Here is a 55,196-nt window from a genome sequence, read left to right as displayed (position 1 = left end):
GCGCTGCGTCTTCACGCCCGACAGCTTCGCCGCCAGTTCGTTGCCGCCGATGGCATAGACGTGGCGGCCAAAGGCCGTGCGCTGCAGCAGGACCCAGGCCAGCGCATAGACGATGACCATGGCGATCACCGGCACCGGTACGATCCCGATCCGCCCCACCCCGAACCACGAGATCCAGGACGGGATGCCCGAGATCGGGTAGCCCCCGGAATAGATGAGGCCGAGGCCCCGGGCGATGCCCATGGTGGCCAGCGTCACGATGATCGCGGGCATCCGGCCCCACGCCACCAGGAAGCCGTTGAAGACCCCCAGCACGACGCCGACGCCCAGGCCCGCCAGCAGCCCGACCCAGCCCGGCATGCCGAAGTTGACCATCAGGCCCGCGGCGATCGTTCCCGCCAGCGCCATGACCGCGCCCACCGACAGGTCGATCCCGCCCGTCAGGATGACGAAGGTCATCCCCACCGCGAGGATCGCCACGATCGACACCTGCCGCAGCACGTTGAAGATGTTGGAGACGGAGAAGAAGTTGTCGCTGGCAAAGCCCATCAGGACCGACACCACGATCAGTCCGATCAGCGGCAGGGCCAGGGGCGAATGCAGCAGGCGGCGGGCGTCGAACCGCCGTTCCACGGTGGCGTCATGCGACATTCTGGGTCCTCCCCGTGGTGGCGTGTGTCATGATGTCCTCTGAATTGATGTGCCCGCCCTCGACCGTGGCGACGATTCCGCCGCCCTTGAACACGCAGACGCGGTCGGACATGCCGATCACCTCCGGCAGCTCGGACGAGATCATGATGATCGAATGGCCCTGAGCCGTGTACTGGCGCATCAGGGCATAGATTTCGGCCTTGGCGCCCACGTCGATGCCGCGCGTCGGTTCGTCGAAGATCAGCACCTTGGTCTGATGGTTCAGCCAGCGCGCGATCACGACCTTCTGCTGGTTGCCGCCCGACAGGGTGTCGATCCGCGCGTCGGGCCCCTGTGCCTTCACACGCACGTTCCGCATGGCGTCCGCGGTCGCGGCGCGTTCGGCTTTCAGGTCGATGAACCAGTGGTTCCTGCGATACTTGCCATAGTTGTTCAACGAGATGTTCTGCAGGATCGAGAAGCTGGTGATCAGCCCCTGTTCCTTGCGGCTTTCGGGCAGAAGGCCGATGCCATGCGCCAGCCCGTCGGCCGGTTCGCGGAACCGCATCTCCTGCCCGTCGACGCGGACCCGGCAGCGGGCCGCGGGAAACGCCCCCAGCATGGCCAGCGCGGTTTCCGTCCGGCCCGAACCGACAAGGCCCGCGAAGCCCAGAATCTCCCCCTTGCGCAGCTGGAACGAGGATACGGGGCCGTTCTTGCGCAGCTGCACCTCCTCGCAGTCCAGCACGATCTCGGCCGGGATGTGGGCGGGCTTCGGCGGAAAGCTGTTCTCGATCCGGCGGCCGACCATCATCTCCACCAGCCGGTCGGTGTCGGTGTCGGCCACGGCGCAGGTGGCGACGAACGAGCCGTCGCGCAGGACGGTGATGCGGTCGCAGATCTCGAAGATCTCTTCCAGATGGTGCGAGATGAAGACGATGGCCACGCCCTGACGGCGCAGTTCGCGCATGACGGTGAACAGATGCTCCACCTCGTCGGGCGTCAGCGTCGCCGTGGGTTCGTCCAGCACGAGGATGCGGGCTTCAAGCGACAGGGCCTTCGCGATCTCCACGAACTGCTGTTCGGCCACCGACAGGCGGGCCACCGGCACGTCCAGCGGAATGGTCACCCCCAGTCGGCCAAGGATCATGCGGGCCCGCTCGCGCATCGCGCGGCGGTTCAGAAGGCCCAGGCGGGTGCGCTTCTCACGCGCCAGGAACATGTTGTCGACGGCGTTCAGATAGGGGATCAGGCTGAATTCCTGAAACACGATGCCGATGCCTGCCTCGATGGCGGCATCGTAATCGGCAAAGGTGCGCTCCTGCCCGTCCACGCGGATGGTGCCCTCGCTCGGTTGCAGGATGCCGCTGACGATCTTCATCAGCGTGGACTTGCCCGCCCCGTTCTCGCCCAGAAGGGCGTGGACCTCTCCACCGCGCACGGTCAGGTCGACGCCATGCAGCACCTGAACCGGGCCGAAGCTTTTCTTGATGCCGTTCAGTTCCAGCATGACTGCCTCCGGTTGGGGTGGCGCCGCCCGGCAGGGGGCGGCGCCGATGGGCTTACCAGGCGAAGTCGGCGGCGTTTTCCGCATCGACCACGCGCACGTCGATCGGCACGGCCTTCGGCACGACACGCGCGCCCCAGGTCTGTGCCAGCGCCATGGCCAGACCCACGCGGACCTGATCGCGCGGGAACTGCGCCGTCGTCTCGATGAACGGCCCGCCGTCCGCGATGGCCTTCACGGCTTCCGGCGCCCCGTCGACCGAGGTCAGCTTGATGTCGCGGCCCGATCCCTGGATCGCGGCCAGCGCACCCATCGCGCCACCATCGTTGACCGAGAAGATGCCGGCCAGATCCGCGTGCGACTGGATCATGTTCTCCACCACGCCAAGCGCGACCGAACGGTCCTGACGGCCGTTCTGGGTGTCGACCAGCGTGATGCCCTCATATTCGGCGAAGGCGGCCTTGCAGCCTTCCACGCGCTCCAGGATCGGAACGACGGGGATGCCGTCCAGGATCGCGACCTCGCCCTTGCCGTCCAGTTCGTCCGCGAGGTACTTGCAGGACATGTAGCCGGCGTCGCGGTTCTTCGAACCGACGAAGGTGTCGACCGGGCCGTTGGCCTGCGCGTCCACGGCGACGACGACCACGTCCTGCGCCTTGGCCATCGTCACGGCCGATTCCACGCCGGCGCTGTCGGTCGGGTTGATCAGCAGGATGTCGATGCCCTGCTGCAGCATGTCCTCGATGTCCGAGATCTGCTTGGCCACGTCATGGGCCGCGTCTGTGACCACCACCTCGGCACCGATGCTTTCGGCCGCTTCGTTCAGCGCCTCCTGCATGGACACGAAGTAGGGGTTGTTCATTTCCTGGAACGACATGCCGATCTTCAGGCCGTCCTGGGCCATCGCCGGGGCGGCGGCCAGCGCCAGCACCATGGCCGACGCGGTGCAAAGTGTCTTCTTCATCCGAAAGCTCCTCCCTCTTGGACCGTGACGGGCACGCGCCCGCCGTTGGACGACATCGTCCGAACCTGTGAACCCTGATCGCCCACCGGATCGCCGTTGGCGGCGAAGGTGGAACGGAACTGCGAAGGGGACATGCCCTTCAGCTTCAGGAAATGGCGATTGAAATTGGACAGGTTGCCGAACCCCACCTCGAAGCAGATCTCCGAAACCTTCACGTTGGGGCGGGTCAGCAGCATCTGGCAGGCAAGGTCCACCCGCAACTGGTTCTTGTAGCGGACAAGGGTCGATCCCGTGTGCCGCTTGAAGGCACGGGAAAACGCGCTCGGGCTGTGGCCGACCAGATCGGCCAGCTCCTTTTCGTCGATGCTCTCGGTCAGGTTCTCGCGCAGGTGGGCGATGGCGCGGTTGACGCCGCCCTGCGTCAGCTTGCCAAGGTCCAGCTCGTAGCTGAGGCTGGCCAGAACCTCCGGATGCGGCGCGTTCGACAGGTGATCAAGGATCTCCCAGAACAGCGCCATGCGCTTCAGGCCCCGCGCTTCGACCAGCCGCACCATCAGGGGGCGGACCGCGTCGCTGGTGGCCATGTCGAACAGCAACCCGCGATGGCTGCGGTCCAGAAGCGGGCGGATCGCCTCCGCCTCGGGCACGGTGGCGCAGGCGGTGTCGATGAAGCTTTCGGGGAACTGGATGACAAAGGAACGGGCGGTCACGACCTCGCCGGGCGCAATGTCGGAAATCCAGTTCTGCGGCAGGTTGGGGCCGGTCATGATCAGCTGGCCGGGGCCGAATCTTCCCGCGAAATCACCCACGTAGAACTTGCCCGACGTGGCGACGACCAGATGGATTTCGTATTCGGGATGATAATGCCACCGCACCGTCCGGAACGGATAGCCGTGCATCCACGCGGCAAAGCTTTCGCCTTTGCGAATATGGACCAGTTCCAGGTCGGGCTGCATCGTGTCTCCTCCACTCCCGCCCGCGCCATCCCCTCCGATGTCGTGGGCAGTGAGGGAGAACCTAACGGTTTTGCGACACGCGCTCTACGTCATCGCAAAGACATCGATGATACTTTTTTGCATAAAAAGTGTTGGTAGAGGATCGGTTGCGGGCGGCGCCATTCATGCCGCCCGCCACGGGTCACTGCGGCAGGACGATCTGCAGCTTCACGTCGGTCTCGCGCGCCTCGACCGCGCGGTCGAAGCCGGCCACGCTCTCGGCGAACGGGATGGAGGCGGAGATCAACGGCTTCAGATCCACTTTCCCCGACGCCATGAGCGAGATGGCGCGGTCGTAGACGTTGGCATAGCGGAACACCGTTTCCAGCCGCAGCTCCTTGGCCTGAAGGCCCACGATGTCCACGGGCACGGGATCGACCGGCATGCCCACCAGAACGATGGCCCCGCCCGGACGGGCCAGCTTTGCCATGCCTAGGATGGCCGGCGCCGCGCCCGAACATTCGAAGACGATGTCCGCGCCCCAGCCGTCGGTCGCCGCTGCCACCGCGTCGGGCAGCGAGGTGTTGCGGATGTTCACCGCCTCGATCCCGTCATAGGCGCCGATGATGTCCAGCTTGGGCTGGGCCAGATCCGCCACGATCACCCGGGCGCAACCGCCCGCCAGCGCCGCCAGCGCCACCATCATGCCGATGGGGCCTGCGCCCGTGACCACCGCCGTGTCGCCGGGCTGGATGCGCGCGCGCAGGGCCGCCTGCATGCCGATGGCGAAGGGTTCGACCATTGCGCCTTCGGCAAAGCTGACGGCGTCCGGCAACTTGTAGGTGAAGGCGGCGGGGTGGATCACCTCGGGCATCAGGCAACCGTGGATCGGCGGCGTCGCCCAGAAGCGGACGGACGGATCGACGTTGTACAACCCCAGCTTCGACGCGCGCGAGGTGGGATCGGGGATCCCCGGCTCCATGCACACGCGATCGCCGGGCTTCAGGTGGGACACGTCTGCGCCGCACTCGATCACAGTGCCCGACGCCTCGTGCCCCAGCACCATGGGCTCGTTCACCACGAAGTGGCCGATCTTGCCGTGGGTGTAGTAATGAACGTCGGACCCGCAGATCCCGACAGTGTGGACCTTGATGCGGACATCCTTCGGGCCAAGAGCCTCCGGGCTTTCGAAATCCCGCAGGGCAAGTTTGCCCTTCTCCTCCAGAACCAGCGCTTTCATCTGACTCTCCTTTCGTGCTGCCAATTGTGCTGGCGCGGGAACGAAGGGAAGTAAACGTCTTTCGTGACGGGCTGATGCAAAATCGGACGGGGCGGGAAAAAAGTATCGGCCGGGCCCCGCTTCCTGCACAGGGCCCGGTGTCTTAGGGGTGTCCGAACAGCTGCGGCCCCAGCGAGCCGACCCGGTCTTCGGCGATCAGCGCGGCCAGCAGGATCCGCGCCTGCCCCGGCCGCAGCCGTGCGGCGTGCAGCGCGCCGGCCTGCACCAGATCGTGCCCGCCACCGCCGCCGCCATATCCTGCCGCCAGCCGCCCCTGCGGCACGCGGCTGGAGGTGACGACCGGCACCCCGACTTCCACGCACCTCCGCACCGCCGCGACCACCGCCGGCGTGGCATTGCCGGAACCGAGCGCCACGAGGACGATGCCATGTGCCCCGGCGGCCAGACTCGCCTCGATGTGCAGCGCATCCCCACCCGGGGCGACCGCCACGAGGGCGACCCGCAGGCCCGCCACCGAGGCCGGCAGATGCACATCCCAAGGCCCTTCGGCGTTGGCACCGCAGGGGCGGAAGGCGTCGGGATCGTCCGCACTGTGCTTGTGGATCCCCCAGACCGGCATGTCGCGCCCGCCGAAGACTAGATGCACGCCTGCCTCCGGCGACAGCGCCTTGCGGATGGCCGCCGCCATGTTGGCCGGGCCGTCCGCCTGCGGATGATCGTCGGTGAACTGCGCCCCCGTGAACACCACGGGGCACCGCGCCCGATGCTGGAGGGAGACGAGAAGCGACGTCTCCTCCATCGAATCCGTGCCGTGCAGGATCACGACGCCCGCCACCTCGGGATCGGCCAGCTGCGCGCCCACGGCGTCGCTGATGGCCTGCATCTCTGCCAGTCCAAGTGTGGATGAATCCCGCGCGAACAGGTCCACCGGCCGCAGGCGCACCGGCGGCAGATCCCGCAGCCGCGCCAGAAGCGCCCCGCCGTCCAGATCCGGCGTGCTGGATCCGTCGACATCGCGGCGGCTGGCGATGGTGCCCCCGGTGGCGATCACCGCGACCAGGGGCGGAAGGCCCGCGCCCGCCATCAGCTCAGATCCAGATGGTCGCGGTCACGGCCCTGTTCGGCCGCGATGCGCCAGATGCGGTCCCGCATCAGGAACCAGCCCAACACCAGAACCGGAACGATCACCACCAGCGAGGCGACAGTCCAGGTGCCGATGGGATAGTCGAAGGCCATCAGCACGACCACGGCGGCCAGGAAGCCCAGCGTCAGCACGCCGGTCACGGGGGCGCCGAACATCCGGAACTCCGGCCGTGCGATCACGCCCTTGCGCGACAGGTGCCACAGCTTCAGCTGGCACAGCACGATGGTGCCCCAGGCCGTGATGATCCCAAGGGCCGCGACGTTCAGCGCGATCTCGAACGCGGCGGCGGGCACGACGGCGTTCAGCGCAACGCCCAGCACCGTCACGGCGGCGGTGACCGCGATCCCGCCATAAGGCACGCCCGCCCGGTTCATCCGCGCCAACGCCGCCGGGGCCGATCCCGACATGGCCATGGAATGCAGGATGCGCCCCGTCGAATACAACCCCGCGTTCAGAGAGGAGATGACCGCCGTCAGCACCACGAGGTTCATGATCACGTCCGCGCCCTGCACGCCGATCCGCCCGAAGAAGGTCACGAACGGGCTTTGCCCGGACACATAGGCTGTGTGCGGCAGCAGCAGCGACAGCAGGAAGACCGACCCCACGTAGAACACGATCAGCCGCAGGACCACGGTGCGGATGGCGCGCGGCATGACCTTGCGCGGATCCTCCGTCTCGCCCGCCGTGGTGCCGATCAGCTCGATCGAGGCATAGGCGAACACGACCCCCTGGATCACGATCAGCGCGGGCAGTACCCCATTGGGGAAGAAGCCCCCGAATTCGGTGATGGTGGCGAAACCGGGCACGTGGCCGTCGATGGGTGTGCCTGTCACGACGAACCAGATGCCCACGGCCAGGAAGGTGACCAGCGCCAGCACCTTGATGACGCTGAACCAGAACTCCATCTCTCCGAACACCTTCACGGACAGCATGTTCATCGCCAGCACAAGGATCAGCGCAGCCAGCGCGAACATCCACTGGTCGATCCCGGCCAGCCACGGCACATAGGCCTTGAAGAAGTTCATGTAGAGGGCGACGGCCGTCACATCCGCGACGGAGGTCATGGCCCAGTTCAGCCAGTACATCCAGCCCGCCACGAAGGCGAGCTTCTCTCCATAGAACTCCCGCGCATAGGACACGAACGAACCGGAGGTGGGCCGGTGCATGATCAACTCGCCCAGTGCACGCAGCACGAGGAAGGCGAAGAATCCGCACAGCGCGTACACCAGCACCAGCGACGGCCCGGCCGCGTTCAGCCGCCCGCCGGCGCCCAGGAACAGCCCCGTCCCGATGGCACCGCCAATGGCGATCATCTGGATCTGCCGGGGTTTCAGCCCCTTGTGATAACCCGCGTCCTCGTTGGCAAGCACGGTGCCCGCCCCGCTGTCCTGTTTCCGCATCCTGTCCCCTCGGTTCGTCCGGCGTAGGTGTTCCTGCAAAGCTGCATGACAGGTTTCCTGTAGAAAGGGGGACGTTTGGCGTCAAGGAAAATGGAGGTCAGCCCTCGCGCAGCGCGCCGGTCCCAAGGCGCGCCACCACCTGCCCCACCTTGTCCAGATGATCGCGCATTGCCGTTTCGGCCGCCTCCCGCCGCTCGTCGCGGATCGCCTCGGCGATGACGCGGTGCTCGATGTTGGAGGCGTCGCGCCGCGCCTCCATCACGTTCAGAAGGCTGGATTGCCGCATCAAGGATTCCCGCGCATCCGCCACCACCCCGGCGAAGACGGCGTTCTGCGAGCTTTCCGCGATCAGCGCATGAAAATCGGAATCCAGCCGCACCCAGAGGTCGTGATCCTCCTCACGCTCCATCCGCTCGCACAGCGCCAGAAGGCCGGCCAGCTGATCACCGGTGCGGCGCAGCGCGGCAAGGCCCGCCGCCGGAACCTCCACGCAGGGGCGGGCTTCGGCCAGATCGCGCGCGGAATAGCGGCCATAGCTGCGGTCCGGCGGCGCCAGCACATAGGTGCCGCTGCCGGTCCGGGTCTGCGTCAGGCCCAGCGTCTGCAAGGACCGCAACGCCTCACGCACGATGGGGCGGCTGACGCGGTATTTCAGCGCCAGACGCGTTTCGGACGGAAGGCGGCTGCCCACAGGGAACCGCCCGGCCAGAATGGCGTCGCGCAGCTCCTCGAACACAAGCTCGGCGGCGTTCTTGCGGTGGAACGGGGCGGGTGCGGTCAGCCAGTCGTCGATGTCGGTCATCCGCGCAGGATCGTTCCGCACCCCGCCCAAGTCAATCCACGTCCCCGGTCAGACGATGCGCGCAAGGGGCGCGTCGAAGGCCAGAAGGTCGCCCTGCGCGGCCAGACGCTCCACCCGACCCGCCTTCGGCGCCTCGATCCGGGTCTCCATCTTCATCGCCTCCATCACGGCGATGACGTCGCCTTCCGCCACCTCGGCACCATCCTCCACCTGCCAAAGGCTCAGCGTGCCGGACACGGGCGCCGTGACCGTGCCTTCGGCCGGCATGGGGGCGGCGTCCAAAGCCGCGGGCCCGCTGGGCAGGGCGGACAGAAGCCCCTGCGGCAGCCCCAGTTCATGCCGCCGCCCGTCGATCTCGATCGCGACGCGCAGCAGGGGGGTGCCCTGCGCCGGGGTGACACGGGGATGCGCCGCCAGTTCGGCGGCCAGCGTTTCGGCGAAATCCGTCTCGATCCAGCGGGTGTGGACGCGGAAGTCGCCGTTCTCGGCCCGGAAGTCGGGCTGGCGCAGCACTGCGCGGTGGAAGGGGATGACCGTGGCCACGCCCTCCACCCGAAATTCGGCCAAAGCGCGTGCGGCGCGGGCCAGCGCCTCGTCGCGCGTGGCGCCGGTCACGATCAGCTTGGCCATCATGGAATCGAAACTGGCCGCCACCTGACCGCCCGTGCTCACGCCGCTGTCCATCCGCACGCCGGGGCCGGAAGGCGCATCCCACAGCGTGACCGGACCGGGCGTGGGCAGGAAGCCGCGCGCCGGATCCTCAGCGTTGATGCGGAATTCGATGGAATGGCCGCGCGGGGCCGGCGTCGTGTCATCCACCAGCCGCGCGCCCGCCGCCACGCGGATCATCGCGCGGACAAGGTCGATGCCCGTCGTCTCCTCCGTCACGGGGTGCTCGACCTGAAGGCGGGTGTTGACCTCCAGGAAGGACAGGGTGCCGTTTTCGGACAGCAGGAACTCCACCGTGCCGGCACCGCTGTAGCCCGCCTTGGCGCAGACGTCGCGGGCGGCATCCAGGATGCGCTGCGTCATCTCGGGGGCAAGGAAGGGCGCCGGCGCTTCCTCCACCAGCTTCTGGTTGCGCCGCTGAAGCGAGCAGTCGCGCGTGCCCAGCACCTTCACCGTGCCGTGGCAGTCCGCCAGAACCTGCGCCTCGATGTGGCGGGGCCGGTTCAGGAACTGTTCGACAAAGCATTCGCCCCGACCAAAGGCCGTGACCGCCTCGCGCGTGGCGCTGCCGAACAGCTCCTCCACCTCCTCCAGCCGCCAAGCGACCTTCATGCCGCGCCCGCCGCCGCCATGGGCCGCCTTGATCGCCAGGGGCAGGCCGTGATCGCGCGCAAAGGCTAGCGCTTCTGCTGCTGTCACCGGACCGGGCGATCCGGCCACAAGGGGGGCGCCCACGGCTTCGGCGATCCGACGCGCCTCGATCTTGTCGCCCAGGGCGTCGATCACCTGCGGGTCGGGGCCGATCCAGACCAGCCCCGCGTCCAGCACCGCCTGCGCGAAATCCGCGCGTTCGGAGAGGAAGCCATAGCCCGGATGCACCGCGTCCGCGCCCGCCGTGGCGGCCACCGCGAGGATCTTCGCCGCGTTCAGATAGGTGTCGGCGGGCGTGTCGCCGTTCAGGGCATAAGCCTCATCCGCGGCGCGCACGAACAGCGCGTCCCGGTCGGCATCGGCATAGATCGCGACCGAGGCGATCCCTTCGTCCCGGCAGGCGCGGATGATCCGAAGCGCGATTTCCCCGCGATTGGCGATCAGAATGCGGCGGATCGGGCGCGGGTCGGGGGTGTCGATGAAAAGGGTCATGGTGCGGCCTTGGGCGTGATAGGGGCGAAGGGGTCCTGCGCGACAAAGCGGATGCGCGCGCCCGGCGGGATTTGAGCGGCCAGATCCAGCGCGTCCGGATGCACCGTCGCGATGACCGGATAGCCGCCGGTCAGGGGGTGGTCGGCCAGAAAGAACACGGGCTGGCCGGAATGGGGGATCTGGATCGCGCCTGTTTCCGTCCCCTCGGACGGCAGTTCGCGGGGGCCGCGGGTCAGGGGCTCCGCCCCCTCCAGCCGCATCCCAACGCGGGAGGACAGCGGAGAGACCGTCCAGTCCTGCGTCAGGAACCGTTCCACCTGATCGGGTTCGAACCAGTCGGTGCGGGGGCCAAGAGTCACAGGGATCTCCACAACCTCCCCCGCCACCGGAAGAACGGGCCGAGGGGCGGGCGCGGCGTCCACCGCCCCGGCCGGCGCGTGGCCGAACGGCACAACGCTTCCGGTCACCAGCGGCTCCGGCCCGATATGCGCCAGCGTGTCGCGCGAGGCGGAGTGCATCACCGGCGCCACCCCGAACCCGCCGCGCACCGCCAAATAGCTGCGCATCCCGCGTGCGGGCGGCGGCAGGACCAGCGTTTCGCCCGCGTCCAGAGCGAAGGGGCGGGACAGGTCGACCGGGATGCGCCGGCCGTCCGCCTCGATCTCCGCCCGGTCGGCGGCGCCTTCCAAGGCCAGTGTCACGGGTTCGTCCACGGTCAGGCGCACCGGACCCAGCGTGATCTCCAGCACCGCCGTGTTCGACGGGTTGCCGACACGCCGGTTGGCGCGGCGCAGGCTGCCCACATCCAGCGCGCCGGAGGCCGAAACCCCCTGTCCGCCCTGCCCCGGACGGCCTTCGTCCTGAAGCGTGATCGGAAAGGCGGTGGCCGCGACATGCAGGCCACGGGTGGCTACGGCAGGCGGCGGTGCGGCGGCGCGGGGAACGGCGGCGCGCTCCACAAAGCGCACCCGCTGGCCCGGGGCCAGCAGCGCCGGCGGATCGCGGGACAGGTCGAACATCGGCACGTCGGTGCGCCCGATCAGCTGCCAGCCGCCCGGCGCTTCCAGCGGATAGATGCCGGAGAAGCGGCCGCCAAGCGCCACGGAACCCGGCGGGATCTTCGTGCGGGGCGAGGATCGGCGCGGCACGTCAAAGCGCGGATCGTCGCAGGTCATGTAGGCGAAACCCGGGGCAAAGCCGCAGAAGGCCACCTGCCACACCAGCGCCTGATGCGCCGCGACCACCTCGTCCACCGGCAGGTTCATCAGGCGCGACACCTCGGCCAGATCCTCACCGTCATAGGTGACGGGCAGTTCGATCACGGGCGCGGTGTTTTCGGGCGGCGCGGTTCCGGGCGGTGGCTGGCGGGCCAGGATCGCGGCGGCCAGCGCCGCGTCGGCCGCATATCTCACCTTCGTGCGCACCATCAGCGTGCGGGCGGCGGGCACGATCTCGGCCACGCCTTCCACCGGGTTGGCGTTCAGCGCGTCGAACAGGACCAGCGTGTCGTCCAGATCGGCCAGCTCGACCAGAAGGGTGCGGGGCCCCACGGGCAGGAAGGTCGCGCTCATACCTGCCACCGCGTGTCCGGAATGTCGGTGACGAACATGTGGCCCGGCGCATGGGTGATGGCAAACGGCACGCCCGAGGCCATGACGGCCGCCTGTGGGGTGACGCCGCAGGCCCAGAAGACCGGGATCTCACCCTCCCGCACCTTTACCGCGTCACCGAAATCGGGGCGCGACAGGTTCGCGATGCCAAGCGAGGCCGGATCGCCCACATGCACCGGCGCGCCGTGCACCGCCGGGTAACGGCCGGTGATGGTGGCGGCGTCCGCCACGCGGTCCGCCGGGATCGGGCGCATGGACACGACCATCGGCCCGTGCATTCGCCCGGCCGGGCGGCAGGCGCGGTTGGTGGCATACATCGGCACGTTGCAGCCTTGGGCGATGTGCCGCACCTCAATCCCCGCCTGCTGCAGCGGGGTTTCAAAGGTGAAGGAACAGCCGATCAGAAAGGTGACGAGGTCCGGATGCTCGGCCCAGGCCGAGGTGGCGTCGGGCACCTCCTCGGCCAGCCGGCCGTCGCGCCAGACGCGATACAGCGGCAGGTCGCGGCGCAGATCCGCGCCTTCGGCCAGAACGGTGTCGAAGCGCCCCGCCTCCGTCACGTCCAGCACCGGGCAGGCCTTCGGGTTGCGTTGGGCGTAAAGCAGAAAGTCCCACGCCCAGTCCTTGGGAAGGGAGATCATGTTGCACTGCGTGAAACCGGGCGCCATTCCGGCGGTCGGGGCCACCAGCCCCTCGCGGCACGCCATTCGGGCGTCAAGCGAGGTCATCCTGCGAAGCTCCGGATGGCGACGCCGCCCTGCACCAGAACCTCGCGCACGCGCTGCGCCATGGCGACCGCGCCGGGGCTGTCGCCATGGATGCAGATGCTGTCGGCCTGAAGTTCAAGGGTGGAGCCGTCGATCGCCTCGATCACGCCTTCGGCCGCCAGCCGCAGCATGCGTGCGGCCACCGTGTCCGGATCGTGCAGGACGGCCCCGGTCTCTCTCCGCGACACCAGCGTGCCTTCGGACGTGTAGGCGCGGTCGGCGAACGCTTCGGCCACGACCGGAAGGCCGGCCGCACGGGCGCGGTCCAGGATCGGCGCCCCGGCCAGCCCCATCATCACCAGCGACGGATCGACCGCCAGCATCCCCGCGATCACCGCATCGGCCTGCCGCGCATCGGCCGCGATGGTGTTATAGAGCGCGCCATGCGGCTTCACATAGCGCACACGCGTGCCCGCCGCCTGCGCCAGCCCCTGAAGCGCGCCGATCTGGTAGATCACGTCGGCCGTCAGTTCCGCCGACGTCACGTCCATGTTGCGGCGCCCGAACCCCACCCGGTCGGGATAGGAGACATGGGCCCCCACCACGACACCGCGTTCCACCGCCTGCCGCAGCGTCTGCAGGATCCCCGCGGGATCGCCCGCGTGAAAGCCGCAGGCGACGTTGGCGGAACTGACGATGCCCAGCATGGTGGGATCGTCGCCCATGCTCCAGGCGCCGTAGCCTTCGCCCAGATCGCTGTTCAGGTCGATATGCGGTGCCATGGGGTCCTCCTTACAGGCCGATGAAGGCGAAGATGTTGCCGACGGATTTATAGCCCATGTACCAGGTCAGCGCACAGACCAGCGCGCTGGCCACCAGCAGCGGACGGTTGTAGCGGTGCCCGCCCATCAGGTCGGAACGGGCAAAGCCGATCCAGGTGAAGATGGTCAGGCCGATGGGCAGGATCAGCCCGTTGAACCCGCCGACGAAGACAAGGATCGCGGCCGGGGGCGTGGTCATCGCCAGATAGACCGCCAGCGACACGGCGATGAAGATCACGGTCGCGATGTTGCGCGCGCGGTCCGTCATCGGCCGGAACACCGGCAGGAAGCTGACAGACGTGTAGGCCGCCCCGATGACCGAGGTGATGGCCGCCGCCCAGAACACCAGGCCGAAGATGCGAAGGCCGACCTCTCCCGCCGCATGGCTGAAGGCTTGCGCGGCCGGGTTCGCCGTCTGGCTGGACAGGTCCAGCGTCACGCCGCTGGCGACCACACCAAGGATGGCAAGGAACAGCACGAAGCGCATCAGGCCGGTCACCGCGATGCCCGTCAGCGCGGCACGGGTGACGGCGGGCAGATGCTCCGGCCCCGTCAGGCCCTTGTCGATCAGGCGGTGGGCGCCGGAATAGGTGATGTAGCCGCCCACGGTGCCGCCCACGATGGTGGTGATGGTGGCAAAGTCGATGGTGTCGGGCAGGACGGTCTGGCGCAGCGCCTCACCCACCGGAGGGCCGGAGACGAAGGCCACGAACACGGTCAGCACGATCATCACGATGCCAAGGACAATGATGATGCGATCCAGCAGCACTCCCGCGCGGGCCGACAGGAAGATCCCGATCGCCAGCAAGGCCGACAGCGCGCCGCCGATCTTCGGATCCAGCCCCAGAAGCGCGTTGAGGCCAAGGCCCGCGCCCGCGATGTTGCCCACGTTGAAGGCCAGCCCGCCGATGATGACAAGGATCGCCAGAAGATAGCCCGCCCCCGGCAGCGCCGCGTTGGCCGTTTCGGCGGCGCGGCGGCGGGTCAGGGCGGTGATGCGCCAGATGTTCAGCTGCACCACGAAGTCGATAACGATGGAGGCGAGGATCGCGAAGGCGAACGCCGCGCCCAACCGTGCGGTGAAGGTCGCCGTCTGGGTGATGAAGCCCGGCCCGATGGCGGATGTCGCCATAAGGAAAATCGCCGCCATGAACGAGCCGCGAAGCGTCGCGCTGCTGGCGGAAGGTGTGGTCGCGTCGCCGCTCATCGAAATCTCTCCCTGATGGATGTCTGCGGTATTGCGGCCACACAGATCCCCCTCCCCGTGGGACCGCAACCTGACACTACATACGCCACGGTATTGTTCAACGATTTTTCGGCCTGAATGATGAAAGCCGTGTCAGGGTGATGACAAAACGGGCAGAAGGAAAAGCGTGATCCCCCGTGGCCCTGTCCCCCGATCCGCGTTATCTGCGGGGGGATGACATCGGGGACGGACATGACCGCGCACGACCTTCTTCCCGGCCTGGCCGAACAGGTGGCCCTTGCCCTGCGCGACCGGATCATCGGGGGCGAACTGACACCCGGCCTGCGCCTGTCGGAAACGCGTCTGGCCGCCGAACTGGGAATTTCGCGCAACACGCTGCGCGAGGTGTTCCGCCTTTTGACGCGCGACGGGCTGCTGCGGCACGAACCGAACCGGGGGGTGTTCGTGGCCACGCCGTCGATGGCCGCCATCCTTGACATCTACCGCGTGCGCCGGCTGATCGAGGTTCCGGCGCTGGCGCAAGGCTGGCCCCGGCACGCCGCCGTGGCGCAGATGCACGCGGCGGTGGACCGGGCCGAGGGCGCGCAAGCGCAGGGTGACTGGCGTGGCGTAGGCAGCGCCAACATGGAGTTCCACACCGCCATCGTGTCCTTGGCCGACAGCCCGCGGCTGAATCGGTTCTTTGCGCAGGTGGTGGCCGAGATGCGGCTGGCCTTCGGCCTTCTGGGCAGCCCCGAGGAGTTGCACGCCCCCTATATCCAGCGCAACCGCGACATCCTGCGGCAGCTGGAGGCGGGGGACAGCGCGGCCGCCGCCGCCGAACTGGAGCGCTATCTGGACGTTTCCGAACGCAACCTCATGTCGGCCTTTGCCCGCCTGACGGGGGGGTGAGCCGTCAGCCCTGCAGAACAACCGCCGGTTCGGGCACCCCCCGCACGGGCTGGTCGTTCAGGCGGGCGGTGCGGCGGAACGTCTTGCCGCCATGGGGTTCATCGGCCCGCGCCTCCTCGTCCATGCCTTCCAAAGCCGAGGTCGCGAACAGTTCCGTCATGTCCACGCCGCCAAAGGCGGGGCAGGAGATCTGGGTGGCGGGGAAGCGCTCCTCTCCTAGATACCCGGCGTCGGGGCCATAGCAGGCGACCCGGCTTGCGCCCCATTGGGCCAGCCAAAGCCGGCCCTCGGCGTCCACCGTCGCGCCGTCCGGGAACAGGCCCTGGTCCGTCAGATCCAGAAACACCTGCAGCTCGCCCACCGGCCAGCCGGTCGCGGGGTCGAGCGATTGGCGGAACACCGTCTGCGCCGCCGTGTCCGCGAAGTAACCGACACGCGCGGGTGCGTCGAAGCAGATCGCATTGGGGATCGTGATCCCGCCGTGCAGCCGGCGCAGCTCTCCCCCATACCAGCGGTAGATGGCGCCCTGCCCGGCCTCCGCCTTGCGGCCCATGGTGCCGATCCAGAACCCGCCCCAAGGATCGGCCTTGCCGTCGTTGCTGCGCGTGTCGGGACGGTCCGCCTCCAGATCCTGCACGCGGTGCCGGTGGCCCGTGCCCAGATGCAGCACCCACAGCGCACTGGCCGAGGCGACCAGAAGGCGGTCCAAGTCGATCCAGCCGGCGGCCGAAACGGGCTCGTCCCAGTCCCAGTGCCGCCCTTCGCCGTAAAACCGGTGCGAAAGGATGTCGAACCAGAAGAACTCGGCGCGCTTGGGATGCCAGAAAGCGCCCTCGCCCAGTTCGCAACGCGTGTGGCTGTGGATCATCGACATCCCCCCGTTTGCCGTCAATGGCTGTCCTTGCCCACCGCCGAACCGCGACATCCGCGCAGGAAGTCGAAATCGGCCCCCGTGTCGGCGCCCTGCACGTGGGCGTGGAAGATGTGGGCATATCCACCCGCCGGGGGTTCGACCAGCGGCTGCCATGCGGCCAGACGCGCGGCCAACTCCTCGTCCGGGATGTCCAGATGCAGGCGACGCGCCTCCACGTCCAGCTCGATCATGTCGCCATCGCGGACCACCGCCAGCGGCCCGCCCACCGCCGCCTCGGGCGAGGTGTGGAGGACCACGGTGCCATAGGCCGTGCCCGACATCCGCGCGTCCGAAATCCGCACCATGTCGGTGATGCCCTTGCGCAGCACCTTGGGCGGAAGGCCCATGTTGCCCACCTCGGCCATGCCGGGATAGCCCTTGGGGCCGCAGTTCTTCAGGACCATCACGCAGGTTTCGTCGATGTCCAGCGCCTCGTCGTTGATCTTGGCCTTGTAATCGTCGATATCCTCGAACACCACCGCGCGGCCGCGATGCCGCATCAGGTGCGCGCTGGCGGCCGAGGGTTTCAGGACCGCGCCCTTCGGCGCAAGGTTGCCCTTCAGCACCGCGATGCCGCCATGGGGCGCCAGAGGCTGGGTCACCGGCAGGATGACGTCGCCGTCATAGCCGATCACGTGCTGTACCTCGTCCCAGATGGAGTGGCCGGACACGGTCAGCGCGTCCTTGTGCAGCAGCCCCGCCTCGCCCAGCCGCTTGATGACGACGGGCAGGCCGCCGGCATAGAAGAACTCCTCCATCAGGTACTTGCCCGACGGCATCAGGTTCACGATCGTCGGCACGTCGCGGCCCAGCCGGTCCCAGTCGTCCAGCCCGATGTCGAGGCCCACCCGGCCCGCCATGGCCAGAAGGTGGATAACCGCGTTGGTCGATCCGCCGATGGCGCCGTTGGTGCGGATCGCATTCTCGAACGCGTCGCGGGTCATGATGTCGGACGGCTTCAGGTCGTCCTTCACCATCTGCACGATGCGGCGGCCCGACATCTGCGCCATCACGCGGCGGCGGCTGTCCACGGCCGGAATGGCCGCGTTGCCCGACAGGGCCATGCCCAACGCCTCGGCCATCGACGCCATCGTGCTGGCCGTGCCCATGGTGTTGCAGGTGCCCGACGACCGCGACATCGACGCCTCGGCCTCCAGGAACTCGGCCTGCGTCATCTCTCCGGCCTTAACCATTTCGGAGAACTTCCACAGATGCGTGCCCGACCCGACACGTTCGCCGCGGAAATAGCCGTTCAGCATCGGCCCGCCCGTTACCACGATGGACGGCAGATCGACCGAGGCCGCGCCCATGATCAGGCTGGGCGTGGTCTTGTCGCAGCCGACCAGAAGCACGCAGCCGTCCATCGGCTGGCCGCGGATCGCCTCCTCCACCGCCATGGCGGCCAGGTTGCGGTACATCATGGCCGTGGGGCGGTAGGTGTTTTCCGACGCGGAAAAGACCGGAACCTCCACCGGAAAGCCGCCAGCCTCCCAGATGCCGGCCTTCACCTTTTCCGACAACTCCCGCAGGTGGCCGTTGCAGGGCGTCAGGTCCGACCACGTGTTCAGGATGCCGATCACCGGGCGGCCGTCGAACAGGTCGTGCGGGTAGCCCTGGTTCTTCATCCACCCGCGGTGATAGATCGTATCGCGCGAGGTGCCGCCGTACCAATGCTGCGACCGCAGCGGCCGGGGCCAGGGTTTGGGTGTAAAGCCGGTCATGTCCAGCCTCCGTCTACTGTGTAATTCTGCGCCGAGCACATGCGCGACGCGTTGGAACCAAGGAACAGGGCCATCTGGGCGATGTCCTCGGGAAGAAGTTCGTCGGGCAGCGCTTGGCTGCGCGCGATGCGGGCGCGGCCCGCGTCGTCCAGCCACAGGCGGCGCTGGCGGTCGGTCATCACCCAGCCGGGGCTGATTGTGTTGACGCGCACGCGGTCCCGACCCAGTTCACGGGCCAGCGCCCGCGTCAAGCCGTGCACCCCGGCCTTCGCCGCGGCATAGACCGGATATTCCGCCCCCCCGATCATCCACGCGATGGAGGCGAAGTTGATGATCGACCCGCCCCCCGCCTCGCGCATCATGGGGGCCACGCTTTGGGCGGCGAACACCTGGTGGCGCAGGTTGACGGCGATCAGCGCGTCGAAGCCTCCGGGCGTCAGGTCCGTCAGCGTGTGGCGCCGGTCGTTCGCCGCGTTGTTGATCAAGACCGAGATCGGGCCATGATCCCGCGCAAAGGACAGGATCGCCGATTGCAGGTCCCGCGTCCGCGTCAGGTCGCAGCGGGCGAAGGGGGCCGTGACGCCTTCGCGCGACAGGCGGGCGGACAGGGCGCGGCCCTCCGTTTCCGCGATGTCGACAAAGCAGGCGATGGCGTTCTGACGGGCGAACGCCTCCACCATGGCGGCGCCGATGCCGGTGGCCCCGCCCGTGATCAGGACCACCCGTCCGGCCAGATCGGGATAATGCCCCGTCACAGCACCGAAACGGCGACGGGCCGCGTCGCGTCCTCCCTTCCGGCCGCCAAGGGGTTGGACAGGGGCAGGCCGAAGTCCGGGGCCGAAATCTCGAACACGTCGCCGGGTTCGGTCTGCACCCCTTGGGCGAAGGACAGGGTCGCCGTGCCGAACATGTGCACGTGCAGGTCGCCCGGCTGGCAGAAGATCGCGTACTTGAAGTGGTGGTGCTCCAGGTTGGCGATCGTATGGCTCATGTTCGCCTCGCCCGACAGGAACTCCGCCTGGAAGATCGGGGCGCCGTTGCGCAGGATGCGCGAGGTGCCGCGGATGTCGGGCGGCAGGTCGCCCACCAGCAGCTCCGGCCCGAAGGAGGCGGGGCGCAGCTTCGAATGCGCAAGGAACAGGTAGTTGATCCGTTCCGTCACGTGGTCCGAAAACTCGTTGGCTAGGCTGAAGCCGACGCGGTGCGGCGTGCCGTCCGACGCGATGATGTAGAAGCCCGCGATCTCCGGCTCCTCTCCCCCGTCCAGCGCGAAAGCGGGCGAGGTGAGGGGATCGCCCGGCGCCACGGCCTGCGCCCCCGTTCCCTTGTAGAACCATTCGGGCTGCACGCCGACGCCCTGCGCGGGCTTGCCGCCTTCCAGGCCCATGCGGAACATCTTCATGCTGTCCGACAGCCCCTCGGTCGCGTGCATCGCGTCGCGGGCGCTGGCCGACCCGGTGTGGGTCAGGCCGGTCCCGGTCAGGAACATGCGCGCGGGTTCGGGATGGCGCAGCGGCACGTCCAGTTTTCCTTGCGCGGCCAGCGCGGGCAGATCCACCGCCTCTCCACCCTCAGGGATCACGGACAGAAGGGACCGGCCGGAGCGGATCGCCTCGCCCGCCAGATCGAAGAGGGTCGCGCCGGGGATCAGCCGGGTGGCGTCGTGGTTGCGGACGACGACGCCGCCGGCCTTCAGTTGGCTCAGATGCATGTGCCTTACCCCTGCCGGTTCTTGTTGTAGACGTCGAAGATCACGGCCGCCAGCAGCACGAGGCCCTTGATCACCTGCTGATAGTCGATGCCGATGCCGAGGATCGACATCCCGTTGTTCATCACGCCCATGATGAAGGCGCCGATCACCGCGCCCACGATCTTGCCCGCGCCGCCCGACATCGACGCGCCGCCGATGAACACCGCCGCGATCACGTCCAGCTCGAAGCCGACGCCCGCCTTGGGCGTGGCCGTGTTCAGACGGGCCGCGAAGACAAGGCCCGCCAGCGCCGCCAGCATCCCCATGTTGGCGAAGGTCAGGAAGGTCAGCCGTTCGGTGTTGATGCCCGACAGCTTGGCCGCCTTCTCATTCCCGCCGATGGCATAGATGCGGCGTCCCAGCGTCGTAGATTGCGTCAGGAACGTGTAGGCCGAGATCAGCACCGCCATCGTGATCAGCACGTTCGGCAGCCCCCGATAGGTCGCCAGCAGGTACGAGATGAAGACCAGCGCGAAGACGATCATCGCGTTCTTCACGGCGAAGATGACGAAAGGCTCATCCTCGATCCCGTATTTCTTCTGGCGGGCGCGGGCGCGGACCGACAGGTACACCAGCGTCGCGGCCGCAAGGCAGCCCAGCACCAGCGCGGTCACGTTGGGCTTGCCCACGCCGAACAGGTCCGGCACGAAGCCCGTGGACAGCGCCTGGAAGCTGCGCGGGAACGGACCGACCGACGCGCCTTCCAGCCACCACAGGGCCAGGCCGCGAAAGACGAGCATGCCCGCCAGCGTCACGATGAAGGACGGGATCTTCCAGTAGGCGATCCAGTAGCCCTGCGCGGCACCGATGGCGGCCCCCGCGATCAGGCAGACCGGGATCACGACCGCCACCGGCCACTGCCAGTGCACCAGCATGACGGCGGCAAGCCCCCCCACGAAGCCCGCGACGGAGCCCACCGACAGGTCGATATGGCCCGACACGATCACCAGCAGCATGCCCAAGGCCATGATGATGATGTAGCTGTTCTGCAGGAACAGGTTCGTCAGGTTGACGGGGCGCATCAGAACGCCGCCGGTGGCGAACTGGAAATACCCCATGATCACGACCAGCGCGACGAGGATTCCGTATTCGCGCAGGTTGTTGCGGAAATAGCTGCCCAGTCCGGGCGCTTCAGGCGACGCGGCCATGATGTTCTTCCTTACCCTTGACGATCATCGACATGATGCGCTCCTGCGACGCGTCCTCGCGTGCAAGCTCGCCGACGAACGCCCCTTCGTTCATGACATAGATGCGGTCGCACAGGCCCAGCAGCTCCGGCATCTCCGAGGAGATGACGACGACGCCCCGGCCCTGCGCGGCCAAATCGTTGATGATGGCATAGATCTCGAACTTCGCGCCGACATCGATGCCGCGCGTCGGTTCATCGAGGATCAGCACCTTCGGATCGGTGAACAGCCACTTGGACAGCACCACCTTCTGCTGGTTGCCGCCCGACAGGTTCATGACCTTCTGGAACACGCCGGGCGTGCGGATGGCCATGGCGCGGCGATAATCCTCGGCCACCTGGCGTTCGGCGCCGGTGTCCAGAACGCCGTTCCGCGACACCTTCGGCAGCGCCGACAGCGTGGTGTTGCGCAGGATCGGATCCTCCAGGATCAGGCCCAGGCCCTTGCGATCCTCGGTCACGTAGGCCAGCCCCGCCGCCACCGCGCGGCGGACGTTGGAAGTGTCGACCTCCACCCCGTCCATCTTCACGGTGCCGCCGGTCTTCAGGCCGTAGCTCTGGCCGAAGACGCTCATCGCGACCTCGGTCCGGCCGGCGCCCATCAGGCCCGCGATGCCCACGATCTCGCCCGCGTGGACGTTGAAGGACACGTCCCGCACCACCATGCGTTCGGCGTGTTCGGGATGGCGGACGGACCAGTGGTCCACTTCCAGCAGCAACTTGCCGATGTTGGGCACGCGGTCCGGGAAGCGGCTGTTCATGTCGCGGCCGACCATCTGGCGGATGATCTGTTCTTCCGAGAACGGCGCGCTCATGGTGGACACGGTGTGCCCGTCCCGCAGGACCGTCACCGAATCCGCGACGCGCCGGATCTCGTTCAGCTTGTGCGAGATGATGATGGACGTGATGCCTTGCGCCTTGAACTCCAGCATCAGGTTCAGCAGCGTTTCGCTGTCGTTTTCCTGAAGGCTGGCGGTCGGCTCGTCCAGGATCAGCAGCTTCACGCGCTTGGACAGGGCCTTCGCGATCTCCACCAGCTGCTGCTTGCCCACGCCCAGCTTGCCCACGGCGATGTTGGCCGGTTCCCGCAGGCCGACCTTGGCCAGCACGTCGGACGTCCGCTTGTAGGTTTCGGGCCAATCGATATGGCCGTTCGTGGCCACCTCGTTGCCCAGGAAGATGTTTTCCGCGATCGACAGGAGCGGGACCAGCGCCAGCTCCTGGTGGATGATGATGATGCCTTTTTCTTCGCTGTCCTGAATGCCGCGGAACGCCATGGGCCGACCTTCGAACAGGATCTCGCCGTCATAGCTTCCGTGGGGATAGACCCCGCTCAGCACCTTCATCAGGGTGGATTTGCCCGCACCGTTCTCGCCGCAGATCGCGTGGATCTCGCCCGGCTGAACGACCAGGTTCACGTCGTCAAGCGCCTTCACGCCGGGGAACGTCTTGGTGATCCCCCGCATCTCCATGATGGCTGTCATAGCTGTCTCCCGAAGGGTGCCCCGCCCGCAGCGGACGGGGCCGCCGGCGTCACTTGATCTGGTCTTCGGTGTAGTAGCCGGACCCGATCAGGACCTCCTCGATGTTGGTCTTGTCCACGGCCACCGGCTCCAGCAGGTAGGACGGGACGACCTTCACGCCGTTGTTGTAGGTTTCGGTGTCGTTGATCTCGGGCTCGGTCCCCGACAGAACGGCGTCGACCATGCCCACGGTGACACGGGCCAGTTCGCGCGTGTCCTTGAAGATCGAGGAATACTGCTCGCCCGCGAGGATCGACTTGGTGGACTGCACTTCGGCGTCCTGCCCCGTCACGATCGGCATCTTCATGTCGTCCGACCCGTAGCCCACGCCCTTGAGCGAGGACAGGATCCCGATCGACAGCCCGTCATAGGGCGACAGCACGCCGTTGACCTGCTTGTCCGAATAGGCGGCGGACAGGATGTTGTCCATGCGCGACTGCGCCACGGCCGGGTCCCAACGCAGCGTGCCGACGGTTTCCATGCCCGTTTGGCCCGACCCGATCACGATCGACCCGTCGTCGATCATCGGTTGCAGCACCGACATCGCGCCGTTGTAGAAGAAGAAGGCGTTATTGTCGTCCGGGCTGCCGCCGAACAGCTCGACGTTCCACGGCTTCACGTCCGGGAAGCGCTCCTTTAGCCCGTTCACGAGGCTGGTGGCCTGAAGCACGCCCACCTGGAAGTTGTCGAAGGTGGCGTAGTAGCTGACGTTTTCGGTGCCGTTGATCAGGCGATCATAGGCGATGACCGGAATCTCGGCGGCGGCGGCGTTTTCCAGCGCGTTCGACAGCGTCGTGCCGTCGATGGAGGCGATGACCAGGACGTCCGCGCCCTTCACGATCATGTTCTCGATCTGCGACAGCTGGTTCGGGATGTCGTCCTCGGCGTATTGCAGGTCCGTCTCGTAGCCGGCCTCCTGCAGCGCCTTGACCATGTTGTTGCCGTCGTCGATCCAGCGGGCCGAGGATTTCGTGGGCATGGCGATGCCGACCAGGCCCTTGTCCTGCGCCGCCGCCTCAAGGGCAAACAGCGACACGCTCATCACGGCCGCGGCCGCGAACAACTTCCGTTTCATGGATGTCCTCCAACACGCCCGGTCCTCCCCGACCGGGTTCCTGAAGGCAGAGTGGCGAAATCCGTCATAGCAATCAAATTACATTGACGGCGATCGGTATGCCGGTTTTGGTATGGTGCATGAAGCCGAACATGTTCAACCTCACATTGAAACAGCTGCGCCTGACGGCGGCCATCGCCGAACACGGGCAGTTGCAGCGCGCGGCTTCCATCCTCGCCCTCACCCAGCCCGCCGCGTCCCGCATGCTGGCCGAGATCGAGAAGATCGTGGGCGCGCCCCTGTTCGAGCGCAACCCCAAGGGCATGACGCTGACGCCCATGGGCCGCATCCTTGCCCGCCACGCCCACGCCATGACGGTAGAGATGCACGACCTGTCGTCCGAGGTGGAGCAGCTGCATCTGGGCCGCAGCGGCAGCGTGCGCGTCGGTTCGGTCACCGGACCGGCGGTCGGCTACCTCGTTCCCGCGATCTGGCAGTTGCGCGGCATGGCCCCCGACGCGCAGATCGCGGTGGAGGTGGCGCCGTCGGCCGCGCTGATGCGCGGGCTGATGTCGGGCGATTTCGATTTCGTCATCGCCCGCCTGCCGACCGACCTTCCCCGCCGCGACTTCGTCCTGCACCCCGCGGGAACCGAGACGGTGAGCTTCCTCACCCGGCGCGACCATCCGCTGGCCACCCTGCGCGACATCCCCCTGACCTCCTTGACCCGGCACGAATGGATCATCCAGGAACACCCCGCCCCCATCCGTCAGGCGGTGGAGGAGGCGATGGCCCTGCGCGGCGCCCTGCCCCCCGCCAACATCATCACCACCAGTTCGGTCCTGCTGATGATGGCGCTGCTGTCCGAATCCAACGCCATCGCGCCCCTGGCGCAAGAGGTGGTGACCCTGTTCACCGCAGCGGACGGGGCGGGGTATGCCAGCCTCGATCTGGCGGAAGCGGTCGTCGTGCCGCCCTATTACCTGATCGAGATGCGGAACCGGACGCTGTCCTCGCTGGCCCAGCGTCTGAAGGCCCTGCTTCTGTCCGAACTGAAAGGTTGAGGTCAGCGCCTCGGGAAGGCCGCGGCGCGCCACATCCAGCCGGCGCGGCACAGCCGCAGCTTCAGCAGCGTCGCGGCCCCGCGACGGCGCTCGGCCCCGTTCAGCGCGGGGTGGCGCAGCACGCGGCCCATGTGGATCAATCCCGATCCGGCCACGGCCACGCCGCGCAGGACCCATCGCGCCCGCCTGCCGGGGCCGGTGCCGTTGACCATGAAGCTTTGGTCCGTGATGCGCCGCCACTTCCTTTGCAGGGCGGCCCAGTCACTGCGCGTCGGATGGGCCACCACCAGATCGGGGCGGTACTGGATCGGAAAGCCCTTGCGCCCGGCGCGGTGGCAGAAATCCTGATCCTCGGACTTCAGGGGGTCAAAGGGACCTGTAGCGTCGAACACCGCCCGCGTGGTCAGAAGGTTCGCGGTAACCGAGAATCCCTGCCGGACATAAACCTCCTGTGGGAAGGCGAAGACCGTCTCGAACGCCTCCGCGCCCGAACGGGGGCCCGGCGTTTCGTCGAACACGGTCACACGCCCGCCGATCATCATGTCACCCGCCGGAAGGGCCAGTGCCACGGCCAGCCAGTCCGGGGCAGGCACGCAATCGGCGTCCAGAAAGAACAACCGCGGCGCGGCCGAGGCCGCCACGCCCGCATTCCGCGCCGCCGCCGCCCCCGGCGTGGTCTCCAGCAAAAACCGCACCTGCGGAAACTCGGCCCGGATCGCGCCCAGATCCTCGGAGGAGTTGTTGTCGGCGACGATCACTTCCACCGGCTGCGGGGCGGTGGCCAGTTGCGGCACCAGCGCCGCAAGGCACGTGCGCAGACGCCGCGTGTCGTTGTGATGCGGAATGATGACCGAGGCCGCCGGTGCCTCAGTAATAGCCATAATCCATCCCATAAAGATCGTCGGCGTATTTGCACTTGTTCAGCACGATGCCCGCCACGTTCGTCAGCGCGGCCACCTGCCGCTCGATGATGTCCAGCTTCTTGAGCGGCGTCTCCTCGGCCGCGATGACGATCAGGGCGGCGTCCACATGACGCAGGAAGCCGTGGGTGTCGTCGGCGGCACCCAAAGGCGGCATGTCGAACACGGTTACGTCGGGGCGATACGCCGCCTCCACCGCCGTGATCAGGGTTTCGGTCCGCGTGCTTTGCAGCAGTTCGGACGCCGCCGCCTGCGGACGGCCGTTCAGCGCCAGGATCAGGTTGTCGCCGAAGCGGACGGCGTGATCCTCGAACGGCACCTCGTGCCGCAGGACGGAGCCGAGGTTCCCCGCCTCCGGCAGTCCCACCCGGGGCGCGCAGGCGGGCCGCCGCAGGTCCGCGTCATAGAGCATAATCCGCAGTTCCGACTGCCGTGCCATGGAAAACGCAAGGTTTAGCGAGGTCAGCGACTTCCCCTCGGCGGGCGAGGCGGACACGACCGCCAGCCGCTTCCACCCGTTCGTGCGGCACAGTTGCAGCACCTTGGTGCGCAGCAGGTCGTAGGGTGCGGCCTCGCGCGTGCCGACCAGCGTGAAGACCCGCGCCTCCGTCAGCACCTGCCGGTCCACCTTGCGTTCCAGATCGGGAAGCTGCGACCACAACAGGTTGCGGGGGTCCATCTCGGCGGTGCCCTGAAGATCGCGAAGGCGGGCCAGTGCGTCCAGTGATCCGTCCATGAAACTCTCCGATGTTATCCGCGGAAACCGATGGTGCTCATCACGCGCAGGGCGATCTGGTCCAGCGGCTTGTAGAAAAGGTGCAGGCCCACCAGCAGGACGACCACGCCCGCAAGGGCCGCGAAGCTGCGCCCGAACCGGACGGTCCGCTGGCGCGCCGCCTCCCGGACCGAGGGCATGTAGGGGATGGTCGCGATCGGCATGATGCCCAGCCGGTTCACGATGTCGGCCGGACGGCGCGCGGTGCGGTTCAGCATTTCCAACAGCACGATGGCGGCCACGCCAAGGACCACGCCCAGGAAGATCCCGCCCGCCGCGATCAGCTTGCGGTTCGGGCGGGTCGGCTTGCTCGGCACGCTCGGCTGCTCCACCACCGAGATGCGGCCGCCGCGCGACATGATCTCCATCCGTTCACCCGTCGCGGCCTGCGACAGGCCGCTGGAGGCCGCGACATAGCGGGCCTGCACGTTGCTGTAATCGCGTTCCAGCCCTTCCAGCGCGATGGCGTTGACCGGCGTGCGGGCGATGCCTTCGGCCAGCTTCGTCTGGGCCTCCTCCAGCCGCGCGGTTTCCTCGTCCAGGTTGGCAAGGCCCGCATCTAGGCTGGCCAGCTGGATGTTCAGCACGGCTTCGGCGGGGCTCACCCCCTCCTCCGTGCCGCCCGTCACGGATTTCAGCGCGGCAATGCGGTCGCGCGTGACGCGGACCAGCGTGTTGTCCTCGGGATAGACGGCCAGAAGATCGGACAGCTGCATCTCCAGCTCCTCCACCTTCTCCTCGCGCGCCGAGCGCGTCTCGTTGCTGCCCGCGACGCGGCCGGTGGCCCGGAACAGGTCGACCATCTGCTTGCGCTGTTCCTGCAGTTCCCGGCGTTCCAGCGCGATGGCCTGAAGGCGGGCAGCGTTGGCGGCCTGCAGGTTGTTCCGCATCTCCAAGTTCTCGGGCAGCGCGTCGATGTTGTCGCGCTTGAAATCGACGATGGCGGCGCTGCGCGTGGCCAGATCCTGCTCCAGCCTCGCGACCTCCTGCTGGAAGAACTGCTGCGTTTCCGCCGCGCGGGACGAACGGACCTTCGTGTCCGCGCTCAGGATCAGCTCCAGATACCGGTTGAGGACGCCGGCCGCGATCTCGGCGCTCGACGCCTCAAAGGACAGGGTCATCTGGTTGGCCTGCCCCCGGCCTGAACTGGTCTTGATCGTGGTGGCCGCGACCATGGCCGCCACGATCTGGTCGGGGGTCATGGCCTCGATATCCTCGAACACCTTCAGGTCGCGCGCGGTCTGCAGAAGGTTCGCCCGCGTCATCAGGCGGGTCTGGATCATCTGCAACCGTTCTTCGGCCGGGGTCTGCACCGTGGCCTGCGCCAGTTCCGTGGGGATCGGCGCGCCTTCCACCACCAGCAGCACATGGCTGGCATAGGAGGCCGGAAGCCGCAACGCGACAAACAGGGCAAGCCCCCCCACAAGGGCCAGGATGCCCAAGAACAGCGGCAGCCGCCGCAGGAACCGGGACAGGTAGAACTGGATCGCGTTCATGGGGCGAAACCTCTGCACGGGGCCGGATGGCCAGGGAACGGATCGCTGCTGCGCGCAGAGACGAAGGGAGGTCCGGAACTTGTTAACACGTCATCACCTGCACGATCCCAAGGGCAGTCGAGGGCAGTCGAGGGCAGTCGAGGGCAGTCGAGGGCAGTCGAGGGCAGTCGAGGGCAGTCGAGGGCAGTCGAGGGCAGTCGAGGGCAGTCGAGGGCAGCGTCACACGCGTCGATCACACAACTCAAGCGCGAAAAAGTGATTTGTTAATATTTTAACCGGCAGGTTGTCGTCCGGGCACAGTGAAGCCTGAAACGGGGGCAAAGGGCGAAAGCCATTCGGCCCGCCGTGCCCAGACATTGGCCCATTTCGCGGCTGCAGCCTGACGCTTTTCCCCGCCACGCAGGGCCAGAAGGCGCGCCCCGGCCATCCGGATCGCCCCCCACAGCCACATGATCGCAAAGGCCGCCGGGTGCTGCCAAGCGGGCCAATGATCACGCATCAGGGTTGTGCGCGCCTTGGCCACCATCACCACCTTGTCCGCCCGCGTCGCGGCCGAGGCGCCGACCAGATGCATGATCTGCGCCTCCGGCGTGATCATCGGGCGGTATCCGTCATGCCGCGCGCGCAGGCACAGGTCCGCTTCCTCGCCATACATGACATATTTGGGATCGAACCCGCCCATGCGGTTCCACAGCGCACGGGGGATCATCAGGAAGCAGCCCACGACGATGTCCACCTCCCGCACCGTGTCGCGGCGCCAGTCCCCCATCTGTTCGGGGTTGAAGAGGGAGGACCGGCGGAAGACGCTGGTCAGGCCAAGCGCCATGCACAGCGCAGACCACGGAGTGATGCGGTTCCAGCAGGAAGCGATGTTCAGCGAACCGTCGGGAAAGACCGTGCGCCCCCCGGTGATCCCGGCATGCGGCGTGGACTTGGCAAAGGCCAGAAGCGCGTCGATCGCGCCCTCATGCACCTCGGTGTCCGGGTTCAGAAGCAAAAGCCACTCCGTCCGCGCCTGCCGGGCCACGATGTTGTTGGCCGCCGCAAAGCCGAGGTTCCGGTCCGAGGCGACCAGCTCGACCTGCGGAAAGGCCGCGGCCACCGCGTCGGCGGATCCGTCGGCCGACTGGTTGTCCCAGACGACCACATGGGCCCGCGCCGCATGCGTGTGGGCATAGAGCGTCTCCAGACAGCGCAGCGTCAGCGCCCGGGTGTTGTAGCTGACGATGATGATGGTCAGTTCCGCCGGGGCCGAAGGGTCGGGGCCCGTGGTGGCAAGTGGGGGCGTGGCGGTGTCCAAGGCGTGCGCTCCTTCGGCGGGCCGAACCATGTGGCGGGATGCTACGGTGTCCGAAGGCGTTTCGGCAATATCGTTTAAGTTGTATTAAAGATGTTTCTTACTGCCTGTGGCTGAGGTTCTGCGACGATCCGGACATGGAACCTCGCGCAGGCCGGAGCTTTGTGATGGAAGATGTTCCAAAGCAAAAGATCGTGCCCATGACCCGCTACGCCATCTACTACCTGCCCCCGCCCGGCCCCCTGGCGCGCTTTGGCGCCGAATGGCTGGGCTGGGACCCGGAGGCGGGCGTCCGCCTGTCCCATCCACTGTCCGTCGATGCCCTTGTGGCCGAACCCCGGAAATACGGCTTTCACGGAACGCTGAAGGCGCCCTTCCGCCTTCTGGGCCCCGAAGCGGATCTGGAGGTGGCGGTGGCCGACCTCGCCCACCGGCTGCGCCCCGTCTGGCCCGGCCCCCTGAAGGTGGAACGGCTGGGGTCGTTTCTGGCGCTGGTGCCACAGGGCGACCAGACCGAACTGAACGAGACGGCGGCCCTGATCGTCCGCTTCCTCGAACCCTTCCGCCAACCGCTGACCGAGGCCGAGATCGCCCGCCGCAAGCCCGAACGCCTGACCCCGAAGCAGCGGGAGTTGCTGGACGCGTGGGGCTATCCCTTCGTGATGGAGGAGTTCCGCTTCCACATGACCCTGACCGGCCCCTGCGACATGCAGCCCGAGGCGCTGGAGCCGCTGATCCAGCCCGCGCTGCCGGCGGAGTTCGGCATCGACTCCATCTGCCTGATGAAGGAAGACCGGGAGGGGCGGTTCCACCTCCTCCGACGCTACCCGATCTGACGCCGTTCAACTGCAGCTTGCGGAGGGACGCTGGTGTTCATACAATTTTCACCACAGCAACGACGCGACTCGTTGATCCTTCACTTCAGGTTCCCGACATGAGGCGCACCGCGATCTGGCAGACCAACGGCCCCAAGGGCCCCCATGACCGGCGTGCATCGCTGGATGTGCCGCCGGTCGGTTGCCCCGCCTCGAACGATCCGAACCCAGTGGCGCGGGACGACCGGCGCGCCTATTCGCTGGATCATGTGCCGGACATGCACGTGCTGTCCGTGGACACCCGCCCCGCCTGCCCCGAGGAGGCGGCTGTGCTGCGGTTGCCCGGCCAGACCCCGGTGCACGTGATCGACGGGCTGCACGTGATGGAAGGGCGGCCGATGGCGATGTGCCGGTCCGTCTGCCCCGCGGACCTGTTCCCCGAACTGCCCGTCCTTGTGCAGGAGGGCCTTGCACCCGACGCCGCCTGGCGTCAGTCCGGGATCGACCGCTTCCGCGGGGAGACACGGATGACGGCTACCCTCGCCAGCGCCCTTCAGGCCCACCATCTGGGGGTGGAGGAAGGCGCGCCCATACTGCGCTCCGCCTTCCTGCATCTGGACGTGGGCGGTCTGGCCGTGGATTACGGCCAGATTTGGTTTGCGGGGGATCGCGCGGCGCTGGTCGCCGCGCCGGAGTGATCGTTCAGTCCAGATCGGCCGCCGAATGGCGCTCGGGCACCTGCGCCGCCTCGTCCCCCCAGAACTTGTTCACGCGGCGACCGCGCTGCACGGCGGGCCGGGCGGCGATCGTGTCCGACCAGCGGCGCAGGTGGGTGTAGTCCGCCACCGACAGGAACTCCGCCGCGTTGCCGTAAAGATCGCCCTGCATCAGCGCGCCGTACCAGGGCCAGATCGCCATGTCGGCGATGGAATAGTCCGGCCCGGCGATGAAGGGCCGTTCGGCCAGCTGCCGGTCCAGCACATCCAGCTGGCGCCGGGTTTCCATCGCGTAACGGTTAATCGGATATTCCAGCTTTTCGGGCGCGTAGGCGTAGAAATGGCCGAAGCCGCCCCCCAGGAAGGGCGCCGATCCCATCTGCCAGAACAGCCAGTTCAACGTCTCGGTCCGTTGCGCCGCCGGAAGGAAGGCGCCGAACTTCTCGGCCAGATAAAGAAGGATGGAGCCGGATTCGAACAGGCGCACCGGCTCGGCGCCGCTGCGGTCCAGCAGCGCCGGGATCTTGGAGTTCGGATTGATGGCCACGAAGCCCGAGCCGAACTGGTCCCCGTCGCCGATCCGGATCGGCCACGCGTCGTATTCCGCGCCGGCATGGCCGGCGGCCAGAAGCTCCTCCAGCAGGATCGTCACCTTCACGCCGTTAGGCGTCGCCATCGAATACAGCTGAAGCGGGTGCTGGCCAACGGGAAGCTCCACCTCGGTCCGGGGACCGGCGGTGTCGCGGTTCAGGCCCGGCGCGTTCGCGGGCGGGGTCCAGACGCGGGGGGGCTGGTAGGCGTCGCTCATGATCATGACCTTTCTGAGGTGTCACGGGAAGACTTGCTTATCAGGCGACCGGATCGCAACCCTGTTTGCTTTACCCTATATGTGGGTTAGACTCCCACATATTGACACATGCCGCCGCAGCGGTATCCTGACAGCATGAAGGCAGGGACGGACATCAACACCGGCGTGCAGACGCTGGAACGCGGGTTGCGCGTGATCGACGCCGTGGCGGACGGTGCGACGGACCTTGGCGCCATCGGCCAGCGCACGGGGCTGAACCGCAGCACGGCCCAACGGCTGACCGCCGCGCTGGTGCGCGAACGTTTCCTGCGGCAGGATCCCGACGGCTACCGTCTGGGCCCCCGGCTGATCCAGCTCGGCTTTCAAGCGCGCGAGCAGATCTCGCTCGTCTCGGCGGCCCGGGAAGAACTGGAGCGGCTGGCGCAGGAGGTTCTGGACACCGTTCATCTCGTCCAGCCCGAGGGGGACGAGGTTCTTTATCTTGACAAGATCAGCGGGCGGCGGGGCTACGAGTTGCGCTCGCGCATCGGAGCGCGGATGCCGATGGCGCTGACCGGGGTGGGCAAGGCCCTGATGCTGGACATGGACGAAGACGCGTGGCGGCGGCTGTTCGATCTGGGCCGCGCGGCCCCCGCGGCGGGCGGCGCGCCCCTGCCGTGGGACGCGTGGCGGGATGCCATGCGGACCGCCCGCCAGTCTGGCGTGACCTTCGATCTGGCCGAGAACGAACTGGCCGTCCGCTGCGTCGCGGCCCCCGTCCGCGACGCGCGCGGCCAGATCGTCGCCGCGATCAGCGTGGCCGCGGCCGAGCCCTGGATGGACCGCGACCGGATGGTCGCGCTTGGCCCCCGGCTGCGGCAGGCCGCCGCCGCCATATCGTCCCGCATCGGCTGGAAGGACCCCGCATGACCGCCGCACTGATCGCCCTCGATTGGGGCACAAGCTCCCTCCGCGCCTGGTGTCTGGATGAAGGGGGGCGGGTGCTGGACCAGCACGAAAGCCCCGAAGGCATCCTGCACGTGAAGGACGGCTTCGCCGCCGCCTTCGACCGCATCACCGGGGCGTGGAGGAAGGAGAACCCGAACCTCCCCGCCCTCGCCTCCGGCATGATCGGATCGGCGCAGGGGTGGAAGGAAGCGCCCTACCTGCCCTGCCCCGCGGGCCCCGAGGAACTGGCCGGCGCGATGATCGCCCTTCCCGAACACGGGCTGCACATCGTGCCGGGCGTCGCGCAGCGCCACCCTGCCGACGTGATGCGCGGAGAGGAGACGCAGATCGCCGGCGCGCTGGCGCTGAACCCCGCCCTGCGGGCCGAGGCGCATCTGGTGATGCCGGGCACCCATTCCAAATGGGTCACCCTGCGCGACGGCCGGATCGAAGGGTTCACCACCTTCATGACCGGCGAACTCTTTGCCGTGCTGAAGGACCATTCCATCCTTGGCCGCTTTGCCAAAGCCCCGGCCGGGGATGACGAGGCTTTTTCGCGGGGGCTTCAGGCGGCGCAGGAGGGGGACCTGCCGTCCCGTCTCTTCTCGGCCCGCGCCGACGTGCTGCTGGGGGACCGGGCGGCGGCCAGCAGCCTCGATTACCTGTCCGGCCTGATCATCGGGGCCGAGATCGCTTCGGCCCTGCGTCACATGACACCGCAGGCGGCGCCCGTGCTGATCGGCGCGCCGGCACTCGTGGACCGCTACCGCCGGGCGCTGGCCGCGTTCGGCTTGGCCGACGCCCCCGCCATCGCACACACCGCCGTCGCGGGCCTGTGGCAGATCGCCCGCGCCGCCCGCCTGATCGAAGGAACCCGCCCATGACGCTGTCCACCTGGCTTGACCGCCTGCCGCTGATCGCCATCCTGCGCGGCGTCACCCCCGACGAGGTGGTGCCCATCGCCCGTGCGCTGGCCGAGGAAGGCTTCGCCATCGTGGAGGTGCCCCTGAACTCTCCCGATCCGTTTGAAAGCCTGCGCCGCCTGGCGCTGGATGTGGGCGACAGCCTGCTGTGCGGGGCGGGCACCGTTCTGACGGTGGACGACGCCCACCGCGTGGCAGAGGCGGGCGGGAAAATCGTCGTGATGCCCCATGCCGACACGGCGGTGATCGCAGCGGCCAAGGCGGCGGGCCTTTATTGCACGCCCGGCATCGCCACCCCCACCGAAGGGTTCGCCGCACTGGCCGCGGGCGCGGACGGGCTGAAGCTGTTCCCGGCCGAGGCGCAGACCCCGTCCGTCCTAAAAGCCATGCGCGCCGTGTTCCCCAAGGACGTGCCCTTCCTGCCCGTGGGCGGCATCGCCCCCAACAACATGGGGCCGTGGCGCGCGGCGGGGGCTACCGGCTTCGGCCTCGGCTCCGCCCTCTACAAACCCGGCATGGGGGCCGAGGAGGTGCGCGCCAACGCCCGTGCCTTCGTGTCTGCCTGGCGCCAGGGCTGAACGCCAAGAAATTCCTTCCCTTGCACGCCCGCGTCGGATCATGTTTATCCAGCGCTTCGGCACGGCGCGGACAGGAGAGCGGGATGACAGCAACGGGTGCGGCGATCACCTTTGACGGGGTGGGCAAGGCCTTCCCGAAGCGTGGCGGCCTTGTCACCGCGCTGGAAGGCGTGTCGCTGGACGTGCCCGCAGGCTCCGTCACCGGGATCATCGGGCGGTCGGGGGCGGGGAAGTCCACGCTGCTGCGCATGGTGAACGGGCTGGAACAACCCACGGCCGGCACCGTCACCGTGGGCGGCCGGGACGTGGGCCGCGCGCGCGGCGGCGATCTGCGCGCCATCCGGCGCGAGGTCGGGATGATCTTCCAGCACTTCAACCTCCTGTCCTCGCGCACCGTGTTCGACAACGTGGCCCTGCCGCTGGAAATCGCCGGCACCCCGCGCGACGCCCTGCGCGCCCGCGTCCGCGACCTGATCGAGAGGGTGGAGCTTGGCCCGCTGGCCGACCGCTATCCGGCGGAACTGTCGGGCGGGCAGAAGCAGCGCGTCGGCATCGCGCGGGCGCTCGCCACGCAGCCCAAGGTGCTGCTGTCGGACGAGGCGACCTCCGCGCTCGACCCCGAAACGACACAGACGGTGCTGCGCCTTCTGGCCGACATCAACCGCGACCTGGGCCTGACCATCCTGCTGATCACGCATGAAATGGCCGTGGTGCGCGACATCGCCAGCCACGTCGCCGTCATCGAGGGCGGCCGCATCGTGGAGGCGGGGGAAACCTACGACATCTTCGCCAGGCCGCAACATCCAACCACGCGCAGCTTCCTGTCGGGCGTCACCGGCGTCACCCTGCCCGCCTTCATCGCGGGCCGCCTTCTGCCTTCGGCCGAGGGCGCGGCGCAGGAGGTGATCCGCATCACCTTCGCGGGCGATCACGCGACCGACCCGATGCTGGCCCGCCTCACCTCCGACCTCGGCATCCCCGTCAACATCCTCGCCGGCGCGGTGGAGGAGATCGGGACCCGTCCCTTCGGCAATCTTCTGGTGTCCCTGCCGATCGGCCGCGCGGCCGAGGCGCGGGCTTACCTTGAACGCCACCACCTGCTGACGGAGGTTCTGGGCCATGTCCGCTAACCTGATCCACCTGCTGATCGATTCCACGCTGCAAACGCTCTACATGGTCGCGATCTCGGGGCTTCTGGGCGCGGTGTTCGGGCTGCCGCTGGGCGTCTACCTCGCCACCTCGCGCCGGGGGGAGCTGCTGGCCTCGCCCCTCATCAACCGGGGGCTGGGGCTGGTGGTCAACGCCACACGGTCGATCCCGTTCATCATCCTCGTGGTCGCCATCATCCCCTTCACGCGCATGATCGCCGGCACCTCCATCGGCACCACCGCCGCCATCGTGCCGCTGACGCTGGCCGCCATCCCCTTCATCGCGCGCCTTGTGGAAAACGCAATCCGCGAGGTGGACGCCGGCCTGATCGAGGCCGCGCGCGCCATGGGCGCCACGCCCTTCCAGATCATCCGCAAGGTGCTGGTGCCCGAAGCGCTGCCCGCGATCACGCTGGGCATGACCCTTGCCGCCGTCAGCCTGATCGGCTTTTCGGCCATGGTCGGCGCGGTAGGCGGCGAAGGCCTCGGCGATCTGGGCATCCGCTACGGCTATCAGCGCTTCATGCCCGAGGTGATGCTGGCCGTGGTCGTCATCCTGATCGTGCTGGTGCAGCTGGTACAATCGCTGGGCGAATGGCTGGCCCGCCGCGTGGACCGCCGCGCCCCCCGCAATCGCGGTCACTGACTTTCAACCCGGAGGAAACCATGCGTCTGTTCCCCATCACCCTCGCGTTCGGCCTGCTGGCCAGCGCCGCCTTTGCCGAAGACATCAAGGTCGGCGTCTCGCCCGGCGAACACGGCGAGATCATGGAAGAGGTGGCCAAGGTCGCCAAACCCATGGGCCTGAACATCGACATCGTCGAATTCTCGGACTACGTCATCCCGAACCAGGCGCTGGCGGATGGCGACATCCAGGCCAACTCGTTCCAGCACCAGCCCTATCTGGACAACCAGATCAAGGATCGCGGCTTCGATCTAGTGACGCTGGCCACCACGATCACCACGCCGATGGGCCTCTATTCCGACAAGCTGAAATCGGTGGAGGATCTGGAGGACGGCGCCACGATCGGCATTCCGAACGATCCGACGAACGGCGGCCGCGCGCTTCTGGTGCTGCAGCAGCTGGGTCTGGTCACGGTGGACCCGGAGGCGGGCCTGACGCCCACGCCGCTGGACATCACGGAAAACCCGCGCGACTTCCGCTTCCAGGAACTGGACGCGGCGCAGCTTCCGCGCTCGCTCGCCGATCTGGACGCGGCGCTGATCAACACGAACTACGCCTCCGCCTCGGGCCTGAACCCGAAGGAAGACGCGATCGCGATGGAAAGCGCCGAAGGCCCCTATGTCAACATCATCGTCGTGCGCGAAGGCGATCAGGACAAGCCTTGGGCCAAGCAGCTGGTCGAGGCCTATCACAGCCCCGAGGTGAAGGCCTTCATCGAGAAGGAATACCAGGGCACGGTCCTCACCTCCTGGTAAGACCGACACCTCCCGCTAGATCCTCTGGCGGGAGGACACCCTATGACCTTGGAACGATTTGTCGAAGCGCAGGACCGTATCTGGCCCGAACCGGTGCAGGAACTGCGCGGGGGGCGGAAGCGGTCGCACTGGATGTGGTTCGTCTTTCCGCAGCTGCGCGGCCTTGGACGGTCCGACATGGCGCAATTCTACGGCCTGAATGGGCTGGGGGAGGCGCAGGCCTATCTGGAGCACCCCATCCTGCGCGCGCGGCTGGACGAGGCGACGGCGGCCATGCTGACGCAGGCCGGGGCGAGGCCCGAGGACGTGCTGGGCGCGACGGACGCGCTGAAGCTCCGATCCTCGGCCACGATCTTCGCACGGGCCGGGTTCACGCCAGCCGATGACATTCTTCGTGTGTTCTACGCGGGTCCCGATCCGGAAACCCTGCGTCTGATCGGCAAGCCGACCTGACGCGATCAGGCCTCGGCAGCCGCGCGGCGTGCGATCGCGCGGATGTCCGAGCGGGAGATGCCGATGTCGGCCAGTTCACGGCCCGACAGCGCAGCCAGTTCGTTTGCCGTGCGCACATAAACGGCGCGGCGCTGGCGAAGGGCCCGGAGCGAGGTCAGGAGGTTGCCGACAAAGCCTTGGCCTTGGGCGGAGAAGTTGAAGCCGGAGAGTTGTGCGATCTGCATGATGGTTCCTGTCTGTTTGTCTGCGCCATGATAGCGCTAACGTCACAGACAGGAATATCGGGTGCAGGGGCCTTCACACAACGCCCAATGGCGAAGCCCTGCCATGCATTCACGTCAAGCCTCTTTCCAAAAGGTTTCTTCGTGGAACAGGAAGGCCCGTGCGACGACCAAATGCGCGGCACCTGGAAAGGGCCGCGCGCGATCTTCGAAGATAGGGCCGTCAGCCCTTGGCCGACACTTCGCGCAGCGTCTCGCCAAGCGCCGGACTGGCGGCGGGCACCACCTGCGGCGGCGTCTCGTCGATGATGCGGGCGCCGGGCTGGCGGGTCATGTAGCTCCACAGCCATTGAACGGTCACAAGGACACGCTTCTGCGCGTTCACCAGCAGATAGACATGGACCAGCGCCCACAGATACCACGCGATCCGCCCCTTCAGCTTGCGCTTGCCGAAGTCGAAGATGGCGGCGTTGCGCCCGACCACCGCCGTGTTGCCGCGGTTGCGGAAGGTGAAGGGCGGCAGCGGCGTCCCGTTCTCGATCTTGGCGCGCAAAGCGCGGCCCAGATGCTGCCCCTGCTGCTTGGCCACCTGCGCCAGCGCGGGCAGCGGTGTGCCATCCTCGTCCATGGCGGCGGCGGTGTCGCCAAGCGCGTAGACATCCGGCCGCCCTTCCACCGACAGGTCCGGTCGGACCAGCAGGCGATTGCCCTTGCCCGCCGGCACGTCCAGCCATTGCGCGGCTTCCGACCCGCGCACGCCCGCGCCCCAGACGATGCAGCCCGTGGGGATCACGCCTTCGGCGGTGGTGACGGATTCCGCGTCCATGTCCTTCACGGCGCAGTTCAGCTTCACCTCCACCCTGTGCCGCTCCAGATAGTCCTGCGCATAGCGGGCCAGATCCTCCGGGAAGGCCAGCAGCAGGCGGGGGGCGGCCTCCACCAGAACCACGCGCAGATCTTCGGGTCGGATGCGGCGGAAGTCGCGGGCGATCATCTCGCGCCCCAGCTCCACCATGGAGCCCGCCATCTCCACCCCCGTGGGGCCGCCGCCGATGACGACATGGGTCAGCAGGGCGCGGCGGCGGTCCGGGTCCTCCGTCGCCTCGGCCTGTTCATAGGACAGAAGCAGGCGCTGGCGGATCACCCGCGCCTCATTCACCGTTTTCAGGCCGGGGGCGTGGCTGCGCCAGTCATCGTTCCCGAAATAGTTGTAATCCGACCCGGTGGCGAGGATGAGATGATCGTAGGGCACATCCTCCCCCTCCTTCACCCGCACCACCTTGGCCACGGCGTCGACCCCCGTCACCTCGGCCAGCGCCACGCGGATGTTGCGGTGGCGGCCAAGGGCCTTGCGGATCGGCTCCGCGATGTCGGATGGCGACAGGGCCGCTGTCGCCACCTGATACAGCAGCGGCGTAAACAGGCTGTGGTTACGGCGGTCCAGCACCAGCACGTCCGCCTCGGCCCCACCCAAGGCGGAAGCGCAGGCGAGGCCGCCGAACCCCCCGCCCACGATGACGATGCGGGGTCTGCGGGACGGGGTCATGGCACTCTCCTTCAGGCTGCGATCCTCCCTTAGATAGAAGGGCACCGCCGAAGGGCCAGCGCGGATGTCAAACCGTGGCCGCGTGCCGCCGGATGCGAAGCTGCCGCCGCACCACGGCCGTCAGGAAGATCGCCGTCAGGATCAGCACGATCGTGGGGGCGGGGGCGCTGTCCAGCCAGAAGCTGGCATAGATCCCCGCCACCATCGACGCCATGCACACCGCCACCGCCACCGCCAGCATGCGCCCGAAGCTGCGGGTGACCAGGAACGCGATCGCCCCCGGCGCGATCAGCAGGCTGACGGCCAGGATCAGTCCCGTCGCCGTCAGCGTGGCCACGATGGTCAGCGACAGGATCGCCAGCAGCCCGTAATGCAAAAGCCCGACCGGCAGGCCCGACGCGCGCGCCTGCGCCGGATCGAAGGCGTGCAGCATCAGGTCCTTCCACTTCAGCAGAAGTGCCGCCACCACCACGGCCGAGATCACGCCCGCCGTCCACAGATCCTGCGCACCCACGCCCAGGATGTTGCCGAACAGGATGTGGTCCAGATGCACCTCGGCCGTGATGGATGTGTAGAGGACGATCCCCGCCGCGAACATGCCCGAAAACACGACGCCCATCACCGTGTCCTGCTTCACCCGGCTGTTGCCCGACAGAAAGCCCGTGGCCGTGGCCGTCAGCATCCCGGCGGCAAAGGCGCCCAGTATCAGCGGCAGGCCCAGGATGTAGGCCAGCACGATTCCCGGCAGGACCGCATGGCTGACCGCATCCCCCATCAGTGCCCAGCCCTTCAGCACCAGAAAGCACGACAAAAGCGCCGTGGGCACCGACACGATCATGGCGATCCAGAAGGCGTTCTGCATGAAGGGGAACTGGAAGGGCAGAAGAAGCGTGTCGGTCATGCCCCCTCCTCCAGCACTTGCGCGGCGCGACGGCGGGCGGCCAGCATCCCGTGCTTTGGCGCGAAGGTGAAGGCCAGAAGGAAGATGGCCGTCTGCAGGCACACGATGATCCCGCCCGTGGCCCCGTTCAGAAAGAAGCTGGCATAGGCGCCGACAAAGCTCGTGACCGTGCCGATGGCCACCGACACCATGATCAGCCGCGGGAAACGGTCGCAGAGCAGATAGGCCGTGGCCCCCGGCGTCACCACCATCGCGACCACAAGGAACGCCCCTACCGTCTGCATCGCCGCCACGACCGAGGCCGACAGAAGCACGAAGAACATCGCCTTCAGCCGCTCCGGATGCAGGCCCACCGACCGCGCGTGGTTTTCGTCGAAGAAGACGACCATCAGGTCCTTCCACTTCAAGAGCAGCACGGCCAGCGACACAAAGCCGATGATCGCCAGTTGCAGGATGTCGCCCGGCGCGATGGCCAGGATGTTGCCCATGGTGATCGTCTGGACGGAAATCGCCATCGGGTTCAGCGATACCATAAACAGTCCCAGCCCGAAGAACGAGGTGAAGATCAGCCCGATCACCACATCCACCTTCAGCCCCGACCGGTCCGACAGGAACAGCATCGCCGCCGCCGCCAGCCCTCCCGACAGAAAGGCCCCAAGCGCGAAGGGCAGGCCCAACATGTAGGCCCCCGCCACCCCCGGCACGACGGAATGGCTGAGGGCGTCGCCGATCAGCGACCAGCCCTTCAGCATCAGGTAGGCCGACAGAAAGGCGCAGACGCCGCCCACCAGCGCCGACACCCAGATCGCGTTGAACATGTAGCCATATTCAAAGGGCAGAAGCGCGGTCATTCCGCCTTCTCCCGAACCTGCGTGCGGCCGTCATACTGCACAAAGGGCCGTTCATCGTCCGTCAGGATGGAGATCTGCCGCGGATCGTCGTCGGAATGCAGCAGGCCGCCGCCCAAGGTGATGTGGCGCAAGACGCCCCCGAACGCGGCTTCAAGGTTGTCGCGGGTGAAGGTCGTCTCGGTCGGGCCATGGGCCAGCACCGTGCCCTTGACCAGCACCACGCGGTCGCAGAATTCCGGCACGGACCCGAGGTTGTGGGTGGAGACGAGCATCACCCGCCCTTCGGCCCGCAACTCGCCCAGAAGGGTGACGATCTGCTCCTCGGTCTGGACGTCGACGCCGGTGAAAGGTTCGTCCAGCAGGATCACCCGCCCGTCCTGCGCCAGCGCGCGCGCCAGGAACACGCGCTTCTTCTGCCCGCCCGACAGCTCTCCGATCTGGCGGTGGCGGAAGTCCTGCATGTTCACGCGCGCCAGCGCCGCGTCCACCGCCGCATGGTCCGCCTTCGACGGACGGCGCAAGAAGCCCATATGCCCGAAGCGGCCCATCATCACCACGTCCTGCACCAGAACGGGAAAGGACCAGTCCACCTCCTCGGCTTGCGGGACATAGGCGACGAGGTTCTTCTTCAGCGCCTCCTTCACCGGCAGGCCCAGAAGGCGGATGTCGCCCGCGGCCACGGGCACGAACCCCATGATCGCCTTGAACAGGGTGGACTTGCCGGCCCCGTTCACCCCCACCAGCGCCGTGACCGTGCCGCGCGGGATGGAGAAGCTGGCCCCGCGCAGGGCCGTGTGCCCGTTGCGGTAGGTGACGGTGACGTCGCGCGCGGCGATGCCGGTGTCGGACATGGAAGGCGGTCCTTTCGGGTTATTCGGCACCGGTCAGCCCCCGGACGACCGTTTCGGACGTGACCTTCAGCAGATCGAGGTAGGTCGGCACCGGGCCATCGGCCTTGGACAGGCTGTCAACATACAGCACGCCGCCGTATTCGGCCCCGGTTTCGCGGGCGATCTGCCGGGCGGGGGCGGTGTTGACCGTGCTTTCGCAGAAGACGGCCGGAATGTGATGCGCCTTCACCCCGTCGATCACAGCGCGCACCTGCTGGGGCGTGCCCATCTGGTCGGCGTTGATCGGCCACAGATACAGCTCCTGCAAGCCGAAGTCGCGGGCCAGATAGCTGAAGGCGCCTTCGCAGGTCACCAGCCAGCGCTTCTCCTCGGGGATGTCGGCGATGCGGGCACGCAGGGGCTCGATCGCGTCGCGCAGCTGCTGCTTGTAGATGTCGGCATTGGCCGCGTACAGCGCGGCGTTGTCCGGATCGTGGCCGGCCAGCGCCGCCTCGATGTTGTCGACATAGATCAGCGCGTTGGAAAGGCCCATCCACGCGTGGGGGTTGGGCTTTCCTTCATACGCGCCCGCCGCGATAGAGATTGGCTCCACCCCGTCCGACACGGTGACCGAAGGGACGTCGCGCAGGTTGGACAGGAACTGCTCGAACCACAGTTCCAGGTTCAACCCGTTCCACAGGATCAGGTCGGCGTCCTGCGCGCCCACGATGTCGCGCGGCGTGGGTTCATAGCCGTGGATCTCGGCTCCCGGCCGCGTGATGGACACGACCTCGGCCGCGTCGCCAGCCACGTGGCGCGCCATGTCGGCCAGAACGGTGAAGGTGGTGACGACCTTCATCTTCCCCTCCTGCGCCAGAGCGGTGCCTGGCAGCAGCAGAAGCGCCGCGGCAAGGGACAAGGGGGATCGGGGGAAGGTCATCCTGTTCTCCGGCAAGGGGACCTCGCCATGAGGTTGCAAATCATTCGCAATGTCAAACGATTTTGCCGGAGCGTTGGTTCCCGGCCGACAGTGCCGGCCGGGAACGTGTCCTACCCCCTGATCGTTGCGGGCGGGCCGCGGAAGGCGTCGATCTTCTCCACGGGCTCCAGCGTCACCGGCTGGCCGGTGCGGGCGGCCTCGTAGATCGCTTCCATCAGGATGTGGTCCTGCATCCCCTCCTGCCCCGGGGTGCGGGGGATGCGGTTCTCGCGCACGCAGTCGGCCATGTGGTCGATCTCGGCCGCGAACTGGTTGTTGTGCGGCAGCTCCAGGTTTGTGCCGCCCGTCGCGTCGCCCTCGCGCCGGTAGATCGTCATCTGCTGGCCGGTGTACTTATAGGCGTTGGGCATGTCGACCGTCGCCTCGGCGAAGTTCAGGCGCTGGTGCTTGTCGTCGCGCGCCCCATAGCTCGTGAAGCAGTTGGCGATGAAGTTCGACGGGAAGCGCAGGGTGAAGCTGACCGTCTCCTCCACCTCGGCATAGCGCGGATCGCCTTCGGGCGAATACTGCGTGGCCCAGACCTGCACCGGCTCCTCCCCCGTCAGGAAGCGGGCGGTGTTCAGGCAGTAAAGGCCGATGTCGGGCAGCGCGCCGCCCCCCGCCAGCGCCTTCTTGTGGCGCCACTGTTCCGTGCCGTTGTCGGCCACGGTCTGCACGTTGGTGGCGGTCATGCCCACCAGCCGCCCGAACTCGCCATCCCGCACGAACTCGGCCAGCTTCAGGTTGTAGGTCTCGTACTGGATCCGGTAGGCGATCATCAGCTTGACGTTCGCGGCCTCGCAGGCGTCGATCATCGCCTTGGCTTCTTCCGAACTGTTGGCCATCGGCTTTTCGCACAGCACGTGCTTGCCCGCCGCCGCCGCCCGCTCCGTGAACTCGCGGTGCATGCCGTTCGGCAGCACGATATAGACCGCCTGGATCTCCGGGTTGTCGCGGATGGTGTCGAAGTTTTCGTAATCGTAGCAATTCTCCTCGCGGATGCCGTATTGCTCGGCCACGGCCTTCAGCTTGTCGGGCGTGCCCGACACCAGCGCCACCAGCTTGGCGCGCTGGCATTCGCCAAAGGCGGGCAGCAGCTCCTCCAGGCTCAGCCGGCCCAGGGCCACGACGGCAAAGCCCACCCGCTCCTCAGGCGGCAAGGGCGCCGGTGGCGGGCCTGAGGGGGCGTCCGCCGGGGCGCGCCAGTTCTCGAACGCGACCTTGCCGTCGCTGACGGTGCCTGTGTCGACCGTCGTCGGGGCCGGATACTCCTGCGCCGAAGCCCGCGTGGCCAGAAGCGCCGTCGCACCAATGCCGCCCATCAGGACGCCGCGACGGCTCGGGGTGAAGGGGGTCGTCATGCATGCGTCTCCCATGGTTGCACGGATCTGCAACGCATGGGGCGCAGGTTGGTTCGGAAGAATGCTGTCTTCCGAACCCGATCGTCAGCGCGCGGCCAGAAACTCGCTTACATCCAGCAGGATGAACTCGTTCGCCGCGGCCTTGCCGACTTCCCTCCCGCCCGAGAAGGGGAGGTTGTTGTCGTTCGCGACCATGATGTGCGTCTCATCCACGCGGACCACATCCTCGATCGTCTGGAAGGGGAAGCTGAACAGCCCGTCCAGCGTGTAGGGCGTCCTCTCGGCCGTATCATCGATACGCAGCAGGTCGATATGGCCGATGCGGCGGATGAAGCCTTCTGCGTCGCGGTCCGCGGTGTCGACCAGCACGATGTTCTTCACGCGCGCGGGCATCGGATAGCAGTCGGAGGTTGCGCCCCCCGCCGCGCATTCGCCGGCGGCGTCGCCTTCGCCCGCGTCACGCTCGATCACCAGCGCGCGCGTGTTGTCGATGAAGTTGAAGTCGCCAATGGCCACGGCCCCCTCGCCCAGTCGGAAGCGGGCGCTGTCGCCGGTCCATTCGCCCGCTTTCGTGTCGAAGATCATCACGCGCAGGAAATCGCCTTCGGTCCCGGTCTCGGTCAGCAGCGGCTTTTCCAGCATCGCCCACAGCAGGCCTGTGTCGGGCTGCAGCGCCATGCCCTCATACCCGCCCGAACGCTGGACGCGGAAATCCTTGCCGGGCTGCGCGGGAACCACCGTGCCCGCCGTGTCGGGGCCGGTCAGCTTCGCGCCGTCCAGCATCGTGGCGAACACCTCCTGCACGCGGCCGTCAGGGGTGGCCTTGATGATCCAGGGGCCGAACTCGTCGCCGATCCAGATCGCGCCGTCGGCGTACTGGATGCTTTCGGGATCGAAATCGGCCCCCGTCAGATACCGGGCGTCCGTGCCTTCATAGGCGATGCGGAACGGCACCTTGTGGTCGGGGTCGCGCAGGAAGATCTGGGCGCGGCGTTCCACCGTGCCGGCATCGAAATCCGGGTTCAGCTTGTGAAAGAACAAGAGCGCGTCGGGGCTGTTCAGCTTGCTGCCGAACCCGTTGTCGGTCAGGGCGTAAAGGCTTCCATCCTCGGCCCGGTTCATGGCGAAGCCGGACATGCCCTGAAACGGCTGGCCCAAGAAGGGCAGCGACAGGCCGGTGGGATGGGCGCCATAGGCGCGCCCCGTGTCCGCCGGGGCTGACATGGGTGCGGCGTTCGGCACCGTTCCCGTGAACTTGCCCGCGATCCACGCGTCGCGCGGCGCGTCCGCGGGCGGCGCGACCAGCGTCAGGGCCGGCACCTCGGCAAAGCCCGCAAGGCGGGCGGGGAACACGTCCTCGGCCCAGACGGGCAGCGCGGTCGAGATCAGGAGGACGGACAGAACGGGTTTCAGCATGGCGGGCCCCTTTGCGGTTTCCAAAGGCCCTATCCCGTTCCGTTGACGGTTTCGTGACTGTCAGACGGGCACGGGCGTCACCAGCGGCTTGCCCGCCAGAAACGCGTCGATGTTGCGCATCATCAGGGCCGCGCTCAACCGCTGCACCTCCAGCGCAAGGCCGGCGACATGGGGCGACAGGACGACGTTGGGCAGTCGACGCAGGGCCTCGGGCACCTCCGGCTCCTCCTCCAGCACGTCCAGCGCCGCGCCTCCGATGCGGCCCGCCTCCAGCGCCGCGATCAGGACGTTCGTGTCGATGATCGACCCGCGGCCGACATTCACCACGATCCCGTTCGGGCCGAGGGCGTCCAGCACCGCGTCGTCCACCGCGTGGAACGTCGCGGGTCCGCCGGGGGCCGCGATCACCAGAACATCCACATGCTGCGCCAGCGTCCGCAGGTCGGCATGGAACGTCCAGCCGGGTAGGTTCTTCGCCGTCCGGCTGCAATAGGACACGGGCATGTCGAACGCGGCTGCCAGCCGTCCCAGCCGCTGGCCGATCCCGCCCATCCCGAAGATCCCGATCCGCCGCCCGGACATGAGCGAGCTGGTCCCCACATCCCCGCGCCACGTGCCCGCCCGCACGGCGGCGTCGAACCGGCACAAGCGCCGCGTCAGGGCCAGGATCATGCCGATCGCGTGTTCCGCCACGGCCCCCGCGTTCACCCCCGCCGCATGGGTCACGGCAATGCCGCGCGCGCGGGCGGCCGCCACGTCCACGGCCTCATACCCCGTGCCGACCGTGCAGATCAGGCCAAGGGCGGGAAGCATCGCCATCTCCGCCTCCGTCAGTCCCACGGTGCCGTTCGTCACGACCACGCGGACCGCCGCCCGAACCTCCGGCGCAAGGGCGGGCGGCCCGTCCCACGCGTCGTGGATGCGGTGATGCGGGGCCAGCGCCTCGTGATAGACGGGGCCTTCCACGCGGAAAAGGATGTCGCAGCTCATGTCGGGTCCTTGCTTGGCGGATCGTTCAGGCAGGCGTGCAGCTGCGCCGTGAACCGATCCATGAGGGAGGTGTGCGGCACGCCCTTGCGGGTGAACAGCACCGCCCGCACGGCGCAGGGTGGAAGGAACGGTCGTTCGACCAGACCGGGCCCCGCCAGCCGCGCGGACCACGGATCGACCACCGTCACCCCCAGCCCCGCGTTCACCAGCATGGTCGCGGTTTCGCAATACCGCACCTCCACCCGCGGGGCGTAGGGTTCGCCGTCCCGGTCGAAGGCGCTGCGCACCAGTCGGCCAAGGTTCGATTCCTGTTCCAGCCCGATCAGCGGCTGGCCCGCCAGATCGGCGGGCGCCACATGGGGCCGCGCGGCCAGCGGGCTGTCCGCGGGCACCAGCGCCACCATCTGCGCCTCTTGCAGCACCTGCGTATCCACAAGGTCGGACCGTTCCTGCGTCAGCGCGATGCCGATGTCCACCGTGCCGCTCTGCACCGCCTCCAGCACCGCGTCCAGCCGCCGCACGTCGTAGCTGACCGAGATGTCGGGCGAGGCGGCCAGCAACCGCTCCAGCGCGCGCGGCCCCACCGTGTGCCCCAGCGGCGGGGTGGAGATGATGCGCAGCCGCCCCGACAGGCCCAGCTTCATGTCCTGCGCCCGCACGGCGAAACCGCGGATCAGGCCGAAGATCGGGCGGATCTCCTCATACAGCGCGCGGGCCTCGGCGGTGGGGGTCAGGCGGCGGGCGGTCCGGTCGAACAGCACGAGGTCCAGCTGCGTTTCCAGCTGCCGCAACCCGGCCGAGATCGCGGGCTGGCTGATCTTCAGCGCCTCCGCCGCCTCCACCGTGGTGGCGCAGCGCATCATGGTCGCAAAGATCTCCAGCATCCTGAGGGAGATGTCGGCCGGATTGACGCCACCGCGCTCCGTCATCCCAGGGTCGCGCCCATGGCCATGACCGCCGCCGCCTGAACGGGATCGATCACCGGCACGCCCAGACGATCCTCCAGCAGCCGCCGGCGGGGGGCGAAGCCGGCGCACCCCAGCACGATCGCGCCCGCGCCCATGGCCATCAGCGTGCCGCCCGCCTCCAGCGTTTCGGCCAGCACCGCGTCGGAGGTTCCGGCGTCAAGCGCGGACACGCCGGACAGCCCCACCTCCCCCGCCAGACGGTCCAGCACGCCCATCTGCCGCATACGCGCCATGTGGCGGGGGATGGATTTCGGCGACAGGGCGATGATGCCGAAGCGGTCGGCGCGGGCCATCGCCGTCAGGATGCCGCATTCCTGAATGCCAAAGGCGCGGAGGCCCTCCGACCGCATCAGGTCCAGCCCCGGATCCGAAAAGCAGGCCGTTATCACGGCGTCGGCGGGCACCTGCCGCGCGATCTCCAGCACGCGTAACCCGGCGCGGGCCACATCCTCGTTCGTGGCGATGGTGGCGGGGCTTTCCGGCACCGTGAGGCACTGGAAATGCGGCCCGTAAGGCGCCAGCGCGGCCGCCAGCCCCTCCGTCACGCCCTGTGACGAGTTGGGGTTGATGACAAGAATGCTCATGGCGCGATCTCCGCCCCGAAGTTCTGCGCGGGGTCCAGTTCCTTGGAACGGTATCCGGGCTTGCCCGTCAGGTCCACGGTGGCGCGCGCGATGAAGCGGCCCTGCCCTTCGACCGCACGCAGTTCCCCATGCTCCACGATGACCTGCCCTCGGTTTAGCACCACCTCCGGCACGCCGGTCAGCGCCATCCCCTCGAACGGGGTGAAGTCCATGTTGTCGTGCTGGTCGGCCAGCGTGACGGTGCGCGTCGCCTCGGGGTTCCAGATCGCGATGTCGGCGTCCATGCCGGGGTAAAGCGAGCCCTTTTGCGTCATCCCGAAGGTTTTCGCCGCGTTGGTCGACGACAGCGCCACGAACTGCTGCAGCGTGATCCGCCCCTTCACGACCCCTTCGGAGAAGAGATACGGCAGCCGCGCCGCGATCCCCGGCATCCCGTTCGCGATCTTCGGATAAGGCGCATCCAGCCCCGCGGTGAACTTGCCCGTCTCATCAAAGCGGTAGGGGGCGTGATCCGACGACACGCTCTCGAACGTGCCCGCCTGGATGTGTTTCCAAAGCGCATCCTGCGTGGCGTGGTCACGCACGGGGGGGGAGCACATGAACTTCGCCCCCTCCCGCCCCGGACGGTCCAGATCGTGGCGCGTCAGGGCCAGGTATTGCGGGCAGGTTTCCGCGAACAGCTTCGCCCCGTCCAGCTTCGCCCGCTGCACCAGCGCGGCCCCGCCGGCGGTGGAGACGTGGACGATGAACAGCGGCGCATCGACCAGCTTCGCAAGGGAGATGGCACGGTTGACGGCCTCCTCCTCGGCCAGTTCGGGGCGGCTGATGGCATGGTATTTCGGCGCGGTCAGGCCCTTGGCGGCCAGACGGCGGTTCATCCACTTCACCATCTCGTTGTTCTCGGCATGGACCATGGTGATGGCGCCATGCTCCTTCGCCACGGTCAGGATGTCCAGCATCCCCCCGTCGCCAAGGTTCATCAGGTCGTAGGTCATGAAGACCTTGAAGGAGGTGATCCCCCGCTTGAACGCGCGCGGAAGCTCTTCCGTCAGCACATTTTCCGTCGGGTCGGAGATAATGAGGTGATACGAATAGTCGATCACCGACCGCTTCGCCCGCGCGTCGTAGGTGGCCAGCACGTCATCCACCGACTGCCCGCGATGCTGGCCTGCGAAAGGGATGAAGGAGGAGTTGCCCCCGAACGCCGCTGACACCGACCCGGAATAGTAGTCGTCCGCCGTCATCACCCCGGCCGAGCTTTCCTGCGCGATATGGGCGTGCGCCTCGATCCCGCCGGGCAGGACGAGGCGGTTCCCCGCGTCGATGCGGCGCTCGCCGCCCTCGATCCGTTCGGCGATGGCCGCGATGCGGCCGCCCCGGATGCCGATGTCGCCGCGGAACGTGTCCGTCGCGGTCACGACGGTGCCGGAGTGAATGACGGTGTCGAACATGCTCAGACCTCGATCTTCACGCCGGTCTGTTCGGTGATCCGGCCGTAATGCTCGATGCGGCGATGCGCGTCGAAGTTGAAGACGGTGGACTTGCCGAAGGCGCATTTGGCGAAATCGCACTCGGCCACGATCAGCTCATCCCCTTCGCCTTCCGCGCGGGCGATCACGAAGCCGTCCGGATCCACGATGATGGATCCCGCGAACATGTGGTTGCCGTCCTCCATCCCGCATTTCGCCACGGCGACGGCGTAGGTGGAGTTCTGGTAGGCCCCCGCGCAGACCGACAGCTCGTGGTGATACACGCGCCGCTCGATCCCCTCCTCCTTCGACAGGTTGTTCTGCGAGGGGGTGTTGTAGCCGATGGTCACCAGCTCCACCCCCTGCAGGCCCAGCGTGCGCCAGGTTTCCGGCCAGCGGCGGTCATTGCAGATCGCCATGCCCATGATCGCGCCTTGGTTGCGCACCACGTTGAAGCCGGTGTCGCCCGGCAGGAAATAGCGCTTTTCCAGGTGCTGGTGCGTGCGCTCGGCCTCGTACTCGGCATGGCCCGGCAGGTGGGTCTTGCGGTATTTCGACACGATCTCCCCTTCCGGGGACACGATGATGGAGGTGTTGTAGTGCAACCCTTCCGGCGTCAGTTCGCAATAGCCGAAGGTGAAGCCCATGCCGAAACGCTTCGCCATGTCGAACAGCGGCTGCACGGCGGCGTTGGGCATGGACGTTTCGAACCAGTGGTCGAACTCGGACCGGTCTTCGACGTGGAAGCGGGGGAAGAAGGTGGTCAGCGTCATCTCGGGATAGACGAGGAACTCGACGCCCTTCTGGTGCGCCTGCTCCATCAGCGCCATCATGCGGGCCACCACGGCCTGACGGCCTTCGTCCTTCTGGATGCCGCCGATCTGCGCGCCGCCAACGATCATTTTCATGGGAATGTCCTCAGATGGAAAGTTTGCGCTGGTAACGGCTGACAAGGCGCACCATCGGCCACAAAAGCACGAGGTAGATCGCCGCCGCCAGCACCAGCGGGGAAGAATTGTAGGTGACCGATCGGGCCATGTTGGCCTGATACAGAAGCTCCGCCAGCGACACGACGGAGGCGAGGGAGGTGAGCTTCACCACCTCCACCGTGTTCGACAGAAGGTCCGGCAGCACGTTGCGCACGGCCTGCGGGATGATGACGTGGCGCAGCGTCTGCGGCATCGACAGGCCCGTGGCCCGCGCCGCCTCCCACTGGCCCTTTGGCAGGGATTCCAGGCCCGCGCGATACACCTCGGCGTAATAGGCGGAGTTGTTCAGCAGGAAGGCGATGGCGACGGCGGCGAAGGCCGGCATCTCCAGCCCCGCGAAGGGCAGGCCGGAATAGATGAAGATCAGCAGGACCAGCGGCGGCAGGGCGCGCATAAGGTCGATCACCGCCATCGCGGGCCAGCGCAGCCAGCGGCGCGGCGAGGTGGCGGCCAGCGACAAAAACAGCCCGCCCACCAGCCCCAGCCCGATTACCACGGCGCACAGCTTCAGCGTCATCCACAGCCCGCCCATCAGCAAGGGCAGCGACTGGCGCATGATGTCGAGGTTGAAGAACATCTCGATCATGACATCACACCTTCCAGGTGAAGCGGCGTTCCAGCCAGCGGGCCAGAACCACGGCCGGCAGGAAGATCGCGAGATAGGCGATCGCCGCCAGCGTCAGCGGCGTGGCCGACCCCGACACCGCCTGCGCCGAGGAGGAAACGGCCAAAATCTCCTTCACCCCGATGACGGAGCCGAGCGCCGTCATCTTGGTGATGGCGAGCGAGCGATTCACGAGCGAGGGGATCCCCATCCGCACCGCCTGCGGCAGCGCGATCCGGACCAGAACCTGCGTGAACGACAATCCCGTGGCGCGGCCCGCCTCCCACTGCCCCTTCGGCAGGGCGGTCAGGCCGGCCCAGAAGATCTCCTCGGCAAAGGCGGCGAGGACCGCCGTCAGCACCAGGATCAGGACCAGCGGGCCGGACAGGGTGATGCCCAGCCCCGGCAGGCCGAAATAGATCAGCAGGATCAGCACCAGCGGCGGCAGCGCGCGCAGCATGTCGGCGAAGATCACGATGGGCAGCGTCAGCCACCACCGGCGCGCCGCCCGCAGGCAGGCCAGCAGCAGCCCAAGGGCGATCCCCGCCACGATCACCACGATCCCCAGCCAAAGCGTCGTCCAGACGGCGGCCAGAACCTCGGGCAGGTAGCGTGCAAAGACCTGCGGCGCAAAGAAGGTGTCGAGGAAGCGGTCCATCAGTGGCTCGACACGCGGGACAGAAAGGCGCGGGTGCGTTCGTGCTGCGGGTTGCCGAAGATCGCCTCGGGCGGGCCCTGTTCGACCACGACGCCGCCGTCCATGAACACGACGCGGTCCGCCGCCTCGCGGGCGAAGCCCATTTCGTGGCTGACGACCAGCATGGTCATGCCTTGGGCCTTCAGGTCCTTCATCACCTTCAGCACCGACCCCACCAGTTCGGGATCAAGGGCCGAGGTCGGCTCGTCGAACAGCATCACCTTGGGGTCCAGCGCCAGCGCGCGGGCGATCGCCACGCGCTGCTGCTGCCCGCCCGACAGTTCCGTGGGCATGGCGTCGGCCTTGTGGGCCAGCCCCACGCGGTCCAGCATGTCCATGGCCCGCGCCTTCGCCTCGGCCTTGCCGCGCTTCATCGCCAGCGTCTGCGCCAGCATGACGTTGCGCACCACGCTCATGTGCGGGTAAAGGTGGAAGCCCTGGAACACCATGCCCGTCTGAAGCCGCAGGGTGTTCAGGTTCTTCGACAGCGCGTTCATGATGTTCTTGCCGTCGATGAGGATCGACCCCGAGGTCGGCTCCTCCAGACGGTTGCAGCAGCGCAGCATCGTGGACTTGCCCGACCCGGAAGGGCCGATGACGAAGACCAGCTCCCCCCGGCCGACCTTCAGGTTGATGTTGCGCAGGACGGTGGTGTCGCCGAAACGCTTTTCCAGCGCGGCAACCTCAAGCATCGGTGTCATGAAACAAACTCCGGCCGGCTCAGGAAGGGCAGGCGATCTCGTGGGCGGTATCCTCGTATCCGGGCAGGCCGGGCACGCCGTAGCCCGCGACGGGCGTCAGGATGGTGGACCCTTCGGCCGGCGTCACGCCCAGCCACTTCTCGGACAGCTTGGCCAGCGATCCGTCGGTCTTCAGGCATTCCAGCACCGCGTCCACCTTGTTGCGGTTGGCCACGTCGTCCTTGCGGAAGGGCAGGCCCCAGACCTGGCCCGTGGCGATCTCCGCCCCCAGTTCCAGGCGCGAGTTCTTCTTCACGGCCCAGGCGGCCACGGTGGACCCGGTCAGCGAGGCGTCGGCCCGGCCGGTCAGCACCGCCTCCACCGCGTCGGTCGCGGTGCCGTAGGAGGTGACGGTCAGGTCGTATTCCGCCGCATGTTCGTTGGCGTAGGTGTCGTAGGCCGATCCCTTGTTCACAGCGATCGACTGGCCGCGGTAATCTTCGATCGTCTCGCCCGGGGGGGTGCCCGCCTTCTGGACGAAGGTGAAGTTCGTGTCCATGAAGCCTTCGGTGAAGATCATGTTCTCCGCCCGTTCGGGCGTGACGGTGACCGGGGCCACAAGGAAATCGTAGGTGCCCGCCTGCATGGCCGGGATCAGGCCGGAAAACTGCGCGGCGTCGATCTGCACCGTGGTGCCCAGCCGTTCGGCGATCAGCTTGGCCAGATCCACGTTGAACCCTTCCACCCCGCCCGACAAGCTGGGCATGGCGTGGGGCGCAAACGTCCCGTCCAGCGCGACGCGCAGGCCGTCCTGCGCCAGCGCGGGGGAGGTCAGGCCAGTCGCGCAACCAAGGGCAAGGATGAAGAAGGATCGGCGAATGACCATCGTGAGCTCCTGTCGGTTCAGGCAGACCCGCGTCTGCCTTTTCCTTCTGAAGCCGCCCGAACTTTCCATAAAGAAAAGTTTTGATAGAGGTAATGGAAAAAGGCTGGTTTATACAACCCGCCTTTTTTCTTTGCATCCTCGAACATCAATGGACGCTTTGGGGGCGCTTCCTAAACGCCCCCCGCCCCGACGTCAGTTCAGTTCGGCCAGATGGGCCGCGTCGAAGCCTTCCACCGGCTGCCCCAGCCGCACCTTGCGCGCCCACAGCGGATCCGAGATCAGGGCCCGGCCCACGGCGATCAGGTCGAACTCCTCACGCTCCATCCGCGCGATCAGATCATCAAGGGGGGAGTGGGCGGAGCTTTCGCCCCCGAAGGCCGTCATGAAGTCCGAGTTCAGGCCGACGGAGCCCACGCTGATCGTGGTCGCGCCCGTCAGCTTCTTGGCCCAGCCCGCGAAGTTCAGGACCGGGTCCAGATCGGCGAATTCCGGTTCCCAGAAGCGGCGCTGCGAACAGTGCAGCACATCCACCCCCGCCTCCACCAGCGGCAGAAGCCAGTCCGTCATCTCCTGAGGCGTGGAGGCGAGGCGCGCGGCGTAGTCCTGCTGCTTCCACTGGCTGACCCGCAGGATCACGGGGAAATCGGGGCCGACGGCCGCCCGGACCGCGCGCACCGCCTCGGCCGCGAAGCGTGAGCGTTCGCGGATGGTGGCGCCGCCGAAGGCGTCCTCGCGCAGGTTGGTGCCGCCCCAGAAGAACTGGTCGATCAGATAGCCATGCGCGCCGTGCAGTTCGACCACGTCGAAGCCCGTGGCCTTGGCGTCCGCCGCGGCCTTGGCGAAGGCGGCCACCGCGTCGGCGATGTCCTCCTCGGTCATGGCGACGCCGCGCGGATCACCGGGGCCTACGAGGGCCGAGGGGCTTTCCACCGGCGCGTCCGGCGCCCACTCCCCCGCGCGGGTGGACCCGGTGTGCCACACCTGCGGGCCGATCTTGCCGCCCGCCTCGTGCACGGCCTGCACCACCCCGGCCCAGCCCGACAGGGCGGCATCGCCATGGAAGAAGGGGATGCCCGGCAGGTTGCGCGACGCGGGGCGGTCGATCACGGTGCCTTCGGTCAGGATCAGGCCCACCTCGCCTTCGGCGCGCTTGCGGTAATAGGCGGCCTGCCCTGCGCCCGGGATGCCTTCGGGGGCCATGCCCCGGGTCATCGGGGCCATCACGATGCGGTTGGGCAGGGTCAGCCCCTTGAAGGTGAAGGGCTGGAACAAGGCGTTGGGCGACATGGATCATCCTTACGTGACAGGTCGGCCTTAGGTATAGGTTGAACACCTGGTGTCAATTGGATACCTTCACCTCACCAGGTTACCCGGAGGATACCATGGACGGCACCCGCTTTTCGGTCGATTGCCCCAGCCGCCTGCTGTTCGAACAGATCGCCGACAAGTGGTCGATGATGATCCTCACCGTGCTGAGCGAGCAGCCCACCCGCTTCAACGAGCTGAAGCGGCGGCTGGAAGGGGTGTCGCAGAAATCCCTCAGCCAGACGCTGCGGCGGCTGGAACGCAACGGCCTAATCACGCGGCAGGTGCTGCACACCACGCCCATTTCCGTGGAATACGCGCTCAGCCCGATGGGGGTCACCCTGCTGATGCCGTTCCGCGCCCTGTATCGTTGGACGTGCGAGAACATGGCCGAGGTGGAGGCCGCGCGCCACGCCTATGACGAACGCACGGCCGCCTGAAAGGCTGCGAATGTCGCCGGCGCGAGACCGCCGCATCGGTTGCGCGACCACCCTCCCCCCGCTACGGTCCGATCACGGAAAAGGGAGGAACACGGGATGAGCCATCAAACGAATGGGGCCGAGCCAAGGTGGAGCCTGGTCGGCCCCGGCCTGGTCGTGGCGGCCACGGGCGTCGGCGCGGTCGATCTGATCGCCACCACCGTCGCGGGCAGCAAGTACGGCTATGCCCTGCTGTGGGCGGTGGTCGCGGGCTGCATCATGAAGATCATCATCGTCGAAGGCGCGGGCCGCTACAGCCTCGC

56 protein-coding genes (2 of these 56 cut by a window edge) are annotated in these 55,196 nt (G+C 67.5%); 13 read left to right on the top strand and 43 right to left on the bottom strand.

All coding sequences use genetic code 11. From position 1 onward, the window contains the following. The 13 genes from PIJ50_RS04835 to PIJ50_RS04775 all read right to left on the bottom strand — a co-directional run. Positions 1-651 carry the 5' portion of an ABC transporter permease gene (locus tag PIJ50_RS04835; protein WP_271973219.1) on the bottom strand. Its footprint begins 312 nt before the window's first position, so the window shows 651 of its 963 coding nt (coding positions 1-651); its start codon is at positions 649-651; its stop codon lies beyond the left edge, outside the window. Then, entirely contained in the window at positions 641-2,140 is a 1,500-nt protein-coding gene (locus PIJ50_RS04830) for a sugar ABC transporter ATP-binding protein (RefSeq protein ID WP_271973217.1), read from the bottom strand. The genes PIJ50_RS04835 and PIJ50_RS04830 overlap by 11 nt, the downstream gene beginning before the upstream one ends. A gap of 52 nt (positions 2,141-2,192) precedes the next feature. Beyond that, a complete protein-coding gene (locus PIJ50_RS04825) occupies positions 2,193-3,101 on the bottom strand; it encodes an ABC transporter substrate-binding protein (protein ID WP_271973215.1) in 909 nt (302 codons plus the stop codon). Next, complete coding sequence (locus PIJ50_RS04820; RefSeq protein WP_271973213.1) at positions 3,098-4,057, bottom strand: AraC family transcriptional regulator; 960 nt, start codon at positions 4,055-4,057, stop codon at positions 3,098-3,100. The genes PIJ50_RS04825 and PIJ50_RS04820 overlap by 4 nt, the downstream gene beginning before the upstream one ends. Positions 4,058-4,238: 181 nt before the next feature. After that, positions 4,239-5,276: an NAD(P)-dependent alcohol dehydrogenase gene (locus PIJ50_RS04815; protein ID WP_271973212.1), complete on the bottom strand. Its 1,038-nt coding sequence runs from the start codon at positions 5,274-5,276 to the stop codon at positions 4,239-4,241. A gap of 142 nt (positions 5,277-5,418) precedes the next feature. Next, positions 5,419-6,360 carry an asparaginase gene (locus tag PIJ50_RS04810; RefSeq protein ID WP_271973211.1) on the bottom strand — a complete coding sequence of 314 codons (942 nt, stop codon included), beginning with the start codon at positions 6,358-6,360 and terminating at the stop codon, positions 5,419-5,421. After that, positions 6,360-7,820, bottom strand: coding sequence for an amino acid permease (locus PIJ50_RS04805; protein WP_271973209.1), 1,461 nt, complete (start codon positions 7,818-7,820; stop codon positions 6,360-6,362). The genes PIJ50_RS04810 and PIJ50_RS04805 overlap by 1 nt, the downstream gene beginning before the upstream one ends. 97 nt (positions 7,821-7,917) lie before the next feature. Beyond that, on the bottom strand, positions 7,918-8,622 hold the full coding sequence (locus PIJ50_RS04800) for a FadR/GntR family transcriptional regulator (protein WP_271973206.1): 705 nt from the start codon (positions 8,620-8,622) through the stop codon (positions 7,918-7,920). Between the two features lie 48 nt (positions 8,623-8,670). Next, positions 8,671-10,434 (bottom strand): acetyl/propionyl/methylcrotonyl-CoA carboxylase subunit alpha, encoded by a 1,764-nt coding sequence (locus PIJ50_RS04795; RefSeq protein ID WP_271973204.1) that lies wholly within the window; start codon positions 10,432-10,434, stop codon positions 8,671-8,673. Next, a complete protein-coding gene (locus tag PIJ50_RS04790; protein WP_271973203.1) occupies positions 10,431-12,005 on the bottom strand; it encodes a 5-oxoprolinase subunit B/C family protein in 1,575 nt (524 codons plus the stop codon). The genes PIJ50_RS04795 and PIJ50_RS04790 overlap by 4 nt, the downstream gene beginning before the upstream one ends. Then, positions 12,002-12,772: a putative hydro-lyase gene (locus tag PIJ50_RS04785; protein ID WP_271973202.1), complete on the bottom strand. Its 771-nt coding sequence runs from the start codon at positions 12,770-12,772 to the stop codon at positions 12,002-12,004. Before PIJ50_RS04785 ends, PIJ50_RS04790 begins: the two co-directional genes overlap by 4 nt. Beyond that, positions 12,769-13,533: a LamB/YcsF family protein gene (locus PIJ50_RS04780; RefSeq protein WP_271973201.1), complete on the bottom strand. Its 765-nt coding sequence runs from the start codon at positions 13,531-13,533 to the stop codon at positions 12,769-12,771. The genes PIJ50_RS04785 and PIJ50_RS04780 overlap by 4 nt, the downstream gene beginning before the upstream one ends. Positions 13,534-13,543: 10 nt before the next feature. Then, a complete protein-coding gene (locus PIJ50_RS04775) occupies positions 13,544-14,779 on the bottom strand; it encodes an NRAMP family divalent metal transporter (protein ID WP_271973199.1) in 1,236 nt (411 codons plus the stop codon). A 231-nt stretch (positions 14,780-15,010) separates the two neighbouring features. Here PIJ50_RS04775 and PIJ50_RS04770 point away from each other — a divergent pair, with 231 nt between their 5' ends. Next, positions 15,011-15,670, top strand: a complete 660-nt coding sequence (locus tag PIJ50_RS04770; RefSeq protein ID WP_271973198.1) for a GntR family transcriptional regulator — start codon at positions 15,011-15,013, stop codon at positions 15,668-15,670. Positions 15,671-15,674: 4 nt separating this feature from the next. Here the strand turns inward: PIJ50_RS04770 and PIJ50_RS04765 are convergent, their stop codons facing one another. Genes PIJ50_RS04765 through chvE form a run of 7 tightly spaced genes read right to left on the bottom strand, consistent with a single transcriptional unit; the run spans position 15,675 to position 23,805 of the window. Further along, the gene (locus tag PIJ50_RS04765) at positions 15,675-16,544 is read right to left on the bottom strand and encodes an SMP-30/gluconolactonase/LRE family protein (protein ID WP_442900711.1); all 870 of its coding nucleotides are present in this window, start codon (positions 16,542-16,544) and stop codon (positions 15,675-15,677) included. 14 nt (positions 16,545-16,558) lie between these two features. Then, positions 16,559-18,304: an L-arabinonate dehydratase gene (araD, locus tag PIJ50_RS04760; protein WP_271973195.1), complete on the bottom strand. Its 1,746-nt coding sequence runs from the start codon at positions 18,302-18,304 to the stop codon at positions 16,559-16,561. After that, the gene (locus PIJ50_RS04755; RefSeq protein ID WP_271973193.1) at positions 18,301-19,059 is read right to left on the bottom strand and encodes an SDR family NAD(P)-dependent oxidoreductase; all 759 of its coding nucleotides are present in this window, start codon (positions 19,057-19,059) and stop codon (positions 18,301-18,303) included. Before PIJ50_RS04755 ends, araD begins: the two co-directional genes overlap by 4 nt. Further along, complete coding sequence (araD1, locus tag PIJ50_RS04750) at positions 19,056-20,015, bottom strand: AraD1 family protein (RefSeq protein WP_271973192.1); 960 nt, start codon at positions 20,013-20,015, stop codon at positions 19,056-19,058. Before araD1 ends, PIJ50_RS04755 begins: the two co-directional genes overlap by 4 nt. Before the next feature lie 5 nt (positions 20,016-20,020). Then, on the bottom strand, positions 20,021-21,202 hold the full coding sequence (gene mmsB, locus PIJ50_RS04745) for a multiple monosaccharide ABC transporter permease (protein WP_271973190.1): 1,182 nt from the start codon (positions 21,200-21,202) through the stop codon (positions 20,021-20,023). Then, complete coding sequence (gene mmsA, locus PIJ50_RS04740) at positions 21,186-22,724, bottom strand: multiple monosaccharide ABC transporter ATP-binding protein (protein ID WP_271973188.1); 1,539 nt, start codon at positions 22,722-22,724, stop codon at positions 21,186-21,188. The genes mmsB and mmsA overlap by 17 nt, the downstream gene beginning before the upstream one ends. A 49-nt stretch (positions 22,725-22,773) precedes the next feature. Beyond that, positions 22,774-23,805, bottom strand: coding sequence for a multiple monosaccharide ABC transporter substrate-binding protein (gene chvE / locus PIJ50_RS04735; protein ID WP_442900710.1), 1,032 nt, complete (start codon positions 23,803-23,805; stop codon positions 22,774-22,776). A 164-nt stretch (positions 23,806-23,969) separates the two neighbouring features. On the opposite strand from chvE, the gene PIJ50_RS04730 reads away from it, so the two are divergent. Then, on the top strand, positions 23,970-24,881 hold the full coding sequence (locus PIJ50_RS04730) for a LysR family transcriptional regulator (protein WP_271973186.1): 912 nt from the start codon (positions 23,970-23,972) through the stop codon (positions 24,879-24,881). A 2-nt stretch (positions 24,882-24,883) separates the two neighbouring features. Here PIJ50_RS04730 and PIJ50_RS04725 read toward each other — a convergent pair whose 3' ends face one another. The 4 genes from PIJ50_RS04725 to PIJ50_RS04710 form a co-directional block, all read right to left on the bottom strand. Beyond that, positions 24,884-25,762 (bottom strand): glycosyltransferase family 2 protein, encoded by an 879-nt coding sequence (locus PIJ50_RS04725; protein ID WP_271973184.1) that lies wholly within the window; start codon positions 25,760-25,762, stop codon positions 24,884-24,886. Then, complete coding sequence (locus PIJ50_RS04720; protein ID WP_271973183.1) at positions 25,749-26,537, bottom strand: CpsD/CapB family tyrosine-protein kinase; 789 nt, start codon at positions 26,535-26,537, stop codon at positions 25,749-25,751. The genes PIJ50_RS04725 and PIJ50_RS04720 overlap by 14 nt, the downstream gene beginning before the upstream one ends. A gap of 14 nt (positions 26,538-26,551) precedes the next feature. Continuing rightward, positions 26,552-28,072, bottom strand: a complete 1,521-nt coding sequence (locus tag PIJ50_RS04715) for a GumC family protein (protein ID WP_271973182.1) — start codon at positions 28,070-28,072, stop codon at positions 26,552-26,554. Positions 28,073-28,343: 271 nt separating this feature from the next. Next, a complete protein-coding gene (locus tag PIJ50_RS04710) occupies positions 28,344-29,372 on the bottom strand; it encodes a glycosyltransferase family 2 protein (RefSeq protein ID WP_271973181.1) in 1,029 nt (342 codons plus the stop codon). Positions 29,373-29,569: 197 nt separating this feature from the next. On the opposite strand from PIJ50_RS04710, the gene PIJ50_RS04705 reads away from it, so the two are divergent. Then, positions 29,570-30,205, top strand: a complete 636-nt coding sequence (locus PIJ50_RS04705; protein WP_271973179.1) for a DUF1045 domain-containing protein — start codon at positions 29,570-29,572, stop codon at positions 30,203-30,205. Positions 30,206-30,303: 98 nt separating this feature from the next. Next, positions 30,304-30,882, top strand: a complete 579-nt coding sequence (locus PIJ50_RS04700; RefSeq protein ID WP_271973177.1) for a GntR family transcriptional regulator — start codon at positions 30,304-30,306, stop codon at positions 30,880-30,882. A gap of 4 nt (positions 30,883-30,886) precedes the next feature. On the opposite strand, the gene yghU is transcribed toward PIJ50_RS04700, so the two are convergent. Beyond that, positions 30,887-31,708, bottom strand: a complete 822-nt coding sequence (gene yghU / locus PIJ50_RS04695) for a glutathione-dependent disulfide-bond oxidoreductase (RefSeq protein ID WP_271973176.1) — start codon at positions 31,706-31,708, stop codon at positions 30,887-30,889. 135 nt (positions 31,709-31,843) lie between these two features. Between yghU and PIJ50_RS04690 the strand changes: the two genes are divergently transcribed. From PIJ50_RS04690 to PIJ50_RS04660, 7 genes are all read left to right on the top strand, one after another. Continuing rightward, positions 31,844-32,617: an IclR family transcriptional regulator gene (locus PIJ50_RS04690; protein ID WP_271973173.1), complete on the top strand. Its 774-nt coding sequence runs from the start codon at positions 31,844-31,846 to the stop codon at positions 32,615-32,617. Further along, positions 32,614-33,519 (top strand): 2-dehydro-3-deoxygalactonokinase, encoded by a 906-nt coding sequence (locus tag PIJ50_RS04685; RefSeq protein ID WP_271973171.1) that lies wholly within the window; start codon positions 32,614-32,616, stop codon positions 33,517-33,519. The genes PIJ50_RS04690 and PIJ50_RS04685 overlap by 4 nt, the downstream gene beginning before the upstream one ends. Then, on the top strand, positions 33,516-34,136 hold the full coding sequence (locus PIJ50_RS04680; RefSeq protein WP_271973169.1) for a 2-dehydro-3-deoxy-6-phosphogalactonate aldolase: 621 nt from the start codon (positions 33,516-33,518) through the stop codon (positions 34,134-34,136). The genes PIJ50_RS04685 and PIJ50_RS04680 overlap by 4 nt, the downstream gene beginning before the upstream one ends. A gap of 83 nt (positions 34,137-34,219) precedes the next feature. Further along, the gene (locus PIJ50_RS04675) at positions 34,220-35,266 is read left to right on the top strand and encodes a methionine ABC transporter ATP-binding protein (protein WP_271973167.1); all 1,047 of its coding nucleotides are present in this window, start codon (positions 34,220-34,222) and stop codon (positions 35,264-35,266) included. Then, positions 35,256-35,930, top strand: coding sequence for a methionine ABC transporter permease (locus PIJ50_RS04670; RefSeq protein WP_271973166.1), 675 nt, complete (start codon positions 35,256-35,258; stop codon positions 35,928-35,930). The genes PIJ50_RS04675 and PIJ50_RS04670 overlap by 11 nt, the downstream gene beginning before the upstream one ends. A gap of 20 nt (positions 35,931-35,950) precedes the next feature. Beyond that, positions 35,951-36,724, top strand: coding sequence for a MetQ/NlpA family ABC transporter substrate-binding protein (locus tag PIJ50_RS04665; protein WP_271973164.1), 774 nt, complete (start codon positions 35,951-35,953; stop codon positions 36,722-36,724). 42 nt (positions 36,725-36,766) lie between these two features. Beyond that, positions 36,767-37,177: a DUF1810 domain-containing protein gene (locus PIJ50_RS04660; RefSeq protein WP_271973162.1), complete on the top strand. Its 411-nt coding sequence runs from the start codon at positions 36,767-36,769 to the stop codon at positions 37,175-37,177. A 5-nt stretch (positions 37,178-37,182) separates the two neighbouring features. On the opposite strand, the gene PIJ50_RS04655 is transcribed toward PIJ50_RS04660, so the two are convergent. The 18 genes from PIJ50_RS04655 to PIJ50_RS04570 all read right to left on the bottom strand — a co-directional run bounded on the left by PIJ50_RS04655 (position 37,183) and on the right by PIJ50_RS04570 (position 54,436). Beyond that, entirely contained in the window at positions 37,183-37,401 is a 219-nt protein-coding gene (locus PIJ50_RS04655) for a DUF1127 domain-containing protein (protein WP_271973161.1), read from the bottom strand. A gap of 220 nt (positions 37,402-37,621) precedes the next feature. Continuing rightward, entirely contained in the window at positions 37,622-38,944 is a 1,323-nt protein-coding gene (locus PIJ50_RS04650; RefSeq protein ID WP_271973159.1) for an NAD(P)/FAD-dependent oxidoreductase, read from the bottom strand. A gap of 67 nt (positions 38,945-39,011) precedes the next feature. Further along, entirely contained in the window at positions 39,012-39,845 is an 834-nt protein-coding gene (locus PIJ50_RS04645) for a metal ABC transporter permease (RefSeq protein ID WP_271973157.1), read from the bottom strand. Beyond that, entirely contained in the window at positions 39,842-40,696 is an 855-nt protein-coding gene (locus PIJ50_RS04640; protein ID WP_271973156.1) for a metal ABC transporter permease, read from the bottom strand. The genes PIJ50_RS04645 and PIJ50_RS04640 overlap by 4 nt, the downstream gene beginning before the upstream one ends. After that, positions 40,693-41,547 (bottom strand): manganese/iron ABC transporter ATP-binding protein, encoded by an 855-nt coding sequence (locus PIJ50_RS04635; RefSeq protein ID WP_271973154.1) that lies wholly within the window; start codon positions 41,545-41,547, stop codon positions 40,693-40,695. Before PIJ50_RS04635 ends, PIJ50_RS04640 begins: the two co-directional genes overlap by 4 nt. A 19-nt stretch (positions 41,548-41,566) precedes the next feature. After that, on the bottom strand, positions 41,567-42,466 hold the full coding sequence (locus tag PIJ50_RS04630; RefSeq protein ID WP_271973152.1) for a metal ABC transporter substrate-binding protein: 900 nt from the start codon (positions 42,464-42,466) through the stop codon (positions 41,567-41,569). Between the two features lie 110 nt (positions 42,467-42,576). Next, positions 42,577-43,866 (bottom strand): Gfo/Idh/MocA family protein, encoded by a 1,290-nt coding sequence (locus tag PIJ50_RS04625; protein WP_271973150.1) that lies wholly within the window; start codon positions 43,864-43,866, stop codon positions 42,577-42,579. Positions 43,867-43,950: 84 nt separating this feature from the next. Then, entirely contained in the window at positions 43,951-45,282 is a 1,332-nt protein-coding gene (locus PIJ50_RS04620) for an esterase-like activity of phytase family protein (protein ID WP_271973148.1), read from the bottom strand. Between the two features lie 60 nt (positions 45,283-45,342). Further along, positions 45,343-46,272, bottom strand: coding sequence for an NAD(P)-dependent oxidoreductase (locus tag PIJ50_RS04615; RefSeq protein WP_271973147.1), 930 nt, complete (start codon positions 46,270-46,272; stop codon positions 45,343-45,345). Continuing rightward, a complete protein-coding gene (locus PIJ50_RS04610) occupies positions 46,269-47,201 on the bottom strand; it encodes a LysR family transcriptional regulator (RefSeq protein WP_271973145.1) in 933 nt (310 codons plus the stop codon). Before PIJ50_RS04610 ends, PIJ50_RS04615 begins: the two co-directional genes overlap by 4 nt. Then, on the bottom strand, positions 47,198-47,824 hold the full coding sequence (locus PIJ50_RS04605) for an aspartate/glutamate racemase family protein (protein WP_271973143.1): 627 nt from the start codon (positions 47,822-47,824) through the stop codon (positions 47,198-47,200). The genes PIJ50_RS04610 and PIJ50_RS04605 overlap by 4 nt, the downstream gene beginning before the upstream one ends. Continuing rightward, entirely contained in the window at positions 47,821-49,275 is a 1,455-nt protein-coding gene (hydA, locus tag PIJ50_RS04600) for a dihydropyrimidinase (protein WP_271973141.1), read from the bottom strand. Before hydA ends, PIJ50_RS04605 begins: the two co-directional genes overlap by 4 nt. A gap of 2 nt (positions 49,276-49,277) precedes the next feature. After that, positions 49,278-50,201 carry an N-carbamoyl-D-amino-acid hydrolase gene (locus tag PIJ50_RS04595; RefSeq protein WP_271973139.1) on the bottom strand — a complete coding sequence of 308 codons (924 nt, stop codon included), beginning with the start codon at positions 50,199-50,201 and terminating at the stop codon, positions 49,278-49,280. Positions 50,202-50,211: 10 nt separating this feature from the next. Continuing rightward, positions 50,212-50,868 carry an amino acid ABC transporter permease gene (locus PIJ50_RS04590; protein WP_271973137.1) on the bottom strand — a complete coding sequence of 219 codons (657 nt, stop codon included), beginning with the start codon at positions 50,866-50,868 and terminating at the stop codon, positions 50,212-50,214. Positions 50,869-50,872: 4 nt separating this feature from the next. Then, positions 50,873-51,544, bottom strand: coding sequence for an amino acid ABC transporter permease (locus PIJ50_RS04585; protein ID WP_271973135.1), 672 nt, complete (start codon positions 51,542-51,544; stop codon positions 50,873-50,875). Next, positions 51,544-52,275, bottom strand: coding sequence for an amino acid ABC transporter ATP-binding protein (locus PIJ50_RS04580; protein ID WP_334212716.1), 732 nt, complete (start codon positions 52,273-52,275; stop codon positions 51,544-51,546). Before PIJ50_RS04580 ends, PIJ50_RS04585 begins: the two co-directional genes overlap by 1 nt. A gap of 28 nt (positions 52,276-52,303) precedes the next feature. Beyond that, complete coding sequence (locus PIJ50_RS04575) at positions 52,304-53,149, bottom strand: transporter substrate-binding domain-containing protein (RefSeq protein WP_271973133.1); 846 nt, start codon at positions 53,147-53,149, stop codon at positions 52,304-52,306. Between the two features lie 192 nt (positions 53,150-53,341). Further along, the gene (locus tag PIJ50_RS04570; RefSeq protein WP_271973132.1) at positions 53,342-54,436 is read right to left on the bottom strand and encodes an oxidoreductase; all 1,095 of its coding nucleotides are present in this window, start codon (positions 54,434-54,436) and stop codon (positions 53,342-53,344) included. Positions 54,437-54,531: 95 nt separating this feature from the next. Here PIJ50_RS04570 and PIJ50_RS04565 point away from each other — a divergent pair, with 95 nt between their 5' ends. Then, a complete protein-coding gene (locus tag PIJ50_RS04565) occupies positions 54,532-54,894 on the top strand; it encodes a winged helix-turn-helix transcriptional regulator (protein WP_271973130.1) in 363 nt (120 codons plus the stop codon). A gap of 96 nt (positions 54,895-54,990) precedes the next feature. Next, positions 54,991-55,196: the 5' end (the start) of an Nramp family divalent metal transporter gene (locus PIJ50_RS04560; RefSeq protein WP_271973129.1), read on the top strand. Its footprint extends 1,048 nt past the window's final position; only the first 206 of its 1,254 coding nucleotides appear in the window; the start codon lies at positions 54,991-54,993; its stop codon lies beyond the right edge, outside the window.

Origin of the sequence: Falsirhodobacter sp. 20TX0035 (assembly GCF_028307215.1) — a bacterium.
Taxonomy (GTDB): domain Bacteria; phylum Pseudomonadota; class Alphaproteobacteria; order Rhodobacterales; family Rhodobacteraceae; genus Falsirhodobacter.
This window is presented reverse-complemented; position numbering and strand designations above follow the sequence as displayed.

Coding starts and splice junctions, on each gene's coding strand:
- PIJ50_RS04605 (WP_271973143.1), bottom strand. CDS start 47,824: ATGAGCATTCTTGTCATCAACCCCAACTCGTCACAGGGCGTGACGGAG.
- PIJ50_RS04770 (WP_271973198.1), top strand. CDS start 15,011: ATGACCGCGCACGACCTTCTTCCCGGCCTGGCCGAACAGGTGGCCCTT.
- chvE (WP_442900710.1), bottom strand. CDS start 23,805: ATGAGCGTGTCGCTGTTTGCCCTTGAGGCGGCGGCGCAGGACAAGGGC.
- hydA (WP_271973141.1), bottom strand. CDS start 49,275: ATGTTCGACACCGTCATTCACTCCGGCACCGTCGTGACCGCGACGGAC.
- PIJ50_RS04570 (WP_271973132.1), bottom strand. CDS start 54,436: ATGTCGCCCAACGCCTTGTTCCAGCCCTTCACCTTCAAGGGGCTGACC.
- PIJ50_RS04575 (WP_271973133.1), bottom strand. CDS start 53,149: ATGGTCATTCGCCGATCCTTCTTCATCCTTGCCCTTGGTTGCGCGACT.
- PIJ50_RS04730 (WP_271973186.1), top strand. CDS start 23,970: ATGTTCAACCTCACATTGAAACAGCTGCGCCTGACGGCGGCCATCGCC.
- PIJ50_RS04830 (WP_271973217.1), bottom strand. CDS start 2,140: ATGCTGGAACTGAACGGCATCAAGAAAAGCTTCGGCCCGGTTCAGGTG.
- araD1 (WP_271973192.1), bottom strand. CDS start 20,015: ATGCATCTGAGCCAACTGAAGGCCGGCGGCGTCGTCGTCCGCAACCAC.
- PIJ50_RS04805 (WP_271973209.1), bottom strand. CDS start 7,820: ATGCGGAAACAGGACAGCGGGGCGGGCACCGTGCTTGCCAACGAGGAC.
- PIJ50_RS04780 (WP_271973201.1), bottom strand. CDS start 13,533: ATGGCACCGCATATCGACCTGAACAGCGATCTGGGCGAAGGCTACGGC.
- PIJ50_RS04580 (WP_334212716.1), bottom strand. CDS start 52,275: ATGCTTGAGGTTGCCGCGCTGGAAAAGCGTTTCGGCGACACCACCGTC.
- PIJ50_RS04820 (WP_271973213.1), bottom strand. CDS start 4,057: ATGCAGCCCGACCTGGAACTGGTCCATATTCGCAAAGGCGAAAGCTTT.
- PIJ50_RS04660 (WP_271973162.1), top strand. CDS start 36,767: ATGACCTTGGAACGATTTGTCGAAGCGCAGGACCGTATCTGGCCCGAA.
- PIJ50_RS04665 (WP_271973164.1), top strand. CDS start 35,951: ATGCGTCTGTTCCCCATCACCCTCGCGTTCGGCCTGCTGGCCAGCGCC.
- PIJ50_RS04655 (WP_271973161.1), bottom strand. CDS start 37,401: ATGCAGATCGCACAACTCTCCGGCTTCAACTTCTCCGCCCAAGGCCAA.
- PIJ50_RS04690 (WP_271973173.1), top strand. CDS start 31,844: ATGAAGGCAGGGACGGACATCAACACCGGCGTGCAGACGCTGGAACGC.
- yghU (WP_271973176.1), bottom strand. CDS start 31,708: ATGAGCGACGCCTACCAGCCCCCCCGCGTCTGGACCCCGCCCGCGAAC.
- PIJ50_RS04800 (WP_271973206.1), bottom strand. CDS start 8,622: ATGACCGACATCGACGACTGGCTGACCGCACCCGCCCCGTTCCACCGC.
- PIJ50_RS04615 (WP_271973147.1), bottom strand. CDS start 46,272: ATGAGCTGCGACATCCTTTTCCGCGTGGAAGGCCCCGTCTATCACGAG.
- PIJ50_RS04610 (WP_271973145.1), bottom strand. CDS start 47,201: ATGACGGAGCGCGGTGGCGTCAATCCGGCCGACATCTCCCTCAGGATG.
- PIJ50_RS04685 (WP_271973171.1), top strand. CDS start 32,614: ATGACCGCCGCACTGATCGCCCTCGATTGGGGCACAAGCTCCCTCCGC.
- PIJ50_RS04705 (WP_271973179.1), top strand. CDS start 29,570: ATGACCCGCTACGCCATCTACTACCTGCCCCCGCCCGGCCCCCTGGCG.
- PIJ50_RS04725 (WP_271973184.1), bottom strand. CDS start 25,762: ATGGCTATTACTGAGGCACCGGCGGCCTCGGTCATCATTCCGCATCAC.
- PIJ50_RS04635 (WP_271973154.1), bottom strand. CDS start 41,547: ATGTCCGACACCGGCATCGCCGCGCGCGACGTCACCGTCACCTACCGC.
- PIJ50_RS04810 (WP_271973211.1), bottom strand. CDS start 6,360: ATGGCGGGCGCGGGCCTTCCGCCCCTGGTCGCGGTGATCGCCACCGGG.
- PIJ50_RS04620 (WP_271973148.1), bottom strand. CDS start 45,282: ATGCTGAAACCCGTTCTGTCCGTCCTCCTGATCTCGACCGCGCTGCCC.
- PIJ50_RS04775 (WP_271973199.1), bottom strand. CDS start 14,779: ATGAGCGGCGACGCGACCACACCTTCCGCCAGCAGCGCGACGCTTCGC.
- PIJ50_RS04640 (WP_271973156.1), bottom strand. CDS start 40,696: ATGACCGCGCTTCTGCCCTTTGAATATGGCTACATGTTCAACGCGATC.
- PIJ50_RS04680 (WP_271973169.1), top strand. CDS start 33,516: ATGACGCTGTCCACCTGGCTTGACCGCCTGCCGCTGATCGCCATCCTG.
- PIJ50_RS04630 (WP_271973152.1), bottom strand. CDS start 42,466: ATGACCTTCCCCCGATCCCCCTTGTCCCTTGCCGCGGCGCTTCTGCTG.
- mmsA (WP_271973188.1), bottom strand. CDS start 22,724: ATGACAGCCATCATGGAGATGCGGGGGATCACCAAGACGTTCCCCGGC.
- araD (WP_271973195.1), bottom strand. CDS start 18,304: ATGACCGGCTTTACACCCAAACCCTGGCCCCGGCCGCTGCGGTCGCAG.
- PIJ50_RS04790 (WP_271973203.1), bottom strand. CDS start 12,005: ATGAGCGCGACCTTCCTGCCCGTGGGGCCCCGCACCCTTCTGGTCGAG.
- PIJ50_RS04795 (WP_271973204.1), bottom strand. CDS start 10,434: ATGACCCTTTTCATCGACACCCCCGACCCGCGCCCGATCCGCCGCATT.
- PIJ50_RS04650 (WP_271973159.1), bottom strand. CDS start 38,944: ATGACCCCGTCCCGCAGACCCCGCATCGTCATCGTGGGCGGGGGGTTC.
- PIJ50_RS04765 (WP_442900711.1), bottom strand. CDS start 16,544: ATGTCGATGATCCACAGCCACACGCGTTGCGAACTGGGCGAGGGCGCT.
- PIJ50_RS04675 (WP_271973167.1), top strand. CDS start 34,220: ATGACAGCAACGGGTGCGGCGATCACCTTTGACGGGGTGGGCAAGGCC.
- PIJ50_RS04625 (WP_271973150.1), bottom strand. CDS start 43,866: ATGACGACCCCCTTCACCCCGAGCCGTCGCGGCGTCCTGATGGGCGGC.
- PIJ50_RS04715 (WP_271973182.1), bottom strand. CDS start 28,072: ATGAACGCGATCCAGTTCTACCTGTCCCGGTTCCTGCGGCGGCTGCCG.
- PIJ50_RS04595 (WP_271973139.1), bottom strand. CDS start 50,201: ATGAAAATGATCGTTGGCGGCGCGCAGATCGGCGGCATCCAGAAGGAC.
- PIJ50_RS04590 (WP_271973137.1), bottom strand. CDS start 50,868: ATGATCGAGATGTTCTTCAACCTCGACATCATGCGCCAGTCGCTGCCC.
- PIJ50_RS04700 (WP_271973177.1), top strand. CDS start 30,304: ATGAGGCGCACCGCGATCTGGCAGACCAACGGCCCCAAGGGCCCCCAT.
- PIJ50_RS04720 (WP_271973183.1), bottom strand. CDS start 26,537: ATGGACGGATCACTGGACGCACTGGCCCGCCTTCGCGATCTTCAGGGC.
- mmsB (WP_271973190.1), bottom strand. CDS start 21,202: ATGGCCGCGTCGCCTGAAGCGCCCGGACTGGGCAGCTATTTCCGCAAC.
- PIJ50_RS04825 (WP_271973215.1), bottom strand. CDS start 3,101: ATGAAGAAGACACTTTGCACCGCGTCGGCCATGGTGCTGGCGCTGGCC.
- PIJ50_RS04785 (WP_271973202.1), bottom strand. CDS start 12,772: ATGACCTCGCTTGACGCCCGAATGGCGTGCCGCGAGGGGCTGGTGGCC.
- PIJ50_RS04645 (WP_271973157.1), bottom strand. CDS start 39,845: ATGACCGACACGCTTCTTCTGCCCTTCCAGTTCCCCTTCATGCAGAAC.
- PIJ50_RS04815 (WP_271973212.1), bottom strand. CDS start 5,276: ATGAAAGCGCTGGTTCTGGAGGAGAAGGGCAAACTTGCCCTGCGGGAT.
- PIJ50_RS04585 (WP_271973135.1), bottom strand. CDS start 51,544: ATGGACCGCTTCCTCGACACCTTCTTTGCGCCGCAGGTCTTTGCACGC.
- PIJ50_RS04565 (WP_271973130.1), top strand. CDS start 54,532: ATGGACGGCACCCGCTTTTCGGTCGATTGCCCCAGCCGCCTGCTGTTC.
- PIJ50_RS04670 (WP_271973166.1), top strand. CDS start 35,256: ATGTCCGCTAACCTGATCCACCTGCTGATCGATTCCACGCTGCAAACG.